This is a genomic window from Rhizobium alarense (genome assembly GCF_021555155.1).
GTDB lineage: Bacteria > Pseudomonadota > Alphaproteobacteria > Rhizobiales > Rhizobiaceae > Rhizobium_D > Rhizobium_D alarense.
The window spans coordinates 1-56,168 of sequence record NZ_JAKGBU010000025.1 but is presented as its reverse complement, the minus strand read 5'-3'; the positions used below and the strand labels follow the sequence as shown (position 1 = coordinate 56,168).

General features: G+C 62.2%; 54 protein-coding genes and 6 pseudogenes (1 of these 60 running past the window's edge). 40 read left to right on the top strand and 20 right to left on the bottom strand.

What is annotated here, in order from left to right:
* On the top strand, positions 1 to 339 hold the 3' portion of the coding sequence (locus LXM94_RS10230) for a hypothetical protein (protein ID WP_235771126.1). The gene continues 96 nt to the left of window position 1, outside the view; the window shows 339 of its 435 coding nt (coding positions 97–435); its start codon lies beyond the left edge, outside the window; it ends in the stop codon at positions 337 to 339.
* A 2-nt stretch (positions 340 to 341) separates the two neighbouring features.
* Positions 342 to 1,106 carry a LamB/YcsF family protein gene (locus LXM94_RS10225; RefSeq protein ID WP_235771135.1) on the top strand — a complete coding sequence of 255 codons (765 nt, stop codon included), beginning with the start codon at positions 342 to 344 and terminating at the stop codon, positions 1,104 to 1,106.
* A 136-nt stretch (positions 1,107 to 1,242) separates the two neighbouring features.
* On the opposite strand, the gene LXM94_RS10220 is transcribed toward LXM94_RS10225, so the two are convergent.
* On the bottom strand, positions 1,243 to 1,989 hold the full coding sequence (locus LXM94_RS10220; protein ID WP_235771124.1) for an SDR family oxidoreductase: 747 nt from the start codon (positions 1,987 to 1,989) through the stop codon (positions 1,243 to 1,245).
* A 247-nt stretch (positions 1,990 to 2,236) separates the two neighbouring features.
* Between LXM94_RS10220 and nac the strand changes: the two genes are divergently transcribed.
* The 6 genes and pseudogenes from nac to LXM94_RS10190 all read left to right on the top strand — a co-directional run bounded on the left by nac (position 2,237) and on the right by LXM94_RS10190 (position 11,385).
* Positions 2,237 to 3,154, top strand: a complete 918-nt coding sequence (gene nac, locus LXM94_RS10215) for a nitrogen assimilation transcriptional regulator NAC (protein WP_235771123.1) — start codon at positions 2,237 to 2,239, stop codon at positions 3,152 to 3,154.
* Between the two features lie 465 nt (positions 3,155 to 3,619).
* Positions 3,620 to 3,802, top strand: a complete 183-nt coding sequence (locus LXM94_RS10210) for a hypothetical protein (RefSeq protein ID WP_235771121.1) — start codon at positions 3,620 to 3,622, stop codon at positions 3,800 to 3,802.
* Positions 3,803 to 4,004: 202 nt separating this feature from the next.
* Positions 4,005 to 5,042 carry a DUF3991 and toprim domain-containing protein gene (locus LXM94_RS10205; RefSeq protein WP_235771119.1) on the top strand — a complete coding sequence of 346 codons (1,038 nt, stop codon included), beginning with the start codon at positions 4,005 to 4,007 and terminating at the stop codon, positions 5,040 to 5,042.
* A gap of 67 nt (positions 5,043 to 5,109) precedes the next feature.
* Complete coding sequence (locus LXM94_RS10200; protein WP_235771118.1) at positions 5,110 to 5,712, top strand: DUF1419 domain-containing protein; 603 nt, start codon at positions 5,110 to 5,112, stop codon at positions 5,710 to 5,712.
* 11 nt (positions 5,713 to 5,723) lie between these two features.
* The gene (locus LXM94_RS10195; protein WP_235771116.1) at positions 5,724 to 6,122 is read left to right on the top strand and encodes a DUF3085 domain-containing protein; all 399 of its coding nucleotides are present in this window, start codon (positions 5,724 to 5,726) and stop codon (positions 6,120 to 6,122) included.
* A 105-nt stretch (positions 6,123 to 6,227) separates the two neighbouring features.
* Positions 6,228 to 11,385: pseudogene (locus LXM94_RS10190) on the top strand (DEAD/DEAH box helicase family protein).
* A 195-nt stretch (positions 11,386 to 11,580) separates the two neighbouring features.
* Here the strand turns inward: LXM94_RS10190 and LXM94_RS10185 are convergent.
* From LXM94_RS10185 to LXM94_RS10175, 3 genes are all read right to left on the bottom strand, one after another.
* Positions 11,581 to 11,829 carry a hypothetical protein gene (locus LXM94_RS10185; protein ID WP_235771114.1) on the bottom strand — a complete coding sequence of 83 codons (249 nt, stop codon included), beginning with the start codon at positions 11,827 to 11,829 and terminating at the stop codon, positions 11,581 to 11,583.
* 210 nt (positions 11,830 to 12,039) lie between these two features.
* Positions 12,040 to 12,678, bottom strand: a complete 639-nt coding sequence (locus tag LXM94_RS10180; protein ID WP_235771113.1) for a hypothetical protein — start codon at positions 12,676 to 12,678, stop codon at positions 12,040 to 12,042.
* A gap of 8 nt (positions 12,679 to 12,686) precedes the next feature.
* Entirely contained in the window at positions 12,687 to 12,983 is a 297-nt protein-coding gene (locus tag LXM94_RS10175; protein WP_235771112.1) for a hypothetical protein, read from the bottom strand.
* A gap of 505 nt (positions 12,984 to 13,488) precedes the next feature.
* On the opposite strand from LXM94_RS10175, the gene LXM94_RS10170 reads away from it, so the two are divergent.
* The 5 genes from LXM94_RS10170 (at position 13,489) to LXM94_RS10150 (ending at position 17,375) form a co-directional block, all read left to right on the top strand.
* Positions 13,489 to 15,336 (top strand): ParB/RepB/Spo0J family partition protein, encoded by a 1,848-nt coding sequence (locus tag LXM94_RS10170; RefSeq protein ID WP_235771110.1) that lies wholly within the window; start codon positions 13,489 to 13,491, stop codon positions 15,334 to 15,336.
* A gap of 99 nt (positions 15,337 to 15,435) precedes the next feature.
* On the top strand, positions 15,436 to 15,909 hold the full coding sequence (locus tag LXM94_RS10165) for a hypothetical protein (protein ID WP_235771108.1): 474 nt from the start codon (positions 15,436 to 15,438) through the stop codon (positions 15,907 to 15,909).
* Entirely contained in the window at positions 15,906 to 16,793 is an 888-nt protein-coding gene (locus tag LXM94_RS10160; protein ID WP_235771107.1) for a DUF7007 domain-containing protein, read from the top strand. The genes LXM94_RS10165 and LXM94_RS10160 overlap by 4 nt, the downstream gene beginning before the upstream one ends.
* Positions 16,790 to 17,173, top strand: a complete 384-nt coding sequence (locus LXM94_RS10155; protein ID WP_235771105.1) for a hypothetical protein — start codon at positions 16,790 to 16,792, stop codon at positions 17,171 to 17,173. Before LXM94_RS10160 ends, LXM94_RS10155 begins: the two co-directional genes overlap by 4 nt.
* Positions 17,160 to 17,375 (top strand): hypothetical protein, encoded by a 216-nt coding sequence (locus LXM94_RS10150; RefSeq protein WP_235771103.1) that lies wholly within the window; start codon positions 17,160 to 17,162, stop codon positions 17,373 to 17,375. Before LXM94_RS10155 ends, LXM94_RS10150 begins: the two co-directional genes overlap by 14 nt.
* 9 nt (positions 17,376 to 17,384) lie before the next feature.
* Here LXM94_RS10150 and LXM94_RS10145 read toward each other — a convergent pair whose 3' ends face one another.
* Positions 17,385 to 17,690: an alkylphosphonate utilization protein gene (locus tag LXM94_RS10145; RefSeq protein ID WP_064334944.1), complete on the bottom strand. Its 306-nt coding sequence runs from the start codon at positions 17,688 to 17,690 to the stop codon at positions 17,385 to 17,387.
* Between the two features lie 527 nt (positions 17,691 to 18,217).
* On the opposite strand from LXM94_RS10145, the gene LXM94_RS10140 reads away from it, so the two are divergent.
* A complete protein-coding gene (locus tag LXM94_RS10140; protein ID WP_235771101.1) occupies positions 18,218 to 18,805 on the top strand; it encodes a hypothetical protein in 588 nt (195 codons plus the stop codon).
* Positions 18,806 to 19,101: 296 nt separating this feature from the next.
* A pseudogene (locus LXM94_RS10135) lies at positions 19,102 to 20,030 on the top strand (ArdC family protein).
* A gap of 172 nt (positions 20,031 to 20,202) precedes the next feature.
* On the opposite strand, the gene LXM94_RS10130 reads toward LXM94_RS10135, so the two are convergent.
* Positions 20,203 to 20,865, bottom strand: coding sequence for a ZinT family metal-binding protein (locus LXM94_RS10130; RefSeq protein WP_235771100.1), 663 nt, complete (start codon positions 20,863 to 20,865; stop codon positions 20,203 to 20,205).
* 269 nt (positions 20,866 to 21,134) lie between these two features.
* On the opposite strand from LXM94_RS10130, the gene LXM94_RS10125 reads away from it, so the two are divergent.
* The 5 genes from LXM94_RS10125 (at position 21,135) to LXM94_RS10105 (ending at position 23,443) form a co-directional block, all read left to right on the top strand.
* Positions 21,135 to 21,443 carry a type II toxin-antitoxin system RelB/DinJ family antitoxin gene (locus LXM94_RS10125; protein ID WP_235771099.1) on the top strand — a complete coding sequence of 103 codons (309 nt, stop codon included), beginning with the start codon at positions 21,135 to 21,137 and terminating at the stop codon, positions 21,441 to 21,443.
* Entirely contained in the window at positions 21,440 to 21,733 is a 294-nt protein-coding gene (locus LXM94_RS10120; RefSeq protein WP_235771098.1) for a type II toxin-antitoxin system RelE/ParE family toxin, read from the top strand. Before LXM94_RS10125 ends, LXM94_RS10120 begins: the two co-directional genes overlap by 4 nt.
* Positions 21,734 to 22,424: 691 nt before the next feature.
* Positions 22,425 to 22,742, top strand: a complete 318-nt coding sequence (locus LXM94_RS10115; protein ID WP_235771097.1) for a DUF736 domain-containing protein — start codon at positions 22,425 to 22,427, stop codon at positions 22,740 to 22,742.
* Positions 22,743 to 22,810: 68 nt separating this feature from the next.
* Complete coding sequence (locus LXM94_RS10110; protein ID WP_235771096.1) at positions 22,811 to 23,008, top strand: hypothetical protein; 198 nt, start codon at positions 22,811 to 22,813, stop codon at positions 23,006 to 23,008.
* A gap of 267 nt (positions 23,009 to 23,275) precedes the next feature.
* A complete protein-coding gene (locus LXM94_RS10105; RefSeq protein WP_235771137.1) occupies positions 23,276 to 23,443 on the top strand; it encodes a hypothetical protein in 168 nt (55 codons plus the stop codon).
* An 86-nt stretch (positions 23,444 to 23,529) separates the two neighbouring features.
* Here the strand turns inward: LXM94_RS10105 and LXM94_RS10100 are convergent, their stop codons facing one another.
* Entirely contained in the window at positions 23,530 to 23,718 is a 189-nt protein-coding gene (locus tag LXM94_RS10100; protein ID WP_235771095.1) for a WGR domain-containing protein, read from the bottom strand.
* A 138-nt stretch (positions 23,719 to 23,856) separates the two neighbouring features.
* A complete protein-coding gene (locus LXM94_RS10095) occupies positions 23,857 to 24,033 on the bottom strand; it encodes a hypothetical protein (protein WP_408015616.1) in 177 nt (58 codons plus the stop codon).
* Positions 24,034 to 24,451: 418 nt separating this feature from the next.
* On the opposite strand from LXM94_RS10095, the gene LXM94_RS10090 reads away from it, so the two are divergent.
* Positions 24,452 to 24,811, top strand: a complete 360-nt coding sequence (locus LXM94_RS10090) for a hypothetical protein (RefSeq protein ID WP_235771094.1) — start codon at positions 24,452 to 24,454, stop codon at positions 24,809 to 24,811.
* Positions 24,812 to 25,059: 248 nt separating this feature from the next.
* Here the strand turns inward: LXM94_RS10090 and LXM94_RS10085 are convergent, their stop codons facing one another.
* The 4 genes from LXM94_RS10085 to traC are packed head-to-tail and all read right to left on the bottom strand — an operon-like array spanning position 25,060 to position 27,718.
* The gene (locus LXM94_RS10085; protein WP_235771093.1) at positions 25,060 to 25,233 is read right to left on the bottom strand and encodes a hypothetical protein; all 174 of its coding nucleotides are present in this window, start codon (positions 25,231 to 25,233) and stop codon (positions 25,060 to 25,062) included.
* Positions 25,234 to 25,259: 26 nt separating this feature from the next.
* On the bottom strand, positions 25,260 to 27,209 hold the full coding sequence (gene traG / locus LXM94_RS10080) for a Ti-type conjugative transfer system protein TraG (protein WP_235771091.1): 1,950 nt from the start codon (positions 27,207 to 27,209) through the stop codon (positions 25,260 to 25,262).
* Positions 27,202 to 27,417, bottom strand: a complete 216-nt coding sequence (gene traD, locus LXM94_RS10075; protein ID WP_235771090.1) for a type IV conjugative transfer system coupling protein TraD — start codon at positions 27,415 to 27,417, stop codon at positions 27,202 to 27,204. Before traD ends, traG begins: the two co-directional genes overlap by 8 nt.
* 4 nt (positions 27,418 to 27,421) lie before the next feature.
* Positions 27,422 to 27,718, bottom strand: a complete 297-nt coding sequence (gene traC, locus LXM94_RS10070; protein ID WP_235771089.1) for a conjugal transfer protein TraC — start codon at positions 27,716 to 27,718, stop codon at positions 27,422 to 27,424.
* Between the two features lie 247 nt (positions 27,719 to 27,965).
* Here traC and traA point away from each other — a divergent pair, with 247 nt between their 5' ends.
* The 5 genes from traA to LXM94_RS10045 all read left to right on the top strand — a co-directional run bounded on the left by traA (position 27,966) and on the right by LXM94_RS10045 (position 34,244).
* Complete coding sequence (traA, locus tag LXM94_RS10065) at positions 27,966 to 31,268, top strand: Ti-type conjugative transfer relaxase TraA (RefSeq protein WP_235771088.1); 3,303 nt, start codon at positions 27,966 to 27,968, stop codon at positions 31,266 to 31,268.
* Complete coding sequence (gene traF, locus LXM94_RS10060) at positions 31,265 to 31,795, top strand: conjugative transfer signal peptidase TraF (RefSeq protein WP_235771087.1); 531 nt, start codon at positions 31,265 to 31,267, stop codon at positions 31,793 to 31,795. Before traA ends, traF begins: the two co-directional genes overlap by 4 nt.
* 28 nt (positions 31,796 to 31,823) lie before the next feature.
* Positions 31,824 to 32,978, top strand: coding sequence for a conjugal transfer protein TraB (locus LXM94_RS10055; RefSeq protein ID WP_235771086.1), 1,155 nt, complete (start codon positions 31,824 to 31,826; stop codon positions 32,976 to 32,978).
* A gap of 15 nt (positions 32,979 to 32,993) precedes the next feature.
* Positions 32,994 to 33,617 carry a TraH family protein gene (locus LXM94_RS10050; protein WP_235771085.1) on the top strand — a complete coding sequence of 208 codons (624 nt, stop codon included), beginning with the start codon at positions 32,994 to 32,996 and terminating at the stop codon, positions 33,615 to 33,617.
* 318 nt (positions 33,618 to 33,935) lie between these two features.
* On the top strand, positions 33,936 to 34,244 hold the full coding sequence (locus LXM94_RS10045) for a transcriptional repressor TraM (RefSeq protein ID WP_235771084.1): 309 nt from the start codon (positions 33,936 to 33,938) through the stop codon (positions 34,242 to 34,244).
* A gap of 3 nt (positions 34,245 to 34,247) precedes the next feature.
* Here the strand turns inward: LXM94_RS10045 and traR are convergent, their stop codons facing one another.
* The 7 genes and pseudogenes from traR to LXM94_RS10015 all read right to left on the bottom strand — a co-directional run bounded on the left by traR (position 34,248) and on the right by LXM94_RS10015 (position 38,759).
* A complete protein-coding gene (gene traR, locus LXM94_RS10040) occupies positions 34,248 to 34,952 on the bottom strand; it encodes an autoinducer-binding transcriptional regulator TraR (protein WP_235771083.1) in 705 nt (234 codons plus the stop codon).
* 197 nt (positions 34,953 to 35,149) lie between these two features.
* Positions 35,150 to 36,142 (bottom strand): AraC family transcriptional regulator, encoded by a 993-nt coding sequence (locus LXM94_RS10035; protein ID WP_235771134.1) that lies wholly within the window; start codon positions 36,140 to 36,142, stop codon positions 35,150 to 35,152.
* Positions 36,143 to 36,216: 74 nt separating this feature from the next.
* Positions 36,217 to 36,549 (bottom strand): GTP cyclohydrolase II, encoded by a 333-nt coding sequence (locus LXM94_RS26155; RefSeq protein ID WP_329605600.1) that lies wholly within the window; start codon positions 36,547 to 36,549, stop codon positions 36,217 to 36,219.
* 17 nt (positions 36,550 to 36,566) lie between these two features.
* Positions 36,567 to 36,857 (bottom strand): annotated as a pseudogene (locus LXM94_RS26290) (hypothetical protein); the annotation flags it as partial.
* A 150-nt stretch (positions 36,858 to 37,007) separates the two neighbouring features.
* Positions 37,008 to 37,610, bottom strand: a complete 603-nt coding sequence (gene gstA, locus LXM94_RS10025; RefSeq protein WP_235771081.1) for a glutathione transferase GstA — start codon at positions 37,608 to 37,610, stop codon at positions 37,008 to 37,010.
* 80 nt (positions 37,611 to 37,690) lie between these two features.
* Entirely contained in the window at positions 37,691 to 38,125 is a 435-nt protein-coding gene (locus LXM94_RS10020; RefSeq protein WP_235771133.1) for a DoxX family protein, read from the bottom strand.
* A gap of 25 nt (positions 38,126 to 38,150) precedes the next feature.
* Entirely contained in the window at positions 38,151 to 38,759 is a 609-nt protein-coding gene (locus LXM94_RS10015) for an FMN-dependent NADH-azoreductase (protein WP_235771079.1), read from the bottom strand.
* 113 nt (positions 38,760 to 38,872) lie between these two features.
* Here LXM94_RS10015 and LXM94_RS10010 point away from each other — a divergent pair, with 113 nt between their 5' ends.
* The 12 genes and pseudogenes from LXM94_RS10010 (at position 38,873) to LXM94_RS09955 (ending at position 52,965) form a co-directional block, all read left to right on the top strand.
* On the top strand, positions 38,873 to 39,805 hold the full coding sequence (locus LXM94_RS10010) for a LysR family transcriptional regulator (protein WP_235771077.1): 933 nt from the start codon (positions 38,873 to 38,875) through the stop codon (positions 39,803 to 39,805).
* Between the two features lie 391 nt (positions 39,806 to 40,196).
* Positions 40,197 to 41,357, top strand: coding sequence for a PAS domain-containing protein (locus tag LXM94_RS10005; protein ID WP_235771075.1), 1,161 nt, complete (start codon positions 40,197 to 40,199; stop codon positions 41,355 to 41,357).
* Positions 41,354 to 42,760: a sigma 54-interacting transcriptional regulator gene (locus LXM94_RS10000; RefSeq protein WP_235771073.1), complete on the top strand. Its 1,407-nt coding sequence runs from the start codon at positions 41,354 to 41,356 to the stop codon at positions 42,758 to 42,760. Before LXM94_RS10005 ends, LXM94_RS10000 begins: the two co-directional genes overlap by 4 nt.
* 24 nt (positions 42,761 to 42,784) lie before the next feature.
* Positions 42,785 to 43,843, top strand: a complete 1,059-nt coding sequence (locus tag LXM94_RS09995; protein ID WP_235771072.1) for an ABC transporter substrate-binding protein — start codon at positions 42,785 to 42,787, stop codon at positions 43,841 to 43,843.
* A gap of 88 nt (positions 43,844 to 43,931) precedes the next feature.
* Positions 43,932 to 45,023, top strand: a complete 1,092-nt coding sequence (locus LXM94_RS09990) for an ABC transporter ATP-binding protein (protein ID WP_235771071.1) — start codon at positions 43,932 to 43,934, stop codon at positions 45,021 to 45,023.
* The gene (locus tag LXM94_RS09985; protein ID WP_235771070.1) at positions 45,020 to 45,889 is read left to right on the top strand and encodes an ABC transporter permease; all 870 of its coding nucleotides are present in this window, start codon (positions 45,020 to 45,022) and stop codon (positions 45,887 to 45,889) included. Before LXM94_RS09990 ends, LXM94_RS09985 begins: the two co-directional genes overlap by 4 nt.
* Positions 45,890 to 45,901: 12 nt before the next feature.
* Positions 45,902 to 46,693: an ABC transporter permease gene (locus tag LXM94_RS09980; protein ID WP_235771069.1), complete on the top strand. Its 792-nt coding sequence runs from the start codon at positions 45,902 to 45,904 to the stop codon at positions 46,691 to 46,693.
* 20 nt (positions 46,694 to 46,713) lie between these two features.
* Positions 46,714 to 48,219: an aldehyde dehydrogenase gene (locus LXM94_RS09975; RefSeq protein ID WP_235771068.1), complete on the top strand. Its 1,506-nt coding sequence runs from the start codon at positions 46,714 to 46,716 to the stop codon at positions 48,217 to 48,219.
* A gap of 99 nt (positions 48,220 to 48,318) precedes the next feature.
* Positions 48,319 to 49,626: a 4-aminobutyrate--2-oxoglutarate transaminase gene (gabT, locus tag LXM94_RS09970; RefSeq protein WP_235771067.1), complete on the top strand. Its 1,308-nt coding sequence runs from the start codon at positions 48,319 to 48,321 to the stop codon at positions 49,624 to 49,626.
* Between the two features lie 179 nt (positions 49,627 to 49,805).
* Positions 49,806 to 50,921: pseudogene (locus LXM94_RS09965) on the top strand (acyl-CoA dehydrogenase).
* Positions 50,921 to 52,093, top strand: a complete 1,173-nt coding sequence (locus LXM94_RS09960) for a CaiB/BaiF CoA transferase family protein (protein WP_235771066.1) — start codon at positions 50,921 to 50,923, stop codon at positions 52,091 to 52,093. The pseudogene LXM94_RS09965 and the gene LXM94_RS09960 overlap by 1 nt, the downstream one beginning before the upstream one ends.
* Positions 52,090 to 52,965 carry a 3-hydroxybutyryl-CoA dehydrogenase gene (locus tag LXM94_RS09955; protein WP_235771065.1) on the top strand — a complete coding sequence of 292 codons (876 nt, stop codon included), beginning with the start codon at positions 52,090 to 52,092 and terminating at the stop codon, positions 52,963 to 52,965. Before LXM94_RS09960 ends, LXM94_RS09955 begins: the two co-directional genes overlap by 4 nt.
* A 63-nt stretch (positions 52,966 to 53,028) precedes the next feature.
* Here the strand turns inward: LXM94_RS09955 and LXM94_RS09950 are convergent, their stop codons facing one another.
* Positions 53,029 to 53,643 (bottom strand): GntR family transcriptional regulator, encoded by a 615-nt coding sequence (locus LXM94_RS09950; RefSeq protein ID WP_235771132.1) that lies wholly within the window; start codon positions 53,641 to 53,643, stop codon positions 53,029 to 53,031.
* A gap of 32 nt (positions 53,644 to 53,675) precedes the next feature.
* Between LXM94_RS09950 and LXM94_RS09945 the strand changes: the two are divergent.
* Positions 53,676 to 54,918: pseudogene (locus tag LXM94_RS09945) on the top strand (AMP-binding protein); the annotation flags it as partial.
* 97 nt (positions 54,919 to 55,015) lie between these two features.
* Positions 55,016 to 56,168: pseudogene (locus tag LXM94_RS09940) on the top strand (SLC13 family permease); the annotation flags it as partial.

The window sequence follows — 56,168 nt, the reverse complement described above, 5'->3', positions numbered from 1 at the left end:
AAGCTGGCAACGGCTCCGGACGCTGCTGCGATTTCCGCATCTGCGCAGGTGGCGCGAGCTCCCGCTTCCCCGGTCGAACTTCGAAGCCCCGCAATTGGCACGTTGCTTGAACGTCATCCACTTCATCCCGCCGATGAGGGCGAACCCGTCGAAGGGCGGCGCGTCGTGGCAGGAGAGCCGGTTGCCTATGTCCGGGCCGGCAACTTGTTGAGCGCGGTCGTTGCGCCGGCAGTTGGCCGGCTGGGACGACGGCTTTGGGAACCGGGTCAACTGGTTGGATACGCGACGCCGGTTTTCGAATTTTTCCCGGACGAGGACGGAAAAGCCGCGAAAGGATAGTCATGCGCATCGATATCAATGCCGATTTGGGGGAGGGGTTCGGCCCCTACAGCATCGCCGACGACGAAGCACTGATGCCATTGATCACGTCTGCCAACATCGCCTGCGGGTATCACGCCGGAGACCCGATGATCATGGATCGGACAGTGCGGCTGGCGAAAGAGAACGGCGTTGACATCGGGGCGCATGTCAGTTTTCCGGACCGGATGGGCTTCGGCCGCCGCGTGATCCAGATGGACGCGAGCGAAATCGAAAAGCATGTGCTTTACCAGCTCGGTGCGCTTGACGCCTTCGCGCGGGCGACGGGGCAACGTATCTGGCACGTCAATCCGCATGGCGCGCTCGGCAATCTCGCTTCCGCCGATGCGAAAACGGCGGAGGCGCTCGTTAGCGCCGTCCGGCAGTTCGACCCTGAAATCCGCCTTCTCGTTCTGCCGGGCTCGGCATTGGAAAAGGCGGCAAAAGAGGCGGGATTGCCCTGCTGGCGTCTCTTCCTGGTCGACCGGGCCTATACGAAAGATGGCCAGCTTGCCCCCCGTTCCCTGCCGGGTGCGGTCATCAAGGACGAGGCGGCGGTCCTCGCTCGCTTGCTGAAGCTGCTTCGCGAACACGTCGTCGAAACCATCGACGGCGAAACGATCGACATGCCGGCCCATTCCATTCTTGTCCATTCGGATACGCCGGGCGCGGTGGCGTTGGCCCGCACGATCCGCAAGGCGCTTGAACAAAGCGGTACTTCCATCGTCCCGCTCTCAGCGCAGGTATAAGCGGAGAGTATCCGACGGATAGACCTGAACCACAGATGTCAAAAATGCATGACGCGCTCAGATGGTTTTGCCTGAGCGCGTCATTTTTTGGACATTGCAGAAGTCGACGGCGCGTTCGATGCCGCAATGTGGGTGTTTATTCCTTGCTCTTCAGCGTCGTCAGGCCACCTGGCACTTGGAAAGTCGACATGACCTCCATCAGACCGAGATTGACATAGCTCGGCATGGCGACCGCAAAGGCGGCGATCTCGGCGACATGCTCGGCGGACGGTACTTCATAGCCTTCGTAATATTTCTTGCGCGCCTCTTCCTTGGTGACGCCGTGATTGCGGTCGAAGATCTCTGTTTCCACCCGGCCGGGGCAGATTTCGGTCACCCGCACGCGCTTGCCGAGAACGTCGATGCGGAGTTGCTGGGACAGCATATGGATGGCCGCCTTCGTGGCATGGTACATCGTGTTGCCGCCGAAATTGTAGTGGCCGGCAATCGAGCCGATGTTGATGACGTGGCCGCGGTCGCGTTCCATCATGCCCGGCAACACCATTCGGCAGGCCTGCAGAACGCTGCGCAGGTTGAGGTCGACCAGATCGTCGATGTCATCGGCGCTCGCATGCGTGATGTTGCCGACGCGTCCGACGCCTGCATTGTTGACGAGGATATCGACCTCGAGTTTGCTCAGGAGCTTCGTCAGGCCGTCGATGTCCTTCATATCCATGGCATGCGGAATGCAGCCGGTGCGTGCGGCGAGTTCGTCCAGGCGGTCCTGGCGGCGCGCGATGGCGTGAACCGTCAGGCCCTCCTTGCAAAACCGCTCGACGATAGCGGCGCCCATGCCGGCGGACGCGCCGGTCACCACCGCGGTTCGATAATCTGAAAAGCTCATGATTGTCCTCAATCCATTGCATATTCCGCGCGGGCTTGAGCCGCGCCCTGATCCGACTCTACGCAGGCCATAACTCTTGGGACAAGCTTTCAACGCCTATGGGGGCAGACGGATTTCTTATTCTGCGGCCCAGGAACACAATGACCGGGTCTTTGGCTGGCAACCTGCACCGATAAGAAATGCAGTTTTGTTGACGCTGTACGTTATCCCTCATTAACGTAGAGGCTTCTGAAAGAGGCAGCCCTCCGTGGACATTCGTCGACTCCGATTTTTCATTACCATCGTGGATACCGGCAGCATCACCCGCGCCGCCGACGTCCTGCACATCGCGCAGCCGGCATTGAGCCAGCAGTTGGCTGCACTTGAGGATCATTTTCGCAAGAAGTTGCTGATCCGTGGTCAGCACGGTGTGAAGATGACTGACGCAGGCAAGATCCTCTACAGGCATGCGCAGATCGTTTTGCGCCAGATGGACCAGGCCCAGGCAGAGGTAATGAACGCTGGCGAGGTCTTGAACGGCAGAGTGTCGGTCGGCCTCGTGCCGTTCAGCAGTGCGGGCATGATTGCTGTCGACCTGATAACCAGGGCGCGTGAGCGCTTTCCAGGCATTCTCATCGAACTGACGGAAAGCGTCAGCCAACCCTATAGCCAGATGATCATGAACGGGCGGCTTGAAATGGCGCTCATTCATGGCGCAGGGCCGATCAAGGGCGTCAAGTTCGAACAGATGCTGCGCGAGGAGTTCTTCCTCGTCGCTCGGGCAGATATGGTTGAGGAATGGGCCGCCGAGGAGAGTGTTACTGTGTCGTCGCTGGCGGCTTTGTCATTCCTGCTACCTCCCGCTTATAATTTCGTTCGCCGGGCGATCGACGTGGCATTCACCAGGAGCAGGACCGAGTTGAAGGTCGTCGCCGAAATCGATGCCGTCAGAACACTTTCTAGCGCGGTCCAAAACGGCCTCGGGGCCACGATTGTTCCCAGAGCGATCGCCGACAGGATTGTGCGCGAAGGCGATGAGATTGCCATAAAGAAGATAACAAACCCGGCAATTGGGGAAGCTTTATCGCTTTGTACCGCGGAGCATGCGCCGCTGTCCGAACCGGCCGCTGCTATCCGGGATCTTCTCGTCGAATTGACTGGCACCCTGCCGACACAGCCTGGCTGACCCGGTGAATGTTTACTACGAGGCGCAGCGAAGAGCCCTTCGCTGGCCGGATGCAATGTGATCTCGGCGAATAATGGCATTGGGCCAAGGTCGCCATCGTCCGCATCGAACAACGTGCCGCAATGGACTTTTAACTCGTCAAGGCGATTGCCAATCAGCAGACCACTTGTCACCGCTGAGCACCAGCACGGTGTGTGGCGGAAATAATGTCGAGTTGGCGCTGTAGCTGTGGCGCCGATGAAAGACCTGTGCCGGAAAAACCGCTGGTCCTCCGAAGCAAACCAATCCCGCTCTTTATGGATGGCGTCCTGAACCAGGTCCGGATCCCCGTCGATCAACCCGTTGAGGGTCCGCTAGCAAGCTGCGGCCGCTTGGGCGTTCGCCTCAAGCGGTGATCGCGACCGTCCCGGGTCCTTCGAGGAGCCATCGAGCGGGATTGGCCCGCTCCGGACGGAGGTTTCTCACATGGCACAGGATCTTGCACTCGCCCAACGCCACGCTTTCGCGCTCGCCCGCACCCTCATGGTCCCGGTCACGCTCTTCAGGTCGGGAAACGAGTTCGGCGTCTTACCTAGCGACGAACTCGATGACGGCGAGGTCGAGACCATCGCCGATTATGATCCCTTCGAATACGGGCCGGCTCGTTGAGCCGGCTTTCGCGTTTTCAGGTGCCGCTTGCGAGCGGCAGGCGGCAAGGGAAGCTTCGCCGCGGCCGGGTGCAGATCTGCACCTTGCCGGCCGCGCCCTTGCCCCCTTTGCTCTTCGCGGGCCGCCGGAAAGGGTCCCGCAAACTGCGGGGAGAAAAGAGAAACGGACAAGAAGGGCGGACGTGCGAGCGCCGACAGAAAGCATGGAGAAAAAAGAACTGGAAGACCTGCGGGACCGTGTCCTCTGCGGCGTCGTGTTGGAGCAGGCCGGTTTTGCGGTCGACGTGAAGGAGAGCACCCGCAAGGCGATAAAATATCGGCGCGGGGCGGAAATCGTCATCGTCATCCACGGCGGGCGGGGTTGGTTCGATCCCCTGTCCGACGCGAAAGGCGACGTCTTCAGTCTCGTCACGCATCTCGAGGGGGTGTCCTTCGTCGAAGCGCTCGACCAGGTCGCCGCATTGGTCGGTTTTGTTGCCAAAGAGCCGGTGTGGACCCAAAACGCTCGAGATCCCGTTCCGGCCGAGGCCATCCCCGAGCGGTGGGCAAAGCGCCGCAAGCCTTGGCGAGGGTCGATGACGTGGCACTATCTGCGTGCTGAACGCTGCCTGCCGGAGACCATCATCCGTGCCGCCCTCCGGATCGATGTGCTGCGGGAAGGTCCCTACGGCAGCATGTGGGCGGCCCATGTCGATGGCGATGGCGGCATGACTGGCTGGGAGGAGCGCGGCCCCGACTGGCGTGGTTTCTCGACCGGAGGGTCGAAGGTGCTGTTCCGGTTCGGCTCCCTCGATGCTCCGCGTCTGTGCGTTACCGAGGCTGCGATCGACGCCATGAGCCTGGCCGCATTCGAAGGAATGCGAGAGGGGAGCCTCTATCTCAGCACGGGCGGGGGATGGTCGCCGGCGACAGAAGCCGCGGTTCGCGTGCTCGCCGCGCGCCCCGGCGCGCAGCTGGTCGCCGCCACGGATGCTAACAGTCAGGGCGAGGCCTTTGCCGGCCGCCTCCGCGACATCGCCGAAGATGCCGGCTGCGACTGGTTTCGCCTGACACCGCCGGCCGGGGACTGGAATGACGCATTGCAGGAGAGAACAAGGGAAGAAAAGGAAAAAAAGGGAGAGCAGGAGAGGCCTGCCGCATGCCCGCCGGCCGCGTCAAGGGTGAAGCTTCGCCCGGCTTTGCCGGCCCTTGACCCGGGCCGTCGGAGAGGCGGCCGCGGGGGAGGGGTCAGGAAGGGCTGAAGAGAAGATGGCGCCATCGCAAAGATGAGCCGCGCTCCAGCCCGACGAGGCCAGAAGGAGCCCGCTCATGAACCTCTCTCCCATCCGTAAAGTCTATCAGGGCATCGCCGATCGCCGGCAGATGTTCCGCATGTTCGACCGTCACGCGCAGCGCCCGAACCGATGGGATTGCGACGACAGCGGGCTTTATCGCGGCGAATGGTTCGAGATCGGTGAGGCATCCCACGATTACATGTTCGAGATCCTGCCGCCGCTCTGGATGAAGGCTGAGATGTTCGCCATGCGCGAGTTCCTGACCGATTCCATTACCAGCATCTTTTTCACGCTGTCGATCGACGGGCGCATCCGGCACTTCCACGGTTATTGCGACCTCGCCGACAAGGGCTCGCCCGAACGCATGCGCGCCGCGATCGTCGAGCGCGAATCCCGTCCCGTCCGGGCGATGACGCGCGAGGAGAGGCTGGAACATATCTGGAGCAGCACGGCGGACGATTATCGCGGCTACGCCGGCGAGCGTTGGCCAGAGGCTGATCGCGGCAAGCGCACGGTCATGTTCTTCGCCAGACCAGGCGGCACCACATGCAAGCTGCTGGAAGACCTGACGGACGTGGAGATCGCGGCGAAGCTGCCGGTACATCTGCGTTACCTGCCCGACGCGCTCGCGGCGTGACGGAGGGCGACATGTTCACTTTCTCTCTCACGGACATTTGCGCCGTTCTGGCGCGTGGCCGTGCCGACGCGGCCGCAAATGGCGGCTTTCGGATTCCGTATCAGGGAATATCCCCTGAAGCCGAGGCCAGAGCCGGCCTATGGCTGGTCGGTGACGAGGGCGTCTACCTTCTCTCGAACGGAAAACTCGCCGAGGGACAGCGTCCGCTCGTCATCTATGCCGAGGAATGCGATCCGAAGACCAATCCGGACTACTGGCACTACAAGCGCCCATATTTCGGGGGCGACGACGGGGTCGAATTCATCGACGCCGTCGAACTCGAAAAGCTCATCGCGGCTCAGCCCGACGCGACGCATCTGCGGATCGTGATGGACGACACGTCCATATCCATCAGCCTGATCCGTCGCTGACAGCGATGGTTGCAGCCACCCTTCCAACAACTTTGCGACCGTCCCTTCCGTAGGTCACCTCCAGCGGAACGACGGCGCTCGCCCTTTTCCCAGGAGAGCATTTTCATGTCCAATGATCCCTTTTCGCTTGATCCGTCTGGCACCCTCGACATGTTCGGGAATACAGCCCCCTCGTCAGGGTTCGGCCTGGGCGTGACGGCCTTCGGTGGTTTCGCGCCCGAGGCGGCCCCCGAACCTGCGAATGATGACGATCCCGACCCGACGCCGCCCGCGCCCGCACCGGCGCTGCCGATCGCGCCGCCCCGGCGGTCAGCACCACGCCGGCAAGGGGAGCGCACGAACTTCTATCTCAATGACGGCGAGGATCGCGGCCTTGCTGCGTCCTGGAAGGAACGCGCCAGATTGAATGTGGCGGCGATCCTGCTTGCCGCTGACATCGAAAAACAGGACCGGGCCGCAACGAGAGGCGAGCAAGCGAAGCTTGTCCGCTTCACCGGCTTCGGCGCGTCCGAACTGGCGAACGGCATGTTCCGCCGTCCGGGTGAAGTCGAGTTTCGGGATGGCTGGGACGATCTCGGCTCGTCGCTCGAAAGTGCCGTCTCGGAGAGCGACTATTCCAGCCTGTCGCGTTGCACGCAGTATGCGCATTTCACGCCGGAGTTCATCATCCGCGCGATCTGGTGCGGTTTGCAGCGCATGGGCTGGCGCGGCGGTCGCGTGCTGGAACCGGGCATCGGCACGGGCCTGTTTCCGGCGCTGATGCCGAGGGCGTATCGCGATAACAGCTATGTCACCGGCGTCGAGCTCGATCCGGTGACGGCGCGGATCGTGAAGCTCCTGCAGCCGAAGGCCCGGATTATCGAAGGCGATTTCGCGCGCACCGATCTCTCGCCGATCTACGATCTCGCCATTGGCAATCCACCCTTTTCCGATCGCACCGTGCGTTCGGACCGGCAATATCGGTCGCTTGGCCTGCGTCTGCACGACTATTTCATCGCGAGATCCATCGATCTCCTGAAGCCCGGCGCCTTCGCGGCCTTCGTCACCAGTTCCGGCACGATGGACAAGGCGGATGCGACAGCCCGCGAGCACATCGCCAGATCGGCCGACCTGATCGCCGCCATCCGCCTGCCCGAAGGCAGCTTCCGCCGCGATGCCGGCACGGACGTCGTCGTCGATCTCCTGTTCTTCCGCAAGCGCAAGGCTGGAGAAGCAGAGGGCGACCAGACCTGGCTCGACGTGGATGAAGTCCGCCCTGCAACAGAAGACGAAGGCGCTATCCGCATCAATCGCTGGTTCGCACGGCATCCTGATTTCGTGCTTGGCGACCACGCGCTGACGTCGGGCCCGTTCGGTGAGACCTATGCCTGCCGCCCTCGCGCTGGCGTCGATCTCGAAACGGCACTGAAGGCCGCCATCTCTCTTCTTCCGGAAGATCGTTACGACGGCGAGCCGTCAGCAATCGACATCGAACTGGAGGACGAGCTCGGGGAAATCATCGATCTTCGCCCCGGAAAGAGACAAGTTCGCGAGGGCAGCTTCTTCATCGACGCCAGGCACGGCCTGATGCAGATGGTCGATGGCTCTCCGGTTCCGATCAAGGTTCGCAAGGGGCGGTCTGCCGAGAGGCAGCCAGGCGAATGCTTGTCCGGAAAGCATGTTCGCATCATCCAAAAGCTGATCCCGGTCCGGGATGCTGTGCGGGAGGTGCTGAAGGCTCAGGAACAGGACCGCCCTTGGAAGGATCTGCAGGTGCGCCTGCGCATCGCCTGGTCCTCGTTCGTCCGTGATTTCGGACCGATCAATCACACCACCGTATCGATCTCTGAAGATGAGGAAACCGGCGAGGTTCGGGAGACACATCGTCGCCCAAACCTCCAGCCGTTTCTGGACGACCCCGATTGCTGGCTGGTGGCGTCGATCGAGGACTATGACCTCGAGACCGATACCGCCCGTCCCGGTCCGATCTTTTCCGAACGGGTGATCTCGCCACCGGCAGTCCCGGTGATCAGATCGGCGGCCGATGCGTTGGCCGTGGTGCTCAACGAGCGCGGCCGCGTCGACGTCGACCATATCGCCGAACTCCTGCATCGTGACCCCGATGCGGTGATCGCTGAACTGGGTGACGCGATCTTCCGCGATCCGACCGATGGCTCTTGGCAGACCTCAGACGCCTACCTCTCTGGCCCGGTCCGCACCAAGCTTGCTGCCGCGGAGGCCGCCGCTGCGCTCGATCCCGCTTATCTGCGCAATGTCCGGGCGCTACAGGAAGTCCAGCCCGCCGATCTGCGTCCGTCGGATATTACCGCGCGGCTCGGGGCGCCCTGGATTCCGGCGTCCGATGTCGTCGCCTTCGTGCAGGAAACGATGAGCGCGGAGATCCGCATTCATCATATGCCGGAACTGGGATTATGGACGGTCGAGGCTCGGCAACTTGGTTATAGCGCCGTCGGCACTTCGGAATGGGGCACAAGCCGCCGCCATGCCGGCGAACTGCTCGCCGATGCGCTGAATTCCCGGGTGCCGCAGATCTTCGACACCATCAAGGACGCCGATGGCGAGCGGTGGGTTCTGAATGTCGTCGATACGGAAGCCGCCCGCGACAAGCTGCAGCGGATGAAGGAGGCGTTCCAGAACTGGGTGTGGAGCGACCCCGATCGCACCGACCGGCTGGCGCGGGTCTACAATGACCGCTTCAACAACATCGCGCCGCGCAAATTCGACGGCTCCCATCTGCAGCTTCCCGGCGCCTCGGGCGCTTTCGTTCTTTATGGGCATCAGAAACGCGGTATCTGGCGGATCATCTCCTCCGGCTCCACCTATCTCGCCCATGCCGTCGGCGCCGGCAAGACCATGACGATGGCGGCGGCTATCATGGAACAACGCCGGCTCGGCCTGATCGCCAAGGCGATGCTGGTCGTGCCCGGCCATTGCCTGGCGCAGGCGGCCCGAGAGTTTCTGGCGCTCTATCCGTCGGCCAACATTCTCGTCGCCGACGAAACCAATTTTACGAAGGACAAGCGCCAGCGTTTCCTGTCGCGGGCGGCGACGGCGGTCTGGGATGCGATCATCATCACGCACTCCGCCTTCAGGTTCATCGGTGTGCCCTCGGCCTTCGAACAACGGATGATCCACGACGAGCTGCAGCTCTACGAGGACCTGCTGACCAGGGTCGATGATGAGGACCGGGTCTCGCGCAAGCGGCTCGAACGCCTGAAGGAAGGTTTGCAGGAGCGGCTGGAGGCGCTTTCCACCCGTAAGGACGATCTGCTGACCATCTCCGAAATCGGCATCGACCAGATCGTCGTCGACGAGGCGCAGGAGTTCAGAAAACTCTCCTTCGCCACCAATATGAGCACGCTGAAAGGGATCGATCCGAACGGATCGCAAAAAGCCTGGGACCTCTATGTGAAGTCCCGCTACATCGAGACGAAGAACCCAGGCCGCGCCCTGGTGCTGGCCTCCGGCACGCCGATCACCAATACGCTCGGCGAAATGTTCTCGATCCAGCGGCTGCTTGGCTACGAAGCGTTGCGCGAGCGCGGATTGCATGAGTTCGACGCCTGGGCCTCGAACTTCGGTGACGAGAAGACCGAGCTCGAACTTCAGCCCTCCGGCAAATACAAGCCTGCGTCGCGCTTTGCCTCGTTCGTCAATGTGCCGGAGCTGATCGCCATGTTCCGGGCCTTCGCCGATGTGGTGATGCCGGAGGATCTTAAAGCGCATGTCAAGGTGCCAGAGATCGCCACCGGCAAGCGGCAGATTCTAACCGCGGCACCAACGCCGGCCTTCAAGGCCTACCAGCAAATCCTCGAAGGGCGCATCAAGGCGATCGAGGAGCGCGAGGGGCCGGCGCAGCCCGGTGACGACATTCTGCTATCCGTCATCACCGATGGTCGCCATGCGGCGATCGATCTCCGCCTGGTCATGCCGGCGATGGATGACGAGCCGGAGAACAAGCTCAATCTGCTTGTTCGCAACGCCCACCGCATCTGGATGCAGACCTCGGAAAACACCTAATCTCCGCCCGGACGGCAAGCCTTACGAACTTCCCGGCGCGGCGCAGATGATCTTCTCCGATCTCGGCACCATCAATGTCGAGAAGACGAGGGGGTTCTCGGCCTATCGCTGGATCCGCGACGAACTGGTCCGCATGGGCGTGCCGCCGTCGGAAATCGCCTTCATGCAGGATTTCAAGAAGACCGAGGCGAAGCAGCGCCTGTTCGGTGACGTGCGCGCCGGCCGGGTTCGCTTCCTGATCGGTAGCTCCGAGACGATGGGTACAGGCGTTAACGCTCAGCTCAGGCTGAAGGCGCTGCACCATCTCGACGTGCCGTGGCTGCCGTCGCAGATCGAGCAGCGGGAGGGCCGCATCGTCCGTCAGGGCAACCAGCACGATGAGGTCGATATCTACGCCTACGCCACGCAAGGCAGCCTCGATGCGACCATGTGGCAGAACAACGAACGAAAGGCCCGGTTCATCGCCGCTGCTCTTTCCGGCGATACGTCGATCCGCCGGCTGGAAGATCTGAACGAAGGTCAGGCCAACCAGTTCGCCATGGCCAAGGCGATTGCCAGTGGTGACGAGCGCCTGATGCAGAAGGCGGGGCTGGAGGCCGACATTGCTCGCTTGGAGCGTCTGCGCGCCGCCCATGACGACGATCTCTTTGCAGTCCGCCGGCAGCTTCGCGATGCCGAGCGCGAGATCGAGACGGCGAACCGCCGCATCGGCGAGATCGGACAGGACATCGAACTGTTGGTTCCGACATCAGGCGATGCCTTCGCAATGACCGTGATGGGTAAGCCGTACACGGAGCGCAAGGATGCCGGCCGGGCGTTGATGAAGGAAATCCTCACCCTCGTCCAGCTCCAGAGCCAGGGTGAAATCCACATCGCATCGATCGGCGGCTTCGATCTCGTTTATGAGGGCGAACGTTTTGGCCGTGGTGACAATTACCACTACCAGACTCTGATTCAACGCACTGGCGCGGATTACGAGATCGATCTCGCCGTCACTGTCACGCCGCTCGGTGCCATCTCCCGCCTCGAGCACGCGCTCGACGGGTTCGAGGAGGAGCGGGAACGTTATCGCCAGAGGTTGGCGGAGTACCAGCGGCGGCTTTCCTCCTACCAGTCGCGGCAGGGTGGCACCTTCGCCTTTGCCGACGAACTGGCTGAGAAGCGCCAGCAGTTGCGTGAGGTCGAGGAGTCGCTGGCTGCCGTGGGGCGCGAGGGGGTGGAGAACCTGGACGAGGCGGCCTGATCCCTCCATTGCGATGAATATCGTCCCCTGCAACCCGGCAGGGGACGATATTCATCGCAATGTTTTCAGAAGGTCGATGCCGTATATCAGGAAACGCGACCGGCCGACAGGCGCCGCGACGCAACTAGGGGTCGGTTCCGGGAGAGGGCGAAATGACGCTCTAAGCGGTCCTTGACAAAGAGCTGGCCCGCCGGATCATGCCTTATCCGCTGCGCGCTCGTCTTCGTATTCCAGCTCGCGCGCTGCTTCAGGGATCAATGATAGCCACTTCGAGCCGACGCGTTCGATTGCCTCGGCGAGCGTGTAGTTCATTTCGGCCAGCCAGTCCGGCCGGTTTAGCACCAGCGCAGCGGCCAGCTTCTCGCCTGTGGACAAGACGCCAAACCCGCCGTGTTTGGCGTCCCGTGATTTGCTGATGATGTGCTGCAATTCCTGGTCGTTCACAGAACCGTCCTCCGCTGGCCGTTTTGAGTATAGTCTGTTTTGGACACCAGTCGCACCCTGCAAATCAAGGCCTTCCCGCATCAAAATCCACGTGAGTTCAATTGGAATGGGCTTTCTTGGCCCTGGAGTGTCATTTCGCCCTCTCCCCGAACCGACCTCGACTGGTGTGCCGCTTCCTCCATTTGATCAGTTGCCGTTCGGCCGCCGCCTTCAGGCGTTAACGACTGCGGCGATATCCTGGAGATGTCTCAGTTCGCGGGGTGTATTCGGTCCCAAAAGGTCCTTCTCTATCTCCATGACGACGCTGCGAACGGTGTCGGTCTTGTTCATGCCGCTCGTTTCCATGAGCCATTGAACGTCCCGGTCGGTCTTGGGCGAGATCTTGAAGGACAGCCGACGATGGGGGATCCTGATCCCGCGGCTGACGCGCTTGCGTTGCTCTGTCTTAACAGCATTCCAGGCCTCGAAATCACGGCGCAGCATTTCTGCCGTCTCTTCGCTGTGCCGCAGTCGCTGGAGATAGAAGGCGAAGAGAGATTTCCTGAAGCGCGTTGTTGCCGACGGGTCGACACGGTAGGCGGCCGCGTCAAGGATTTCGACCTCTGGAGCAGGAATGCTCACTTCAAGGGAAATCTCGGCCGCGTCCCGCGCACGCCGGATGGCCGGGGTCGATTGTGCCGGGATCGCAATCACGTTCTGGCATTCGTCACAAACCGCTGCCAGGATCCCCTTGACCACGCCGGACCCGTCCTCGAAAGGCACATCACGATAGGCGAAGGTCGTGGAAACAAGCTTGCCGCAATGCGGGCAAATTGCCCTGCTCGTGTCACCTGGTTGATAGAGCTTCATGTGTCACCTCATTGATGCACGCTGATGAACACCGTGTCCGGGTCAACAAAGTAGAATTTGATGTACCAGCTCTCACGCTGGATTATGTGAACCTCGATCGAGGGCGCCTGATGATGCGGTGAGGCTGTGTGATCCTGACCCTGGCTGCGCTTCAGCACGTCGCAGATTTCCTCGGCAGTTACCAACCCGGTCAGAAGCAGGTTCTTCGTGTCTACGTTCGAACGGTGCGCCTCGTGCTGGTATCTCCCGCTCTTGAGGGCGGCAATCACTTTTCGTTTGGCTTCCTTAAATCCTGTCCTAGCCATATATACGAAGTTCCTCGTAAAAATCAACCGCCGCGATTGACGCCCGGAGCCCGACGCTCCCAATCAGACGACAATACTTCCATTTGCCAGATGATTGCCGGCGGCGCTACACGCAACCGTCCTCCTCTGGAGGCTGAAGATCTCCACACTTATGGGCTTTCGCTGGCATTCCGCCCATCAATCCATGCCGCTCGCCGCGGCCCAGTGCCCGCTGCAATCTGCCGCTGACACCTCGCCGGAATGGAAAGAAAACAAAAGAAAAAAGAGGAGAGGAAACCGGTCGCAGATCGGCCTTCCCGTCGCCGCTTGCGCTCAACCGCCCCCTCCTCACCCCTGCCGGTCGTTCTCGCAAGGCTTCGCCCCGCTCGCCCGGACCGGCAGGGCCGCTCGGGCGCAGTTGCGCCGGTCTGCCCGCCCTGCGGTCCGGGAGATGTCTTCGGAAGAACTGAAGACGGACAAGAGCCGGCGATGTGCCGGTTCCGCGACCCCGGAAGGAGCAAATCCGATGCAGATCCTGAAACTCGATCCCCGCGCGCTGAAGGACAATCCCGACGACGCGCGCCGGTCCAAATCGTCGCCGCAGGCTGACGCCCTGCTTCTGGCGACAGTGAAGGCTGTCGGCATCATCCAGCCCCCGGTCGTCTCGCCGCAGACGGATGGCGGGAACGGCTACATCATTCAGGCCGGCCATCGCCGCGTCCGACAGGCGATCGCCGCCGGCCTCGAGGAAATCGAGGTGATCGTCCGCGAGGCGGCGAACGATAACGGCGCCATGCGCTCGATGGTCGAGAACATTGCCCGTGAACCGCTTAATCCTGTCGACCAATGGCGCGGCATAGAACGGCTCGTTGCGCTGGGCTGGACCGAGGAGGCGATCGCGGTCGCACTCGCTTTGCCGGTCCGGCAGATCCGGAAACTCAGGCTGCTCGCCAACGTGCTGCCGGCCATGCTCGATCATATGGCGCTCGGTGACATGCCGAACGAGCAGCAGCTCCGCACTGTCGCCGCGGCCTCGCTCGACGAACAGAAAGAGGTGTGGAAGGCGGACAAGCCGAAGAAGAACGAGCGGGCCGACTGGTACAATATCTCCCGGGCGCTCACGAAGACGCGCATGTATGCGAAGGATGCGAGCTTCGGTGACGACCTCGCCGCGGCCTACGGCATCGAGTGGGTCGAGGACCTGTTTTCGCCGGCTGACGAAGACACGCGCTATACCACCAATGTCGAAGCCTTCCTTGGCGCCCAACAGGAATGGATGACCAACAACCTTCCGAAGAAGGGTGCGATCGTCGAGGTCAACAATTGGGGTCAGCCGGAACTGCCGAAGAAGGCCGAACGCGTTTACGGCAAACCTTCGAAGTCCGACCATGTCGCCATGTATCTCGACCGCGACGGCAAGGTGCAGTCGGTTGCCTTCCGCATGCCGGAGGACAGACAAGCGAAGGGCAAGGGCGGCGTCTCCGCGACAGGCGGGCAGGGCGATGTTCATGACGGCAGGATCATCGACACGCCGAAGCCGCGCCCCGACGTCACCCAGAAGGGCCATGACATGATCGGCGATTTCCGCACCGACGCGCTGCACGAGGCGCTCGGCCGCGCGCCGATCGAGGACGACATGCTCATGGCCTTGCTCGTTCTCGCCTTTGCCGGCCAGAATGTCCGTGTCGATTCCGGCTCCAACGACACTGTGTTCGGGCCGAAGCGCTTCCGGCGTCATGCCGCCCGTCTGTTCTCCGAGGACGGCAAGTTTTCCTTTGATATGGAGACGGTGCGCATCGCCGCCCGCTCCATGTTGACCGACGTCCTGTCCTGCCGCCGCGGCATGTCGAACAGCGGCGTCGTCTCCCGCATCGCCGGTGACGCCATTGGCGCCGACGGCTTTCTGCCAAACATGGGCTCCGAAGATTTCCTGTTGTGCCTGTCGCGGCAGGCGCTGGAGGCGGCGGCGAAGGAGGTCAATGTCCTGCCGCGTCCAAAGGTGCGCGAAACCCGTGCGGCCCTGGTCGACCACTTCAAGGACGGTCATTTCGTCCATGCGTCGGCGATCTTCGCTCCTGATCCGAACGACGTCGGCGATCTGATCAAGCATGCCGAGACTCTCGACGACGAGGAAGCCCAGGTTGACGCCACAGGGGATGGCTTTGCCGGCGCGCCCGTTGAGGGCGCCGCGGTCGATGCGGAGACGGATGCAGATATAGGCGAAGGCGCTCCGGTTGGCGGGAGCGTCGTCGGTCAAGGTGAAGCCCTCGATCCGTTCGAGGGTGAAGCCGATCTGCCCGACACCTTAGACGACGGTTCCGTTACAGCCGAGCCTGACGAGGCGCAGGAGGCCTATCGCGTCGCGGCGGAATAGCCGCCCCCGCACTTTCCTTTCGAATGATGTTCCGCCGCCGGTGATTTCCACCGGCGGCGGTTTCGTTTTCGCACCCCTCGAAACCTAGGGAGAACTTGCATGTCCGCGCATATCGCATTTATGGCACCCCTCGGCTCGATCATCGCCTGGTCGGACGGCGCGCCGCGGCCACCCGAACACCATCGCAGGAAGCTATCTGCATGGCAGAGCAATAACAGCAGCGGCCGCCTGATCAGCAAACAGGGAGAACTTGGCTCAGGCAGCATCATCCTGCCCGAGAGCATCACGCTTCATGAAGCCGACCACGGTGCTGCCGGCGTCATCACAATCCGCGTTCATCGGACCTTCTGGCTGGAGACCCGTCTGACGTTCACGATTGAAAAACGCCCTGCCATCGGCAGTTGCCGCGTGTTCGATCGCGCCGGTGACAATGCCGAGCTCGTCCATCTCGCAGCGAATCGCCGAGCCGCAGAGGAATGGCTGTCCCGGCACGGCTATCCTCATGCCGCGCTGGAGGTCGTCACTGCGGACGAGGTCGCAGCCGACGTCGTGGAAGGGAGGGCGGCATCATGAACACCAGCCCTGTCCTGACCGAAGCCAGTGCCACCCCCGGATTTCCGGGGGTTACCTTTGGTCGATCCGCCGAAGGGTTTCCGGTCGCCCGCGTGAGTGACACGGCGTTCGCGATGTTGCCTGGCCGTGAAGGCCGGCACTATCTTGCCACCGGCTGGAAAATCGCCCGGCCGCTCGCCGAGTGGCGGCGATGCGACTTCTACGGTCATTCCGGCGAACTCGCCGACGAGGCGGCGTTTCGCGAGCGCGTGATCGAGAATGCCGAACATCAACGCGAACGGCAGGCACTCGGCCGGCACGAGATCTTCACCCGCGTCCATACGCCCTGGGGGATGTCGCAGCACACGACCGTCTATGCGGAGGGCGTCGAGTGCCATTCCACCGCCGGGCACGGCGGCTTCAGGCTCTCGGCCGAGCGCAACCGGAAGGTTCACCCGCTTCTGCGGTCGAAAGACGGCTTCTATGAGGAGGACTCCGCCTGGGCGATCGTCGCGATCACCTTCCCCCATCTGTTCACCGCGTTCGAACGCCGCTGCGCGGAACGGTCCATCAAGGTTTGGTGGCCCGACGCCTGGGAAACGATCTTCGCCACGACCCTGGTGCCGGGGGAGTCCCATGTGAAGGACCGTCGCGCTTTCGAGGCGGCCCATGCCGATGACTGGATCGTCATCTCCGCCCTTCGCTCCGATCATCATACCGGCATGATCGAAGTGATCGCCACGCGCGGCGGGAAGCGGGAGCAGAATGCCGGGGAACGACGTTTTCTCGTGCCCTCTGGTGAATACGAGCCGGGCCGCTTCGGTTTCGTCATCGATGCCGATCGTCATCGGTCCTACGACGGGCCGTCGAGCTTTGTCGTCTGGCAGGGGAGGGAGACGTCATGACCCGGTCCCCGGAACGTCAGGCGTTGCTTTTCCGGATGGAAGAGGCCCGCCGCCAGACACAACGCCAGCTCGACATGATCGACCGGCAGATTACCGCCAAGATGACGGCTCTCATCCCGTCGCTCGGACGGCGCCGGAGCGGATACCGGCGGGGTAAACCGCCCGCGCCGGAAGCCTTCCTCGCCCGCTATCGCTCCAGTCTGGCGGCGATCACCGCGGAACGGCAGCCGGAGATCGATGCTCTTTCCCGCAAGCTCGCGCGCCAGGAGGCGGCCATCGCCGCTTTCCAGGCGCGACCGGAATTTAGTGCTTCCGCTCGGGTCCGGAACGAGGATGCCGTCATCACCGTCGTGAGAGGAGCGCGCCATGAGGCGCTTTGACGCCGAGCCGCTTCCACCTCTGACCGAGGAAGAGGTGAATGCTCTTCAGGATTATGCCGCCAGACACGGCCGTTCGTGGAAGCGCATCCTGAACAATGCCTGGATGGGCGAAGCGCCCCATGACGATGGCGGGATACTACGCCGACTTCGCAACACTCGCGGCCCCACCTGGCTTGATCGTTACCGCTTGCCCAAACGGTAGTGCACCGCGTCAACGCTTGCGCACGAATTCCGTGCGCAGGACCAGCCCCTTGATCGCGTCGTGGCGGCAATCGATCTCTTCCGGATTATCGGTGAGCCGGATCGACCTGATGACGGTGCCCTGCTTCAGCGTCTGGCCGGCGCCTTTGACCTTCAGATCCTTGATCAGCACGACGGAGTCGCCGTCGGCGAGAACATTGCCGGAGGCATCCCGGACTTCGGCTGCCTTCGCCTTCTCCGCGGCAAGTTCGGAGGCCGGCCGCCATTCCCCGGTTGCTTCGTCATAGACGTAATCGTCGTTGCTCTGGTCGCTCATCTGTTGTGTCCCTTCCGTAGGAGACCTTGTAATGGCCCCGGATGTCAGGAGCGCATCTATCGCGGAAAGCCGCCGAGATCAAATCGCCGCCGCTTTCCCATCGAGAGCGCCTCGCAGACCAGCGGACATCGGGAGGACGTTAGAGCATTCCGGCATTGGTGGGCGAAGCTATTGTAGTAGACGGGAATTGGTCTGGCGCGCGCCTTGCCTGGTTTCCTCTTCGGCTCTGGCATCCGATGTCGATCCCTTGGCCGATCTGCCCTTCGGTTTCGTTGCGGTCTGAACCGGCGGCCGGTCGTTTCAAGGCCGCTGTCGCGCCGCGGGGCGGCCGGTCAAGCCGCTTGTCGCAGAGCAGGAACGCGGGCCTCGCAGGTCTCAAAGACCCGCTTGCCCGCGCACCGGCTCCGCTCGATCTGGCCTGACCGGACCCTGAAACGCCCGGCTTGCGCCGGTTCCCTTCGACCGCACCGAAGGGCAGACCGGCCAAGGGGCCGAACCGCTTCGGGGAAACCGAGAAGGAAACCATCATGGCAAAGTCCGCAACCCAGTCCCGCCAATCCGCCCGAGTCGTCCAGCTCCGAAAAGGCGCCACCATCGAAATGGTCCGCCTTACATGCCCCGATGAAGCGCAGGCGCTCCGGATCGCCGAAAGCTTCGGGACCGCCATTCTCGACAGCGACGGCATTCGCGACATGCACGAGCGCCTGATCGTCGAGACCGCCACGGGCCTTTCCGAGGGCTTAAGCGAACGGGCGATGCAGATCCATCTGCAGCGCATCGTCGGCGCTTATGTCGGATCCGCCCACGGCGCCGGCCAGTTCTACTCCCGCGCCGTCAGTGAGGCGCGTGACGCCACCGCCAAGGGTGCCGCCGAAGCGCGCGACGAGGATCTCGACGGTCCCGTCGGCTATGACAGCGCCGCCCAGCGCAAGCGCGAGTTCGCGGCCGACATGGGCGTTCAGGCGCACGCGCTGCGGATGGCCGCCGAAGGTGCCGTCGCCGCTTACGAGCAGATCGTCGGCGAGGCATGGAAGCCCTTCGACCGGCCGGTCGACAATCCGGGCCAGTCCCTCGACCGCAAGGCGGCCGCGGCGCAAATGTCGGCTTTCGATTGAGCTGCGACATCGCAATCCGCATCGGGGTCGTCTCCGCCGGAGGCGGCCTTTTCGCGTGTCAGGCCGTCATCGCCGGGCGCTGGTGGAGAGCGGCGAAAGAAAGAAGAGGCTGAAAAGCCCCATCGCAGCCCCGTCCCGTCCATCGGTCCTGCAGGAGCCGGCGGCAAGCCGCAACGGCTGCGCCGTCCTCCACTAACGTTCCGGCCGTTCCGGTGCGCTTGCCCGCCTCACCGCTCCTGCCATCGGCCCTCCGCGACGGGCCGCGATGGGCGCGGCCTCACACGGAGGTCAGAAGAATGAGCAGGAAATCAGAAAGCGCGAGGATCGACATCTATGCGCGGATCACGGAGCGCATCGTCGCCGATCTGGAGAAGGGGGTGCGCCCGTGGGTGCAGCCCTGGAGTGCCGGCAACATGTCCGGCCGGATCACCCGGCCGCTCCGCCATAACGGACAGCCATATACGGGGCTGAATGTCCTCCTGCTCTGGTCGGAGAGTATCGCGCGCGGTTTTACATCGGCCACATGGATGACCCTTCGGCAGGCGAACGAACTTGGCGCCCATGTGCGCAAGGGCGAAAGCGGTGCGACCGTCGTCTATGCCAGCCGATTCACGAAGACCGAGAAAGACGCGAGCGGCGGCGACGTCGATCGCGACATCCCGTTTCTCAAGGCGTACACGGTGTTCAATTGCGATCAGATAGAAGGTCTCCCGGACCATTATTATCGCTGTCCGGAGCCGGCCGCCGATCCGGTCGCGCGGATTGCGCATGCGGACCGGTTTTTCGCCAACACCGGCGCGGTGATCCGGCATGGTGGATCGCAGGCGTTCTACCAGCCGTCCAGCGACATCATTCAGATGCCGGAATTCGAGGCGTTCCGGGATGCCCAGAGTGTTATTACGCCGTCCTGGGTCATGAGGTCACCCACTGGGTTGGCGCAAGCCACCGCCTGAATCGCGACCTCAGCCGCTACCATAAGGATCGCACGGATCGCGCGCGCGAAGAGCTTTGTGCCGACATAGGGGCATGTTTCCTTTGCGCCGATCTCGGGATCGTCCCGGAACTGGAGCCGCGGCCCGATCATGCGAGCTATGTCGCCTCTTGGTTGCGACTGCTCGACGGCGATCGCCGGGCCATCTTCCAGGCGGCCGCACATGCGCAGCGCGCCGTCGCCTATCTCCACGATCTCCAGCCGCAGGCAGAGACCGGGCGGGAGGCCGCCTGATGCTTCACGCTCCGAGGATCGCAGGGGAGGGCGGCGAGCCCTCCCCAATCCGGCTGCGGGCGATCTTCGTGTCAGACGCGAGCATGTTGATCGCGATCGCTTTCCCGGCCGCGCCGCGGAACGCAATCCGCCTGACGAGCAACCGCTTCAGACGGCCGACCGTTCGGCTCGATCAATGAGCCAGCATTTCCTCGACGATCTGCTTTCCATTCAGGTTCGAGGGGTAGTAGGTCGGCCAGTTGGTGACCTCGTTCAGCAGCGCGGCGCGGTCATTGCCCCAATAGAGGTGGTAGTGGTCAGCCTTTTCCGGGGCGATGATGTGGTCGCTGAACTGGATGAACTGAGGTGCTGCGTCATCGCCGGCAGTCTTCCTGAAGATGAAGCGGACGCCGCGATTGCCTTTCTTGTAGGTGAGGATTTCGTGGCCATCCGTTTCATAGTCGCCGCTCACCTGTTCTTTGCCGCGGAAAAACGTGACCTTCTTTCCATTGATAGTGATCCGGTCGACGTCGGTCTTGTACCCGGTGTCATAATAGGCACGATACTCCCCGGCGCTCTTGTCACCATGCTTCGCCTTGTCCGCCATCACCGGATCCAGCGTTCCGTCGACAAGATAAGGATAGACGGACTGCCAGTCGCCTTCCCAGTCCGACAGAAGGCGCGCCTTTACCTGGTCGTCATCGAAATACCCATCGTACACCGATCGCTTCGCATCATGGGAATGGCCGTGACTGTGATTGTTTCCGGAGGAAGTCTGGGCGCTGGCCGTCCCCGCGAGAACCAGCGTCGAGGATACAGCCAGTACGTAGCCGAATGTCTTGATCACCTTCTTCATTCCCTCAAACCCTTTCGATTGTTCGGCACGGATCGTGCGCGGATGATATGTAATAACGTAACAGATTGCCGATTAGCCTGCTTCGGCGTCGGGCGCAAGAGCTTGGTGGATCATTGATTCGCGCCGCTGGACGAGGCCGACCTGTCCAACACCGCCGACCATGGGCAGCTCGATTTCGGCCCGAACGAATGCGAAGGCATGTGCGGCACGTAGAAGTCTGGCATTGGTCATGCAATTGCATTACATTACGGCCAATACAGGAGGCGACAATGGCCGCAAATGCTCTCGTTCAAACCCGCATCGATGCTGAAGTCCGGGATCGTGCATCCGCCGTGCTCGAAAGCATGGGGCTGACCGTCTCCGACGCCGTGCGGATCCTGCTCACCCGGACCGCCAATGAAGGCGCGTTGCCGCTCGAACTTGTGACGAGCAGCGAGGCGCACGACGCTTGGTTCCGGGCCAAAGTGCTGGAGGCGCTGAACGATACTCGGCCCGACATTCCCGATGACGAGGCCGAGGCGCATTTCGCTAAGCGGCGTGCAGCGGCACGGCGCAAGGCAGGCGACCAGAAATCGTGAAGCTCGTATGGTCCGCCTTCGCGCTCTCCGATCGCGACGGCATATTCACGCACATCGAGGCGGACAATCCCGCCGCCGCGGTCACGGTCGATGAACGCATCGTCGCGGCCGTGCGCCGTCTGCGAGAGTTTCCGGAAAGTGGCCGTCCCGGCAGGATTGCCGGGACGCGCGAGCTGGTGATTACCGGCACGCCTTATATCGCTGCCTATGCCGTAACGGAAACGACAGTTCGGATCCTTCGTGTCCTGCACGGCGCGCAACAGTGGCCGGACACGCTGCCCGACGGCTGACATCCCATTCTTTGCATCGGAGCTGCCGGAAGGGTGGTCTCATGTGCACCCGGCGATGTGCGCGGAAAGAGGCTTGGCAAGCGGAGCTCCTGGGGCGGAGAACCGGAGCATCCTCCAGCCATGTCCGGAAGAGGCGATGTCCTCCTTCTTCGCCAGCCAGCATGGGTTGATGCGTGGTGCATTATCAGGGGCGAGGACAAGCCCGTTAGCCTCGCTGCTCGAGGGAATGACCGTCCAGCCGGCATTGGTTCGGCAGTGACCCGAAGGTGATGCGGCCGTGGCCGCCGGCGATGGTATCGACGGAAGCGGCAAGACCGTGGGCGCGGCGTGTCATGCGCATTGTGCCGAAAATGATGGCGTCAAGCTGCCCGTTTGCGAATGGGCGCCGATAACCGCATGGCATGTCGCGTTCCATCCGGTTCCGAATGGGCCACACCCACGCAGACCTCGATGGATCTGGTGTGACCGAAGGACGACTTCGTCTCGCTCGCCATCCCGCAACGGCCGTCCGCAACTTTCTTCCCCTGCGAACTGCGTTCGCATTCCTCGCGGTAACCAAGAAAGCCGCTTCCGGCCGTCCTCCACTCACGTTCCGGCCCCCCAGGGGTGCGGCGTCGATCGCCATCGGTCCTTACACCGCCATCGAGGCCGCGGTGGGCGCGGCCCGAGCAAACCGGAAAGGATCACGACAATGGCAGTCATCGGCGAATTCACCACCAACGGCAACAACTCGATCATCGGCAACGTTCGCACGCTCACCGTCAGCATGCGGGCCCGCCTCAACCCCATCGAGCGCGTCTCGCGCGACGCCCCGGACTTCCGCATCACCGCCGGCAACGGTGTCGAGGTCGGCGCGGGCTGGAAGGCGATCTCCAACGATGGCGAGGAATACATCTCGGTCAAGCTGGACGACCCGAGCTTCAACGCCCCGATCACCGCAGCCCTTTGGCCGAGCGAGAAGGAGGGGGAATACGCCCTCATCTGGAACCGCCCGAAGCGGGAGGCCTGATCCCCGCCGCACAGGAGCCTCGCCGCCAGGGCGGGGCTTCTCCCACCCGAGAACCGATGGAGGAACTCATGTCAAAATCCGATGATCGGCGCCGCAAACCGCATCCGGATGACTACGCACTCTGGCCGGACGGCTCCTGGGCGCAACTCGAAGACATTTGGCGGGGTCAGTATACGTGGAAGTCGGACGACTACGAGGTCATTCGTTACGACGATACCAAGCGCCTTCGCGAAACCGGTATCCAGGACGAACTGGACTGCGGCTAGTCACGTCCGGGGGTTCCGAAGCCGGAAGCAGGCATCGAGCCCGCTTCCGGCTTCTTGGTGCCACACGAGAACGGGGGTCTGCTCAGTTCGTCCAAGAATGCCATGGCGGCCCGGAGGCCTCAAGGACGAGCGGTCAACCCCCAAAATGCTGGCGCATTTCGGTTCCCCCACTCGCCGGCTCCGCCGGTCGCGTTCGCGATCCTTGACCCCTCCGACCCGCCATGACCGCCGGCGTCGTCTTTCACAAACGTCAAGGAGACGACGATGATGATTTCCATCGAACAGCAAGTCGAAGAGCTTCGGGCCGAGCTCAGGGCGGTTCTGGACGCTGACGAGCGCCGCCAGATTGCGGCGGAGCTGGAGATGGCGCTGGCCGAGCTTGCGGTCATCGAGGCCGAGCAGGACGGCCGCATCAGCGGCGAGCCTCCCTTCTGAGGGAGGCATTCGCCTTGTCAGGAGCCCTGTCGACCAGATCGACCGGCCGACAGGGGACACCGATTCCAGCGCCTGTAGCGCTTGCTCTACTGCGGCCGGTAGCCGCGCATGCGTTTGCGACGCAGCAGCTCCAGGAAAAGCAGAACGGCATCCTCCTCCCTTTCGAAATGATGCTGCCTCGCTTGGCCACGCGCGCCGATGCGCCCCCATCTGCGGGTCAGGCAGACGTCGCCGAACAGCGTCGCCTCGATCGACATGGCGTAGTATCGGGCCATGTTTCTCGTAGGGTCCTTCCGTTCGACATAAAGCTGGTAGGGTTGCGCGATCATGACGACAGAATCGCGCCCTTAGGTTCCACGGTCCAACGACTTTCTTGAATCGGTCAGCCGCGACCGATTCATGGCGTTGATGGATCAGCTGCACCAGCTCTGCCGCAGCCCGCCCCAGCGGCGCGCAAGCCCCTCCTCGACCAACGTCTCGCCAATCGACCGGCCTTTCCGGGTGACCGTGCGGAGCTTGCGTCGGTATTGGTCCTCGTCGCAGAACCCCGCCACGAGCGAGAACCGCCCGGCATTGAGCAGCTCCTGCAACCTGTTGGGCGAGCCCCTGCGGGGACGGCTCTACTCGCACCGCGAGCGCGGTGCTCCCGGAGCCCGCAAGCGGTCTCCGCGCAGTCGCGTGATGATCCTCTCGCGGGCGTTGGGCCGGCCCCGCGCGAGCGCAGAAAGGCCGAGGGGCGGAAAGGACGACAGGGCCGGCTGGTCGCCGGACACGGTCACGGCGCCTGGCGGCACCGTGGTTTCCTTCTCTCTCTGCCTCCCATTTTGCACCCGCCACTCCGGCGTCAAGGACCACGCGGCTCCTCCAATTTTTCCACCGCCGCGCTGCGCGCCACGCCGAAAAAATCGGTTCCTCCGCTTGCCGCCTCTGGCGGTCGCGTCCGCGATCCCTGACCCCTCGCGGCTACGGTGCGGCCTCCCTTCGTCAGAGAACGAAAGGAGACATCTTATGGCACAGCGCAAGATCAAGTACATCGATGGCGGCAGCCCGGAATACTGGCGGCAGCGGACCGAAGGTTTCCGTCTTATCCGTGAAGCCGAGCGCGCCCACGAGCGCGTCATGAGAGCGCCGATGTACATCTCCGGCGGCTACGACGAGGACGGAGATGTTATCCCGGCCGAGAACCTTGGACCATGGGACGCGATGGATGCGGCGATCCGAGCCATAGAGGCACACGAGACCGCGGTCGACATTCTCGTCGCCCAGCGTCGTACGCAGATCGGCTTGTGGCGTATCAACGCCGTGATCCGCGAGCTCAACCCGGTCGGTGACGACGACCGCCAGTCCGTCGGTGCGGACGCCGGCTAAAGCCCGAGACGAGAGGCGGCCGACGCCGCCTCTCGTCTTCGTCTCGCTGTCGGACCATGCCAGCCGGATCGACCGGCCGGCATGGTCTGATGAAAGAGGGGCAGGCCCCCTCTCAGCACTCTACCCATGAAGGGGCAGGGCAAAGCCCCGCCCCCTCAAACACCCCCACCCATGGGGAAAGGGGACGGTTCCCTCCTCCCTTTTCCCAAACCCCTATCCCTCTCCCGGGCATGGCCTTCGGCCACCACTTACAGCGGGAAGATCGGGCGTTGGTCCTTCGGCGATGTCCGATGTCCAGAAGGACATTCGCTTTCCGAAATCAGCCGATCAAGGATCTCGCGATGCGCACCATCGGCATCGTCGGGTTCGATGCACATCGCTTCGGGTCGCGCATCGTTCCGCGTCAGCACGACGCTCGCCATCGGCCGCATTCCTCTCCTCTCCGGTGTCATGGCTGTGACGTTGCCATTGGGTCGGCTTCGCTTCCGGATGCAGCGCGATGGAATCGGTTTTCGCCGACACAGGCCTTCATGTCTTCACGTCGGAACCAGATCGCGCGTCCGCATCTGAGCGGCGGATTGCCTGATGTGAAGACGATCTGTTCGTCGCTGCGCATGCGCAGCACTTCGTGCGGCATGATCAGCGGCCGACGGCTGAGCTGCTTCGATCGCGATCGTGACGATCCCTTCATTCCCGTGGAGCGGCTTGTCTGGTCGACCTCGACCGTGGTGTCGCCGCAGCGTTTCGAGATGTAGTCGGCCGTGTCCGGATCGTTGATCGCGGCGAACGAAATCCACGACGCGGATTCGAACCATTTGCTTGTCGCATCGCGGCCGCCATAGGCCTCGCGCACCTGGCCGATCGACTGGAAGATCATGGCGAGCGTGATGCCGTATTTCCGGCCGGCGTCGCGCGCGGTTTCGAGGATACGCAGATAGCCGAGGCGGGCGACCTCATCGAGCAGAAACAACGTCCGTCCCGTGACGTCGCCATTGCGGTTATAGATGGCATTGAGCAGCGAGCCGATGACGACGCGCGCCAGACCAGGATGGGCTTCCAGCACCTTGAGATCGAGCGCTATGAACAGGTCCGCGCCGCCTTCCGCGAGCTCGTCGGTCGAGAAACTGTCGCCCGACACGAGCGCGGCATAGTTCGGATAGGACAGCCAGTGCGTTTCCCTTACAGCATTGGCGTAGACGCCGGAAAACGTCTCCGGCGTCATGTTGACGAACACGGCAACGTTCTCCTTCACGAAATCGGACTCGGACTGTTCATAGATCCGCGTCAGCCGCTCGCGCAGCTTCGGTTCCGGCTCCGAGAGGTTCGCCCGGACGCGCCGCAGCGTCTGGTCTTTCTCGTCCGTATGCCCGGACAGGCAGACGTCGGCGATCAGCGCCGTCAGAAGCTGCATGGCGGATGCGCGGAAGAAATCGTCGCGGGCCGACGCGGTGCGCGCATTGTCAGTCATGATCCACGTCGCCACCGCGACGATGTCCTCTTCTTTCGTATTGCCATGGCGTCCGATCCAGTCGAGCGCGTTGAAGCCGATTGCGGGCGTGGCGGGATCGAGCACGATGACGTTGCGGCCGGCCTTGCGCCGATGATCAATGACCATCGGCGCGACCTCGCTCGACGGGTCGAGCACGACGAGGCCGCCGCCCCATTTGAGCGCGGTCGGGATCGTCACCGATGTCGTCTTGAAGCCTCCCGAACCGGCAAAGACGATCCCGTGCGACGAGCCGAACGAACCGTCGAAGCACAACAATGGAGCCCTGCCGCCGGCGCCCCAGCTCTGTGCCTCACCGGCGCGAAACGGCGCGCCCGCCACACTGTCCTTGTCGACGCGGTAACGTTCGCCGATCACGATGCCGCCGGCATCGGGAAAGAGCTTTGCGGCCTCGGCCATCTTCATCCAGTCGGCCTCGCCGTGCACGGCCCGCTTGCCGGTGATCCGCCGCGGAATTGCTTTGGCAAAGGCGGCGTTCCCCCTGATCGCGACGCGCAGCGCGAAAATCCCGGTGAAGACGGCTGCGAATGCGCCGAGCATCGCCGACGGATCGGTATAACCGAACACCGACTGGCCGTGAGGCACCCGATCGGCAAGATCATGCAGCCGCCACCCTTCGCGTGCGATCGCTGTGATGCAGACCACTGAAGCGCCTGCCAGTACGCCTAGACCAGCAGCCTTGATGTTGGCCGCGCCCGCCGTCGCGAACAGGAAGATGACGCCGATCGCGGCCGCCGCCGCGTAAGGCAGGGCGAGGCCGATCCGTCCGAGCATGAGCTTCGCCTGAGGCGACGTTCCGAAACCCGAGAGCCAGTTCTCGATGCCGAACATTGCCAGCATGGCTGCGACCATGAATGCCGCTGGCAGGATTGTGAGAAGGAGCCTATTCATTGTCGCGACCGAACGCCTCCGCGCCGATTGCGGTCAACCGCGAGCGCTCGGCTTCGTCTCCGAGGATGCGTCCGGTGGCGTCGATCAGCAGACCCAGTAGCAGCGCCCTTTTTTCGTAGCGCAAGCCGGCCTTCACGATCAGGCCGCCCAGCTCGATTTTTTCACGCGTGTCCTTCTTACGGGCATTGGTCGATGTGGTTCGCCGCATCCGCTCAAGCCTCGCCAGCGCCGCCCGCATCCGCGCCAGGCGCGACCGCCGTGGACGTGTCGCCGGCGGTCCTGCCGTCGCCGGCATTCTTCTTTCCGGTCGTAGCTCCATTGCCTCCGCGAAACCGCCCGGCGATGTCCTCGAACGCCGCCTGAAGTGCGGCTTCCGCGATCTCGATCTCGCCGAGACCGGCCTTGAGCGCAATCCTGCCGATGCGCTCGGCCTCGCGCGTCTCGGCTGCTTTGAGCTGATCCTGGAGCCTCGCGATTTCTTCCCTGATCTTCGAAGACGGTTTCTTCATTCCGGTGGCACTCCCTGGCTGTCTTGGCGTTGCATGCGCGACGCCAAAACTCCTCCGGATGCGTGCTCAAGGAAATGTGCAGATTTGCACGTCGGCAAGGCCTGCACTTTGGAGGATCATCCCGCCGTTCCGAAGGAGCGGCTCCAAGGGCGCAATTATACGTCGCTGACGCGACGCCTTGCGTTGAGGCCTGAACGGCCTGGCCGGCTCCCGACGAACGAGGTTCGAACCGGGAGTTTCTTGCGCCGTGGCCATCGCCCATTTCTCAGCCAGCATCGTCAGCCGCGGCGACGGCCGCAGCGTCGTGCTTTCGGCGGCCTACCGGCACTGCGCCAGGATGGAATACGAGCGCGAGGCCCGCACCATCGACTACACCCGCAAACAGGGGCTCCTGCATGAGGAGTTTGTCTTGCCCGCCGATGCCCCGAAATGGGCGCGGATGCTGATAGCCGATCGCTCGGTTGCCGGTGCTTCGGAAACCTTCTGGAACAAGGTCGAGGCCTTTGAGAAGCGCTCCGATGCGCAACTCGCCAAGGACCTGACCATTGCTCTGCCACTGGAACTCACGGCCGAACAGAACATCGCGCTGGTGCGGGATTTCGTGGAGCGGCACATCCTGTCGAAGGGCATGGTGGCGGACTGGGTCGACCACGACAATCCCGGCAATCCGCACATCCACCTGATGACGACTCTGCGTCCGCTGACCGAGGACAGTTTCGGCACGAAGAAGGTCCCGATTCTCGGCGAAGACGGGCAGCCGCTGCGCAACAAGGCCGGCAAGATCGTCTACGAGCTCTGGGCCGGCGGGACGGATGATTTCAACGCCTTTCGTGACGCCTGGTTCGAGCGTCTCAATCATCATCTGACGCTGAACGGGATCTCGCTGCGCGTCGATGGCCGATCCTATGAGAAGCAGGGCATCGATCTGGAGCCGACCATCCATCTCGGCGTAGGCGCCAAGGCGATCGAGCGCAAGGCGGAGAGGCAAGGCGTCCGGCCGGAGCTGGAACGGATCGAGCTGAACGAGGCGCGGCGCGCGGAAAACACCCGCCGCATTCTTCGAAAGCCCGGGATTGCGCTCGACCTGATCACGCGGGAGAAAAGCGTCTTCGATGAACGCGATGTCGCGAAGGTTTTGAACCGCTATGTCGATGATTCGGCTGTCTTCCAGCAACTGATGTTGAGCATCATCCTGAATCCGGAAGTTCTCCGACTTCAGCGCGACACGATCGACTTCGCCACGGGCGCGAAGGTGCCGGCGCGCTATTCGACGCGGGAGATGATCCGGCTCGAGGCGACGATGGCGCGGCAGGCGATGTGGCTGTCGGGCCGTGAAACGCATGGCGTGGATGACAAGGTGCTGGCGGCGACGTTCGCGCGACATGCGCGCCTGTCCGACGAGCAGAAAACGGCGATCGAACGGATTGCCGGTTCGGCGCGCATCGCAGCCGTGGTCGGCCGCGCAGGTGCTGGCAAGACCACGATGATGAAGGCGGCCCGCGAGGCGTGGGAAGTCGCCGGATATCGGGTCGTCGGTGGTGCGCTTGCCGGCAAGGCGGCCGAGGGACTGGAGAAGGAGGCGGGCATCGCCTCGCGGACACTCGCCTCGTGGGAATTGCGGTGGCAACAGGGGCGCGACACGCTCGACGCCAGGACCGTGTTCGTCATGGACGAGGCCGGCATGGTCGCCTCGAAACAGATGGCGGGATTCATCGAGGCCGTCGTCAGGTCGGGCGCGAAGATCGTGCTGGTCGGCGATCCCGAGCAACTGCAGCCGATCGAGGCGGGTGCTGCCTTCCGCGCCATTGTCGATCGTATCGGCTACGCCGAGCTCGAGACGATCTATCGTCAGCGCGAAGAGTGGATGCGGCATGCCTCGCTCGATCTCGCGCGCGGCAACATAGAACAGGGGTTGCTGGCCTATCGCACCCGCGGTCATGTCGTTGGAGAAAACCTGAAATCGGAAGCCGTCGAGAGCCTCATCTCGGCCTGGAACCGCGACTACGATCCCGCGAAGTCGATGCTGATGCTGGCGCATCTGCGCCGCGACGTCCGCATGCTGAACATGATGGCGCGAGAAAAGCTGGTCGAGCGCGGGATCGTCGGAGAGGGACACGTCTTCAGAACCGCCGACGGCACCCGCCAGTTCGACGCCGGCGACCAGATCGTTTTCCTGAAGAACGAGGGTTCGCTCGGCGTCAAGAACGGCATGATCGGCCGTGTGATCGAGGCCGCGCCCAACCGCATCACCGTGGCCGTGGGTGAGGGCGATCAGCGCCGGCTGGTGACGGTCGAGCAGCGGTTCTACAACAATCTCGACCACGGTTATGCTACCACGATCCACAAGAGCCAGGGTGCCACCGTCGACCGGGTGAAGGTGCTGGCTTCGCTCTCGCTCGATCGTCATCTGACCTACGTCGCGATGACCCGCCATCGGGAGAACCTTCAGGTCTATTTCGGTCGCCGCTCCTTCGAAATGAACGGTGGGCTGACCAAGATCCTGTCGCGGCGAAACGCGAAGGAAACAACCCTCGATTACGAGCGCGGCACGCTCTACCGCCAGGCGCTGCAATTTGCGGAGAACCGGGGGCTGCACATCATGCAGGTGGCGCGGACATTGTTGCGAGACCGGCTCGACTGGGCGCTGCGCCAGAAAAGCAAGCTCACCGATCTTACCAATCGCCTTCGCGCTCTCGGCGAACGGCTCGGCTTGCGGCAATCCTCGCCAACCCAATCAGCCAAGGAGTCGAAACCCATGGTCGCTGGCATCACCCGGTTCGAGAATTCCGTCGCCGATACGGTCAGCGAGAGACTCGACGCTGATCCGGCCTTGAAGAAGCAATGGGAGGAGGTTTCGATCCGCTTCCGCTATGTCTTCGCCGATCCCGAGACCGCATTCCGGGCGATGAACTTCGACGCCGTGCTGGCGGATAAGGACTTGGGGACACGGGCGCTTCAAAAGCTCGAGGCCGAACCGGTGTCGATCGGTCCTCTCAGGGGCAAGGCCGGCATTTTTGCCAGCAAGGCGGAGCGCGAGGCGCGCCGCGTCGCCGAGATCAATGTGCCTGCCCTGAGGCGTGACCTCGAACGCTATCTGCAGATGCGGGAGAATGCGGCGCAGCGGCTCCAGGCTGACGAGCAGGCGCTGAGGCAGCGCGTCTCGATCGACATTCCGGCGCTGTCGCCAGCCGCGCGCGTGGTGCTCGAGCGCGTGCGCGATGCGATCGACCGCAACGATCTTCCGGCGGCCCTTGCATATGCGCTCAGCAACCGCGAGACGAAGCTGGAGATCGACGGGTTCAACAAGGCTGTGACTGAGCGGTTCGGCGAACGCACCTTGCTTACCAACGCCGCGCGTGAGCCGTCGGGCAAACTGTTCGACAAGCTCTCCGAAGGCCTCCCCTACCAAGAGAAGGAGCGCCTGAAGGAAGCCTGGCCGGTCATGCGCACGGCCCAGCAGCTCGCCGCCCATGAACGCACGACCGAGACCCTGCGGCAGGCCGAGGAGCTGCGTCTCGCGCAGCGCCAAGCCCCGGTGATGAAGCAATGAGGCGACGCGGCGAGATCATGCTGCTGAGCGCGTTGTTGATGGTTGTCGCCAGCGTTGGCGCGATCGCGACCGTCGGCGGCTATCGGCTAAACCTGACGCCGAGCGAGCCGCTCGGGCTCTGGCGTATCGAGACGCTCCGCCGCTCGACCGAGATCGGCGATCTGGTGTTCGTCTGCCCGCCCGCGACCGCAATGTTCGAGGAGGCACGACGGCGAGGATATCTCCGGAGGGGCTTGTGCGCCGGCGGGTTCGCGCCGCTGATCAAGACGGTCGCAGCGCTTCCCGGACAGCATGTCGAAATCACCGATCACGTCGTGATCGACGGCCGTTCCCTTGCCGCATCCGTCGTCCGGAAGACGGACGGAGAGGGCAGGCCGGTCACACCGTATCCTGGTGGCATCGTGCGGCCCGGACATCTCTATCTCCACTCCTCTTTTGTGAGCTCCTATGACTCCCGATACTTCGGACCGGTTCCGGACAGCGGCCTTCTCGGGCTCGCCCGGCCGATCCTCACCTTCGATCCGTGATCACATTTCTGGTCATTGGCGATCTGCTTTGCTCATCGTCGCATCCGTCGCCTGCGGCTCACTCGGCTGGAGCGGCAATGTGCTCGCCCTTCCTGTTGCGATGCTCTTCCCGGCGCTTTGGGCGATGTCGCCATCGCGTGCGGTCGCGGCGCTCGTGTCGGCCGGCTATTTTCTGGCCGCTTCGCGCGGTTTGCCGCTGGGCGTCGCAAACTTCTATTCAGCCGATCTTTGGCCGGGCTTCCTGCTCTGGTTCGCGGCCTCACTCTCCTTCGTCGCCGTGCATGCAGTGGCGTGGAGAAGGAAAGCCGAAGAGGGGCGACCGGGAATAAGAAGGGTGGTGTGCTATCTGGGGGCGGCGGTGCTAATGGGGCTTCCGCCCTTCGGCATCACCGGATGGGCGCATCCGCTGACCGCAGCCGGCGTTGTTTTTCCGGGCTGGGGCTGGTGGGGCCTAGCGGCGGCTGCGGCCGGCCTGCTCGTCATGGTGACGAGATTTTGGCCGGCTGCCGCCATTGGCCTCGGAGGTTTCTGGCTCTGGTCCGCCGCAACGTGGACAGGGCCGAATCTACCGGAAGGATGGAGGGGCGTCGATCTTGAATACGGCCAGATGCTCGGTCGAGATGGGGCGCTCGAGTATCACAGTGACCTGATCGCAACAGTGCGCAAGGCGGCAGGCAAGGGAACCCGCGTCGTCGTCCTCCCCGAAAGCGCGCTCGGATTCTGGACGCCGACAGTCGCTCGCCTTTGGCGGGAGGGGCTGAACGGGGGCGACGTCACGGTCGTCGCCGGCGCAGCCGTCATCGATGCGCAAGGCTACGACAATGTCATAGTGGCGGTTGGTTCCCGCGCCGGCGACATTCTCTACAAGGAGCGCATGCCGGTTCCGGTTTCGATGTGGCAGCCATGGTTGCGATGGACAGGGCAGGGCGGCGGTGCCCGGGCACACCTGTTCGCAAACCCGGTCGTGGAGGTTGGGACAACGAGGATCGCGCCGCTCATCTGCTACGAGCAACTCATCCTCTGGCCAGTCCTGCAGTCGATGCTGCATTCCCCTGGCGTCATCGTCGCAACCGGTAACGGCTGGTGGACCGAAGGCACCTCGATCGTTGCGATCCAGAAGGCGAGCGTGACCGCCTGGGCGAAGCTGTTTGAGCTGCCCGTCGTCATGGCCTTCAACACTTGAGAAAAGGAAACCGGGATGGTTGACGCCGCCCTCATCAAACAATGCGCCGATCCGGGCTTGAAGCCCGCGATTATCGAACAGTTCATTGAGCGGGCGGGGTCGCAGGATCCGCTCGCAGTCACAGTAAGGTCCGGAAACCGCATGGTGCTGGTGCCGAGGCCCGGCACGCCGGACGAGGCAATGGCGCTGATCCGTCAGAATCTCGGCCGCAATGTCGTTCGAGTCGGCATCACGCAATATCCAGCCGGTCTCGGCATTATGGAGGCCGGTGAGCTGAAACCGGACCTGGTCGATGCCTGTGAAAATATCCGTAAGGGCACGGCGCTCTTCGCCAGGGTCTATCGCATCGTGATGAAATGGTACGGCAATCCCACCGAGAGCGAGGTTCTTCCCGAGGTTCTCGACGATGCGATCATCGCCTGGCAGACCGGGTATTTCGAGGGGACGGCGGTGTTCCGGGCGCCGGATCCTGGTGAGGTGGAGGTGGCTGAACCTTACAAGGAGAAGTCTGCGAGCGATGCCATCGAGCAATCAGCAGATCCTGACGTAGTGACCGATCCTGTCACGGATGTGGCCCGTGGCGACGATCCCAACAACGCCGGCATCCGTGTCGATCTTTCAGGAATTGATGCTGAATGACCTTGATGCTCGCGACATTCACCGCGCGACTTCTTTGATCATGTGCATGTTTGCACTGGCGAATTCAGCTTCCGCCCTCTATAAGGGCGGATAGGGCAGTACGCGCTGCCCGGGGTGTGCAAACCCTTCCTAGCGGTTGGCGTCGGCCGAGACGGCGCCAGGATCCTCTGACCATTTGGCCGGGGGCCTGTGACGTATGTCCAGGCACCTCGGTGCTAAAGGTCTCAGGACTGTCTAGGACGGTTTGCAACCCCCGGCTCGGGATCAGGGATTAACGTTTGCGGGGGCGCACCGCGGACAAGCCGGAGACTGGATCGAATGACACCGGACGCGCTACCATCGGAAGATAAACTCGAGATGCGTCCCGTGTACGGGCTGACGCAGGGTCTTCCCAAGGCTGATCTGGAGAGCCTGACCATAGATGCCATCCGAACCCATCGGCGTCTGGTCGACGAGGCTGACCGGCTCTTCCAGGCACTGCCCGAGAACTACAAATCTGGTAAGGTCACCGGCGGCACCCAACATCTCACATACATCCAGGCCTGCATGGAGATGCACGCGCAGATGTATGTGGTGAACACGCTGGTCACCATTCTCGGCTATATCCCAAAAGTGTCGGTGAACTGAGGCTCAGATCAGCTTTCTCCGAATGGCGACGGCGGTCAGATGGGTCAGCGTGTGCACGTCGAATCGTTTCTTTGTTTCGGCAATCTTGACGCGCACGCTGTTGTATTTGACACCCTCTAGGTCGGCTGCCTCCTCCATCGTCTTTCCGACAGCGATCCAGCTCAAATAGGCGGCTCCCTTGGGGTCGAGACCAAGCGGCTCTTCGACACTGGGAGTCGGATCAGCGAAATTGATGCGGGCATGAAGTTGCGCGACCGCGGATGCAGCCTCGACAGGGTCGATCTCGCGATCGAGGTCGACTGCCGGCTTCTCCGAGGCAAGCGTGAACATCGCGATTGAGCCGTATGCCGTCTTGATGGGAACTGTGATGCCCGACCTGATGCCGAACTCGGCAGCATGCGCGAAGAAGGAACGCTCGGCCTTTGAGGTCCGTGGCACCTGTTGCTCGCCGCCCCAGGTGAAGGCCCGCTTCAGCGATCTGGCGCGTCGAATAACCGGATCGATCGCAAGATAGCCTCGCTTGAAATAGTCGGACTGCCACTCTGGGTGATAGTTCGAAATTGCGATGGAGCGCCCTGGCTGGATGTTGAGATAGGCATACCCCGCAAACCCAAGCTGCTCGGTAAGAGTTGCCAACGCGTTCTTCAGGATGCCTTCGTCGCTAGGGATTGCGGCGAGATCGGTCAACTTGTCCAGCCAGTGTTGCATTCGGAATTCCTTGTCGATCGTCAGGTGGAACAGATCATATGATCCCTTTATGAGTAGGTTGTCCTAAAATGCAATCTAAGATTGCATAACTTAGTTTATGGAACTTCCTCGTGCACACTGGATGTCGGCAGCTGAAATCAAACTGTGGCGTGCTGGGACGATCTCAGCTTCGCGAGGCTCCTCCAGCTTGATCACTATCACTTATCCCCATCGAACGCGCCGCCCCCGATCTTGCGAATTGTGTGAGATGGGAACTCACCAAAGCGGTCTCGATATTGAGCTGAAAATCGTCCCATATGTGCAAAACCCCATTTCCGCGCAACGGCCTTCACCGATGCATCAAGCTCACCCAGCAAAAGCTCTTTGCGTGCCGCGTCGAGCCGCAAATGCTGCAAATAGGCAATGGGCGTCGTCATCCGGAACTCGCGAAATCCTCCCTGCAATGTTCGGGCGCTTACGCCGCAGGCATCCGCAATCTCGTCGAGCGTTATCACGCGCGAGATATTGGCGTGCATGTAGTCGATTGCGCGTTTGACATGCCGCGGCAAAGGAGGTTCTACGCTGCGACACAACTCATGAGAGTAGGCGTGCGGGACAGCCTCGATCAGAAGCTCGATGACCGCATCTGAGAGATTCCCGAGTGCGACAGGGGACTTACGCAGCGTTCCGTCCGCCAAACCACTGTGCATCATGGCAGCCAGCCGAGCCAAGCCTAATCCCGCGCCACCGGAAAGATCAATTTCGGGTGCGAAATCAAGACGCTCTCTTATTGGAGAATTCAAGCGAACTGCGAGCCGTCGGATCAGTTCGCGATTGGAAATTCTGAGACAGAGATGTTTTCGGAGACCGTTGATGCGTATTTGGTTTTCTAACAGGCCATCGGCAATCACTCCGCGATCTCCTTCAGACAGCATTTGCCGCTTGCCGACGGTGATGAGGGCGCTTCCTGCCAAGGGAATGATCACCATATTCTTATCGGCGAGGCCCGGAAAACGGACCGTGAGGTCGCCTTCATAGCTGCTGGCGATAATGGAAACCGCCCCCGCACAGAACATGTGGATATCATAGCTGATGCCCTCTCGACCGCCCGGAACAACTGCTGTTGCGGGTAGCAGGCGGGAAAAGGCTGTTGAGAGCTCCCGCGGATTTGTCCCAACGAGGGAAAGATGGTCGCCTTTGTTCCAACGCATTTGGGACACTACGAGCTTCCTATTTTCTGCCCGGAGGGGATCGCCCAGAGATCGGTTCTCTCTGCCTGCTCCTCTCACTTCGTCAAATCGATCGTGTGGCCGGTGTGCCGGACCTTGGCCTCAAGATAGCGAAGATTGTGGTGACCCGCGAAAACGCCGGTCGGCCGAACTGCGGCCACCTCTATGCCAGCGGCCGCCAACTGCGCGCACTTATCGGGGTTGTTGCTGAGAAGCGCGATACGCGTGATCCCGAGGGCAACCAGCATTTGAGCGGCAGCCGTGTAGTCGCGCTCGTCCTCGCCACGCCCCAAGGTGCGGTTGGCGGCGTATGTATCCTGTCCGAGTTCCTGGAGGCGGTACGCCTCCAGCTTTCGGTAAAGGCCGATGCCGCGTCCCTCTTGCCGCAATAGAGAAGATACCCGCCTTCGTCGGATAAACGCAGCAGCGTCTCCTGGAGCTGCGGTCCGCAATCGCAACGCGCCGAACCGAAGACGTCGCCCGTCATGCATTCGGAGTGTACCCGCACGAGCGGTGCTTGTTCGTCAGGGCTGCCGAGCTCGAGCGCGACATGCTCCTTATTGTCGGTGTGACCGCCGAAGCTGTAAATCGTGCCCAGAACTTCCCTACCGTCGGCCAGATGGATCGGCAATTTGGCAGCGGTGCGAATATGCGGGGTGTTCCCAGGATAAACCACCCTTCCACAATGCTCATTCATGTTGGACCCTCACCTGAATATCTGCGCAGTCAGGAAGCCTTTCTCAGGCGATAACCTGAGCAATTGACGTTGCCCCGGCGCGCGCCTGCACGCACGAGAGGCTCATAGGCTCATAGGCTCATAGGCTCATAGGCTCATAGGCTCATAGGCTCAGGACAGTCCCTCTGCCTTCAACGCTTCCTGCACCGGTGCGCGGGCTGCAACACGACCGAGAAGTGCTTGCAGGTTCTTGAAGTCGGCAAGATCGACGCCGGCATACTTTCCCCAGCCGACGACGACGAACAGGTAGGCGTCGGCCACAGTGTATGTGTCGCCCATCACGTAGGCCTTGCCATCGAGCTGCCCTTCCATCCACTGGAAACGGTCGAGTACACGACCGCGGTGAAATTCCTTGACCTCCTCCGGCATGGCGGGATTGAACAGCGGCCCAAAGTTCTTGTGCAGTTCGCTGCTGATGAAGGCGAGCCACTCGACGAGCCGATAACGTTCCATCGTGCCCCAGGCAGGCACAAGCTGCTTTTCCGGTACCCGATCAGCCACATACTGCATGATCGCCGGCCCCTCGGTCAGGCGTTGGCCGTCATCGAGTTCGAGCAGGGGAACATAGCCATGCGCGTTGACGGAGTAGTAGTCGACGCCATCGAATGTGTGCGTCTGCAGATCAACACGCACGGGTGTAAAGGGCAGTCCAGTTTCGCGAAGAACAATGTGTGAGGCAAGCGAGCAAACGCCGGGGCTGTAGAAAAGTTTCATGCAGAACTCCGAGGAAATGCGAAGGAATAGTTGCGATGATGACATCGAGTGGGAAAATGCTCCCGTTCAGGCATAGCCCTTTATCCGCGCGACGCGACGGGCGCCCTCTTGCCGCGGCCCCACAGGATGAAGGCCACGAGAGGAAGCAGGATTAAGTTGAGCGGAAGGGCGGCAAATTCACCCCGCGTGGCATGGAAGATGATGGCGCAGATTTGCAGCAGCGTGCAGCCAAGCGCCGCAAGCACGGTCAGGCGCGGCTGGATGCGGGTAAGAGCGGGCAAGAGGATGCCGATCCCGCCCGCCGCATCGATGAGGCCGGTAAAGCGCAATAGCGTCGGATATTCGACGGGCCATTGAGTCTGCCACATCGCGGCGAGCGCCTCGGCGGGCATGAAGAGCTTCTGGAAACCGAACAGAATGAAGGCGGCGAACATCAGCGTCTGAACGCTCCAGAGGCTGATCTGCAGTATTTTGCCGGCAGGCCGGATGTGAGTGGAGACGGTGTTTGCTTGCATGTAAAACTCCTGTTTCAAGGTGGCTTCAGGCGGCGATCCGAGCGATCTGCGCCCGCGCGGCGGTAACGGCATTTGCGGCGCCATCGGGGCCGCGGTTCACACCTTCGACACGGATCACCTCGACATCCGTGATGCCGATGAAGGCAAGAACCGACCTCAGGTATGGCGTGGCATGATCAAGCGCCGCCGCCGGGCCTTCGGAGTAGATCCCGCCCGAGGCCAACACGATGTAAGCCTTCTTGCCTTTGACCATCCCCTCGGGGCCGCTAGCGGTGTATCTGAAGGTCTTGCCTGCCCGGCCGATATAGTCGATCCAGGATTTCAGGTTCGAGGTGATGTTGAAGTTGATGAAGGCGGTGCCGATCACCAGCGTATCCGCCGCCAGAATCTCTGCCACCAGTTCATCCGACATTCGGATTGCAGCGGCTTCCGCAGCGCTCAGGGCTCCGGCGGGTTTGTGGATTCCGGCCGTGAAGCCGCTGTCCATATGTGGCAACGGGTTGGCGGCGAGGTCACGGTGAACAAGCGCGCTGGCAGGGTTGGCCGCCCGCAGCCGCTCGGCGAGCTCGACGGAGATCTGGGTCGAGAAGGAGCCGGGGCGCGGGCTGGTGGTGAGAAGCAGGATGGACGGCATGTATTTCCCTTCCGAAAGAATTCAACACGTGGTTTGTCGAAGACATAAAGCTGGAACATCATCGCGAAAACTGCGATAAATTCGAACAAACATATCGATAGGATCGATGAAATATGCAGCCCCATCCGACCTTGGATCAGTTTCAGGTATTCCTTACCGTGGTGGAGAAAGGCAGTTTCTCGGCCGCGTCCCGCGCGCTCAATCGCACGCAATCGGTCGTCAGCTATACGATCGCCAATCTCGAGGCGCAGCTCGGAGTGGCGCTCTTCTGCCGTTCCGCGACGAAACGGCCCCAGCTTACGGAGGCTGGCAGGTCCATCCTCGAGGATGCGCGCCGGCTGCTTGGCGATCTCGACCTGATGCGGGCGCGCGTGAAGGCGCTGAATAACGGTCTTGAGGGAGAGGTGCGCATTGCCATCAGCAGCGCCGTGCCTTCGGACATCGTTGTCGATGTGCTGCGTGCCTTCCGAAACCGGTACCCGACCGTGTCCTTGAATGTCACGGTCGGCACGCTCGGGATCGTGATGGATGCGGTCATTAACGGGAGGGCGGCCGTCGGCTTCGGCGGTTCCATGGCGACGGGAAACAATCAGATCGTTTCCGAACGGATCGGCCATTCGGCGATGATTCCCGTCGCAGCCCCGGATCATCCCCTTGGAATGCTGGGCCGGACAATCAGCTTTGCCGACGTCAGGGACGAGACGCAGCTCGTCGTATACGACGCCTCGGGGCTGACGAAGGGACGGGACTTCAACGTGTTCTCCCTCAAGACCTGGAGGGTCAGCGACAACGCGACGAAGCATCTGTTTATCCGCGGCGGATTGGGCTGGGGCGGCCTTCCGGCATCCCTGGTCAAGGACGACATCGCCAATGGCCGACTTGTCCGTCTTGAGTTTCCCGCTTTCGACCAGGGCGAGTACCCGATCTACGCGATTCACAATGCCGCCAACCCGCCGGGACCTGCCGCGAGGTGGCTTACCGCCGAGGTCCGCGCAAGGCTTTCACGTGAGGGCAAGCCTGCGGAGGGCGCCAGCACCGGCGCGTGACCTCAGCGGGGGAACTGGCCTGACGAAACGGTTCGCTGAGCCGCTGAAGGCTTTTCACCTGCCGGCATGGAACCACCCGGCCATGTAGGGGAAATGGGAGCGGCTCGAAACGCCGGAGCGTTGGATGTCTGCCACGGGCATTTCCGAGCGGTGGATTGCTCCCATCACTCCAGCGCTCACGTGAAAATAACGTAAGCGCGCCCCATAATCGGCAAGACCGCATCACATTGCTGCAGATCTGCATACATTCTGCAAGGATTCTTAAAATTTTCTCGGCCGATTCCATTAGGCCGTTGTAATTCACACCGCCTGTGGCTGGATTGCTGCGTTTTCGCAGTCAGTCTTCGCATGGCTGGAGCTACTGCTAGGGACCCTCGGTATGAACGAACGAATGAATACGGCCTTTGACATGGACAGCCTTCTCATCGACTGGATCGATGTCGAAGGCCGCGTCTGCCGCGTCAACGATCGGGAAGCCAAGGAGCTGGCCATCGACCCTCGAGCGGTAATCGGCACGCCGCTCGAAAGCGTCTATAGCGGCGAATCCGCTGCCCTCATACGCGCCGTCGCCTGCGGGGAACGGGCCGCCGATCGGAGCTTTCCCGTGTGGATGAACTCCGGGACCCATGGCGAAATGCCGATGGTGGCGAGCGCCTTCGTGGACGGGCTGAACGGTCTTGCGGTCGTTAAGCAGCCGCTGACGCCGGCAGTGCTCGGTATTGGCGCAGAATTGGTGGAGCGGGTCGAAATCCTGTCGCAGATGATCGGAGCCGCCACCGACGCCTGCTGGTGCATCGAGTTTCTCGAGCCTGTCGACACATCCCTGGCACAAGAGGAAATCGTCGAGCAGATCTTCAAGAACCGGAGCCGGTGGCGGGCTTGCAACGAAGCCATGGCCCGCCTCTACCGGCTGCCGGAAGAGCTGGATTTCAACACGCAGCCGGTATCCCGCTATTTCCCCGCAACCGAGATCAACCGGCAGATGATACGCGACCTCGTCCGGTCGAACTATCGCCTCGACCATGCGCAAGCGGTGGACCGGCGCCATGACGGAAGCGAGATGCTGGTGGAGAACGACTTCCGCGCGGCCATCAGGGACGGCTTCCTGATCCGCCTCTGGGGCACGACGCGCGATGTCGGGATGCACAAGAAGCGCGAACAGCAGCTTTACGACCGCGCCGAGACCATGCTCGACATTCTCAGCGCCGCGCCAGACCCGATCCTGGTCATGTCGGAGGACGGACTGTTGCTGGCCGCCAACCCCGCTGCCGAAACCGCATGGGGCCGCCCCGTCGATCAGATGCTCGGACGGCCGCTCCAGCAATTCGTGGAGACGCGCAACGCCGTCGAGAGGCTGCGGCAGGCAGCGCTTGCGGAGGAGGAGTCCGCTGGAAGCGAATGCGACCTCATCATCATCTCGGCGGATGACGGTCGGAACAACTGGCGCTTCAGGGCGGCGCGTATCGAGGGAGAAATGCGCCAATACGTCCTGACGGCCCGGAAAAAGTCGAAAAGAAGGTCGCGCCCGGTTGCTGAGGAGGCGCTGTCGTGAAGTTCTATGCCAACGACATAAATGCATTCGCGCCGCGGGGGCTTCGTCCCGGCTTCGTCGACGATCCGCAGTTTCGCGGCTTTCTCGAGGCTCTGCCCGATGGCGCGGCTTTCCTGGAAACCGATGGCACGGTCAAGCTCGTCAACGGCAAACTGGAGCTGCTCCTCAACCTTGCACGCGCGGACCTTGTCGGAACCGAACTGGCGAAGCATGCCAAGACCGCCGGCCCGGTCATCCAGAAGCTTGCCGCCGCCCTCCATCAACTGAAGCGGACGGAGGTCTCGGGCGCGCTCAACTCGCAGAGAAACGTGTTCGCGTCGCTCAGCATCCTGCGAAACCAGGAAGGGGGGGCCTACGGCGCGCTGCTCACGATGCGAGAGGCGAACCGACAACATCGGCCGAACGAAGGCCTGGAGCGGTTTCGGTTTGAGGCGGAGACGGGAGACGCCGCAACAAGGACTGCCTACCACATGACGCCGCGGCTGCAGGGGCTGGCACGCAAGGCCGAGATGGCACTGGAACGCGGGAGTGCAATCCTGCTGACAGGCGAGACCGGAACGGGCAAGACCGAATTCGCCAGGCACATCGGGCGCTCCGACAAAGCCGGTGCCGTGCCGTTCGTCCATGTCAACTGTGGCATGCTCGCCGACGAGCAGTTCGATGTGGAGATGTTCGGGATCGAGCCTGGCTCGCCGCTGGACCAATCCACGCGCGGAAAGCTCGGTTTCATCGAAGCCGCCGACGGGGGAATATTGTTTCTGGACCAGGTCACCGATCTGTCCGTCACGTCTCAAATGAAGCTCGTGTCCTTTCTGGAGACCCAGACCTTCAGCAGGGTGGGATCGATGCAACGACGGCGCGCCCGCTTCCGGCTCATTACATCCACGAACCTCGACCTGGGGAGCAAGATCACCGAGGGTGCATTCCGACCGGATCTCTTCTACCGCATCGCGGTCGTCACCATTCCACTCCCCCCTTTGCGCGAAGAGCCCGATCTCGTGAGGGCTGTTGCCGACCAGATGCTCCGTCGCATCAATCTTGGACGGAAGCCTCAGCTTCGGCTGTCTCCGGAATTCACAGATCTGCTCCTGACGCACTCCTATCCCGGAAACTTGCGAGAGCTGTCAAACATCCTGGAGCATGCCGTGGCCTCCGCCGAGGATGTCGCCCTTCCCGAACACTTCATGGCGCCCGTGCTCGCCTCCACGAGCGCCGAGCCCGAGCATCTGGAGGTGCCGGCACCCTCTGTGCCTGTGCGGGCCAGCTTGAAAAACCTCGTCCAGGAATTCGAGACCTGGATCCTGGAAAAATCCATCGCAGAGAATGGAAGCAAACGAAGTGCCGCCAAGGCGCTCGGAATCGACATCGCCACGCTCGTCCGCAAGACGAAGCGCAAACAATGAAACGCGATACAGGGGAACTATATCATGAGCCTGATCAGAAGATTCGCAATCGGCGCATTGGCAGCGATATCCGCGCTGCCGCACATGGCTTCAGCCAGCGCGGCTGAGCTCAACGTGCTCACATGGGAAGGTTATGCCGCGGACAGCTTCATCACGAAGTTCGAAGCCGCATCCGGCTGCAAGGTCACGGCGTCCTATGTCGGCTCCAATGACGACTTTGCCGCCAAGCTGGCCGCTGGCGGCGGAGTCTACGACATCATCACGCCTTCGCTCGATACCGTTCCAATGTTGCACCAGGCGGGCTTCGTAGATCCCATCGACACCACCAAGGTCGAAGGCTTCGACGGCATCTACCCGGAATTCTCCAAGGCGAGCGCCGTGGTGGCTGAAGGCACGACCTGGGCGGTGCCGCTGATCTGGGGCTCCGTCTCGCTCATCTATCGACCGGACAAGCTGTCTTCGACACCGGATTCCATCGGCGTTCTCTTCGATCCGGCGAACGAGGGGAAGATCTCTCTGTGGGACGACAAATCGGCGATCTACTGGACTGCTCGCTATCTCGGCTACGACAACGTCTTTGATCTCTCGGACGAGCAACTGGATGCCGTCAAGGCAAAATTGCTCGAGCAGAAGCCGCTCATCCGGAAATACTGGGCGTCTGCCGGAGAACTGACCGAGCTGATGGCCAACGAGGAGGTCTATGTCTCCAACGCCTGGACCGGCCTGACGAGCAAAGACGTCAACGCGCTGAACAAAGGCTTCAAGGTTGTCGAATTCACGCCGAAGGAAAAGGCCGAGGGCTGGATGGATTCGATGATGATCGCCAAGGACTCTCCGAACACGGAATGCGCGTATAAGTTCATCTCGTTCATGCAATCCGCTGACGGACAGTGCGGCATTGCAGAGGCGACCGGCTATTTCCCGGTGAATCCGAAGGCCGTGGAAGGCTGCATGAACGAAGACATGAAGAAGGAACGCCAGGTCAACAATGTCGAGTTCGTCAAGAGCCTCGTGATGTGGGAGCAGCCGAAGCGTCTCGACAAGTACCTCGAGGTCTGGAACGCGATTAAGGCGGCCCCCTGAACGACCGTTGGGTCGGAGGATGCCACGCGCATCCTCCCTTTCCTCTTACATCTGACATTTCGGAGAACGCATGAGCTCGCGTGCTATCGTGACGCTGAACGGCGTGACAAAGATCTATGGCCATTTCACGGCCCTACACGAAACGAACCTCGAGGTGGGTGAAGGCGAATTCGTCACCCTTCTTGGACCGTCCGGATGCGGAAAGACCACCACGCTGAGACTGATCGGCGGGTTCGAATATGCCAATTCGGGGACGGTTTCCATCGCCGGACAGGATGTCACTGGGGCTCCCCCCTACCGTCGTCCGGTCAACACGGTCTTCCAGGACTACGCGCTCTTTCCCCACATGACGGTTGCGGAAAACATAGCCTACGGCCTGTCCGTCAAGGGTAGCGCCGTGGCAGCGGGGGAGCGGAAGCGCCGCGTCGAGGAGGCGCTCGAGATGGTCGGCCTGGAGACGATGGGCAAACGGGTTCCGGCGGCCCTTTCCGGGGGGCAGCGACAACGCGTCGCCATGGCCCGCGCGATCGTGCGCCGACCGCGCGTTCTGCTGCTCGACGAGCCCCTGTCGGCGCTCGACGTGAAATTGCGCGAAGGCATGCAGGTCGAACTCAAGCGGCTCCACCGCGAACTCGGCATCACCTTCCTGATGGTGACCCACGACCAGGCCGAGGCGCTTGCCTTGTCCGATCGCATTGTCGTCATGAAACAGGGAAAGATCGTTCAGGTCGGAGCACCCACCGAACTCTACGACGATCCGTCCACGCCTTATGTGGCCGACTTCATCGGCGCCTCCAACCTGGTGTCGGCGCGCTACGAGGGGCGGGACGGAGCATTCGATCTTCTTCGGCTCGATGATGGAACACTTCTGAGGCGTGTCGGCGGGAATCCGTCTGCAGCCTCCAGTCTCCAGGGCGTCGTCACCGCCGGCATCCGACCCGAGAGGATAAGACTGGACGTCTTCGCCGGAGCCAACACGATGGAGGCTCGAATCGTCGAAACGCTGTTCCATGGAGACCGCGTGCGCCTGGAACTCGCTTTGGCAGGAGACGCCGGGCGAATCTTCGCGGATATCCCGCGTACGGCCGGAACCGGGCGTCAGCTCGAGCCTGGAGGGACCATTGGCCTCCACGTGGACCCGGCCGATGTGATGCTATTTGCTCCGGAGCCACGCACATGATCGTCGGCCGCCGGAACCTGGCAGCCTTCGCAGCCCTCTTTTCCATCCCGCTGGGCTGGGCGCTGATTTTCATGATCGTCCCCTACGCGGTCATGATCGCCGTCAGCTTCTGGACCCGCCAATTCCCACTTTTCGTTCCTGATTTTCAGTGGGGCAATTTCGCCCAACTGTTCAGCGATCCCCAATACATCACCGTCATCCTGCGCACCCTCAAGATCGCTGTGCTCGTCACGCTTGGAGCGATCCTGCTTGGTTACCCGCTCGCCTATTTCCTGGTCTTCACGGTCAAGTCCCAGAAGTGGCGAAACCTTCTCTACATGTCCGTCATCGTCCCGCTCTGGGTGTCATATCTCCTGCGCGCTTACACCTGGAAAATCATCTTGGGAACAAACGGAGCGCTCAATTCCCTGCTCCTGACCCTGGGCCTCATCGATGAGCCATTGTCGCTGTTCCTGTACAACCAGGCCTCGATGGTGATCACTCTGGTCTACATCTTTGTTCCGTTCATGGTGATGCCCCTCTTCACCGTGCTCGACAACATTCCAAAGGCGTTGATTGAAGCTTCAGAAGACCTCGGCGTCGGCCCCTTCATGACCTTTTGGAGGGTGATCTTTCCGTTGTCCCTGGGCGGTCTCACGGCCGGCGCGACACTGACCTTTTGCCTCGCCTTTGGAGATTTCGTTGCTCCTGTGCTCGTTGGCGGGCCTGATGGCACCATGGTTGCCAACCTGCTTCAGAGCCAGTTCGGCGCAGCGCTCAACTGGCCGCTCGGTTCGGCGCTCGCAACGCTCGTGCTGATCCTCGTGCTCGCCGTTCTCACCGTCTCCAGCCGGTTCGACCGGCGAGACCACATCGACATGAACTAGGAGGACGCAACCATGGCTTCTCTTCAATGGTGGCAGCGCGGACTGGTAGGCTTGAGCCTGCTGGTGCTGGCTTTCCTTTACGTGCCGATTGTCATCCTCGTGCTGTTTTCATTCAATGACAGCTCGGTGACCTCCTTTCCGCTGTCGGGTTTTACGCTACGCTGGTACCAACAATTCCTGGCGAACAACCAGATGCTGACGGCGCTTGGCAACAGCCTGATCGTGGCGAGCTTCGCGACGCTCCTCAGCGTGGTGATCGGCGTCACGGCGGCGCTGGCGCTCGATCGTTACAGCTTCCCGGGCAAGGGCCTTTTTCGCAACGCTATCCTGCTACCGCTCAGCCTGCCGGGCATCGTGACGGGGATTGCGATGTTGAACTTCTACAAGCAGATCGGCATCCCTCAAAGCCTCACCGCCGTGGTAATTGGTCATGCGACAGCGCTGCTTGGCGTCGTCGTTTCCCAGGTGATGGCCCGCCTCGCCAAGCTTAACCGGCGTTTCCTCGAAGCATCGGCGGATCTCGGAGCGACGCCCTTCGAGACGTTCTACCGGGTGATCCTTCCCAACATTCGCACTTCGATCATCGGATCGGCGCTGCTCTGCTTCACGCTGTCCTTCGATGAAATCCCGGTCACCTATTTCCTCACCGGTCGCGACGTGACCCTTCCGATCTACATCTACTCGACCCTCAGGCGCGGCATCACGCCCGAGATCAATGCCGTCGGCACCGTGATCGTCGCCGCATCCTTCGTGCTCGTCGTGCTCTCTGTCACGATGCTCAGGGACCAAACCACGTCAAAGTAACAAAAAATAGGAGTACAATCATGGACGCCTCAACCTACACGCGGGATTTCTGGCACACCAAGGCCAAGTCCCTGAAATTCAGGACGCTGCATTTCATCGACGGCGCATATGTTCCTTCCGCGGACGGACGCACGTTCAACACTATCAATCCGGCAACCGGCGAAGTCCTTGCGGAGGTCGCGAGGGGTGGCCATGCGGAGATCGATCGCGCCGTGGGCGTCGCTCGCAAGGCTTTCAAGTCCGGCTCCTGGTCGCGCATGGATCCGCGTGACCGCATGGCAGTCCTGGAGCGCTTCTCGGCACTCGTTGAGGCGAATGCGGAAGAGTTCGCCCTGCTCGACAGCCTTGATATGGGCAAGCCGGTCATGGACATGATGAACATCGATATTCCGGGCTCGGTCACTTCCCTGAAGTTCTTCTCCGAGACGATCGACAAGATCGAGGGAGCAGTGACGAACACGTCGGCCAGCGCCCTCCATTACATTCTTCGGCAGCCGCTGGGCGTCGTCGCCCTCATCGTGCCGTGGAACTACCCGCTGATGATGGCGGCCTGGAAGCTCGGTCCTGCCCTTGCGACTGGAAACTCCGTTGTCCTCAAGCCGGCGGAGCAATCCCCGCTTTCGGCAAACCTGCTGGCCGAACTGTTTATCGAAGCGGGCGGCCCGGCCGGCGTTTTCAACGTCGTCCACGGGTTGGGTGAGGAGGCCGGAAAGGCTCTCGGCCTGCACAACGACGTCGACAAGATCGGCTTTACCGGCTCGACCGAGGTGGGCAAGCTCCTGATGGTCTATGCCGGCCAGTCGAACATGAAGCGGGTGTCGACGGAATGCGGAGGCAAGACGCCGCAGATCGTGCTCGGCGACTATGATGATCTCGATACCGCGGTCACCTATGCGGTCAACGGCATCTACGGAAACCAGGGCGAGGTCTGCAACGCCGGTTCGCGTATTCTGGTCGACAAGAGCATCCACGACGACTTCGTGGAGCGCTTCTCCGCCCGCACCAGGGAGAACTTCGTGCTCGGCGACCCGCTCGATCCTTCGACGACGATCGGGCCGCTCGTAACCGCATCGCATCAACAGCGGGTGCTGAACTACATCGACATCGGCCGCAAGGAGGGCGCCGCCCTGAAATTCGGCGGTGGCACGCTTCAATCCTCGCCGGCGGGCGCCTTTGTCGAACCCACCCTTTTCACAGGCGTCAACAACTCCATGCAGATCGCACGTGAAGAGATCTTTGGGCCGGTCGCCACGATTATTCCCGTAGACGGCATCGATGACGCCGTCGAAATCGCCAATGACACTGTCTACGGCCTCGCGGCCTCGATCTGGACCCGCGATGTCGGAAAGGCGCATCGCTTTGCGCGCGATGTGGAAGCCGGCGTGGTGTGGGTGAACTGCTTCGATCATGGCGACATGACGTCGATCTGGGGCGGCTACAAGCAGACGGGCAATGGCCGCGACAAGTGCCTGGAGGCGCTGACCCAATATACCCAGACGAAGTCGGTATGGGTGCACCTCGGCTGATCTCGACAGCAACATTGCCTGGGCGGTGGCTTCTGCCCAGGCAACATGGTCATGCGGGCTGACCCCGCACACTCCGATCAACGATTCCGGATATTCACAATGACTGCCTCAGCAGACCTGCACTCCCGCCAGAAGGCCGCCGTCGCTGGCGGCGTCGGAACACGTGCCATCTTCGCAAAAAGAGCCCAGAATGCCGAACTCTGGGATGTGGATGGTAAACGGTTCATCGATTTCGCCGCCGGCATAGCCGTCAACAATACGGGCCATCGCCACCCGACAGTCATGCAGGCGGTCGCCGCTCAGGCAGAACAATTCACACATACTTGTTTTCACGTGGCCCCCTACGAGGGATATGTGAAACTTGCGGAGCGGCTGAACAGGATCGCCCCGACGGGCGCGGAAAACCGCACCATGTTGGTGACGACTGGTGCCGAAGCGGTCGAAAACGCCGTCAAGATCGCCCGCGCCTATACGAAACGCCCCGGCATGGTCGCGTTCTCCGGCGCCTTCCACGGTCGCACCATGCTTGGCATGGCGCTGACCGGCAAGGTCATGCCCTACAAGAAGAATTTCGGCCCCTTCCCGGCCGACGTCTACCATGCACCCTTCCCCAACGCGTTCCTCGGCATTTCGACCGAGGAAGCGATCGCCGGACTCGAGCGGCTGTTCGCAGCCGATATCGACCCCGAGCGCATCGCAGCCTTCATCGTGGAGCCGGTTCAGGGCGAAGGCGGCTTCAATGTCGCGCCCGAGGAATTCCTTGTCCGGTTGCGCGAGATGGCGGATAAATATGGCATCGTGCTGATTGCCGACGAGGTGCAGGCCGGCATGGCGCGCACCGGGAAGATGTTCGGTTTCGAACATGCCGGCGTGAAGCCGGATCTCGTCACCATGGCGAAAGGCCTCGCAGGCGGCTTTCCGCTGTCGGCCGTCACCGGCAGGGCCGAGATCATGAACGCCGCCCATGCAGGCGGGCTCGGCGGCACCTATGCGGGAAATCCGCTGAGTGTCGCGGCGGCCAATGCGGTGCTCGATGTCATTGACGAGGAGAAACTCTGCGAACGCGCGGCTGACATCGGCCGTCGCATCACCGACCGGTTGACGTCTCTTGCGTCGCGGCAGGGCATGGAGCGAATTGGCGACGTGCGCGGGCTTGGGGCCATGGTCGCCTTCGAACTGGTCGAGGATCGCCAGACGAAGACGGCAGCACCTGCGATCACGAACCGGATCGTCGCGGAAGCTGAAGCGCGCGGCCTCATCCTTCTCTCGTGCGGAACGCGCCTGAACGTGATCCGGCTGTTGCCGCCCCTGACGATTGAATGGGATGTCCTGTCGGAGGGCTTGGACATCCTGGAGGCTTCAATTGAAGCAGCATTTTCCGCGCCGTCAGGCTCCGTTGCCACGTAGATCAGGCTGGTTAGAGCGGTCGCTGCAGCAGTATCGGCGGCCGCCTCGGCATTGTCACACTTCATTCGAGGAAAAAATCCGTGACCACAGGTTCAACTTTCACGCCTTCATCCCAAATTGGCGCATTCGCCTGGGACGATCCCTTCCTTCTCGAGGATCAGCTCTCCGAGGAGGAGCGCATGATCCGCGATGCGGCCGAGGCTTTTGCCGAGGCCGAATTGCTGCCGCGCGTTCAGGATGCCTATCTTGAAGAGAAGACCGATCCCGGTCTCTTCCGGCTGATGGGCAAGGCCGGGCTTCTCGGCGTGACATTGCCGGAGAAATACGGCGCCGCCGGCGCCAACTACGTCGCTTACGGCCTCGTCGCCCGTGAAGTCGAGCGGGTCGATTCCGGCTACCGCTCGATGATGAGTGTGCAATCCTCGCTGGTGATCTATCCGATCTACGCTTATGGCTCGGAAGAGCAGCGCGACAAATACCTGCCGGGTCTTGTTTCCGGCGAACTGATCGGCTGCTTCGGCCTCACCGAGCCGGATGCCGGTTCCGATCCCGCCGGCATGAAGACCCGTGCCGAGAAGATCGATGGCGGCTACCGCCTGCGTGGCTCGAAGATGTGGATCTCCAACGCGCCGATCGCCGACGTCTTCGTCGTCTGGGCGAAATCGGAGGCGCATGACGGCCAGATCCGCGGCTTCATCCTCGAAAAGGGCATGAAGGGCCTCTCCGCGCCGAAGATCGGCGGCAAGCTATCGCTGCGCGCCTCGATCACCGGCGAGATCGTGCTCGACGGTGTCGAGGTCGGCGAGGACGCGCTGTTGCCGAACGTTTCGGGGCTCAAGGGACCGTTCGGCTGCCTCAACCGTGCCCGCTACGGCATCTCTTAGGGCGTGCTCGGCGCCGCGGAGGATTGCTGGTTCCGTTCGCGACAATACGGCCTCGATCGCATCCAGTTCGGCAAACCGCTCGCCGGCACCCAGCTTTACCAGAAGAAGCTCGCCGACATGCAGACGGAGATCGCGCTCGGGCTCCAGGCCTCGCTCCGCGTCGGCCGGCTGATGGACGAGCACAGGTTCGCGCCGGAAATGATCGCGCTCGTCAAGCGCAACAATTGCGGCAAGGCGCTCGATATCGCTCGGACGGCCCGCGACATGCATGGCGGCAACGGCATCCAGATCGAATACCACGTCATGCGCCATGCGCAGAACCTCGAAACGGTCAACACCTATGAGGGCACGCATGACGTCCACGCCTTGATCCTTGGCCGCGCCCAGACCGGCATCCAGGCGTTCTTCTGATGCTCGGCCCGAACAGCGCGCCGCTTGCCGGCCTCAAAGTCGTTGAACTTGCCCGAATTCTCGCCGGCCCCTGGATCGGCCAGACGCTCGCCGATCTCGGCGCCGACGTCATCAAGGTCGAAAGCCCGCAGGGCGACGATACCCGCACATGGGGCCCGCCCTTCATCGAGCGGCCCGACGGCAATGGCGGCGCCGAGAAAGTGGCGGCCTATTTCCATGCGGCAAATCGCGGCAAGACGTCGGTCACCTGCGATTTCGGCGATCTGGAGGACCTTGCCCGCTTGAAGGCACTGATCGCCGAAGCGGATGTCGTGGTCGAAAACTTCAAGGTCGGCGGCCTTGCAAAATTCGGCCTCGACTATGAAAGTGTCGCCGCGCTCAATCCACGTGTCGTCTACGCTTCCGTAACCGGTTTCGGCCAGACAGGGCCGCGAGCGCAACATCCGGGCTATGATTTCCTGATACAGGGCATGTGCGGGATCATGGACCTGACCGGCGAGCCCGACGGCGAGCCGCAGAAGGTCGGCGTTGCCTGGATCGACGTCTTCACCGGGCTTTACGGTGTGATCGGCATTCAAGCGGCGCTGGCCGAGCGGGAACGTTCCGGCCTTGGCCAGCACGTCGATCTGGCGCTCCTCGACGTCGGCGTCGCAGTGCTCGCCAACCAGGCGATGAACTATCTTGCGGGCGGAAAAGTGCCCCACCGCATGGGCAATGCGCATCCCAACATCGTGCCTTATCAGGTGTTCCCGGCTTCCGATGGGCATCTGATCATCGCCTGCGGCAACGACCGGCAGTTTGCCGCGCTTTGCGGCTTGCTTGGTCTTGCAGAGCTTTCGAACGACCCCGCCTACGCCACCAACCCGGCGCGAGTGGAGAACCGAAAGGCGCTCTCTGCCCTGATCGCCGAGAAGACCTGCCAAAGGCCGAAGCAGGAGCTGATCGCTGACCTTGAGAAGGCGGGCGTACCCGGCGGCCCGATCAACACGGTGGCCGAGGCGATCAACGAGCCGCAGATCAAGGCGCGCAACCTTCGCATCGACCCCGAAGGTCTGCCCGGCTTGCGCACGCCGATCCGCCTGTCGCGCAGCCCCCTCACCCTCGACCGAGCCGCGCCGGCTTTGGGCGATGGAACTTGGGGCTTTTGCTCCAGCAAGGAGGAGGAACGATGACGATTCAGACCGTTGGGGTGGTTGGCGCCGGGCAGATGGGCAGCGGCATTGCCCATGTGCTCGCGCTTGCCGGATATGATGTGACGCTGATGGATGTCGAAGCTGCAGGGCTCAGTGCGGCGATCGCTAAGATCGGCGCGAACATGGACCGGCAGGTCGCCCGAGGAAAGGTAACGGATGAGGACAGGGCGCTTGCCCTCGGGCGCATCCGGACGACCGTGTACCTGCCGGAGCTCGGGACGAGCGACCTTGTCATCGAGGCGACGGCGGAAAGGGAAGCGGTCAAGCAGAAGATATTCGACGATCTGGCCGCGCACTTGAGGCCCGAAACGATCCTCACCTCGAATACGTCTTCGCTTTCGATCACGCGGCTTGCGGGACGGACCGGGCGTCCCGAACAGTTCATGGGCCTCCATTTCATGAACCCCGTCCCGGTCATGCAGCTCATCGAGCTTATCCGTGGCATCGCGACCAGCAAGGAGACCTTCGAAGCGGTCCGTGTGGTGGTGCAGCGCCTCGGGAAGACTGCGGTCGTCGCCGAGGATTTCCCGGCCTTCATCGTCAATCGGATCCTCATTCCGATGATCAACGAGGCGGTCTACACGCTCTACGAAGGCGTCGGTTCGGTCGTCGATATCGACCAGAGCATGAAGCTCGGCGCCAATCATCCGATGGGACCGCTGGAACTCGCCGATTTCATCGGCCTCGATACCTGCCTCGCCATCATGAACGTGCTCCACGACGGGCTCGCCGATACCAAGTACCGGCCGTGCCCGCTGCTGGTGAAATATGCCGAAGCCGGTTGGCTGGGGCGGAAGGTCGGTAGAGGCTTTTACGACTACCGCGGTGAAGCGCCCGTTCCGAGCCGGTGAACGGGAGGAGTGCCGAAGAACCGCGTCAAGATGGCAGCCCCGCCCGTTATCTGAGATTCGAGGTCATCTTGTTGCCATGCTTGCGACCAGATCGCTGAAGCGTTCGCCCTGAATACCGACATGCGCCCTAAGCAGGCGCCGCGCCTCCTCCCCGTCCCCGGCAAAGATGGCGTCGACGATCGCACAGTGCTCAGAGAAGGACGTCGCCAGGCGATTGCGTACGCGCAGTTGAAGCCGGCGGTAGGGACGCAGACGGCGATGCAATTGCGTGCACTGCTCCTCGAGGAAGTCGCTCCGGCTCGCGGCGTAGATCGCCTTATGGAATGCCTCGTTGTCGTAATAATAGGTATCGCTGTCGCCGGCTTCGGCCGAATGCTCGCAGCGCTTGTGCGCCGCCGTGATCGTTGCGCGGGCCTCATCGTCGAGCCGACGCGCAGCCAGCGATCCGGCGAGCCCCTCCAGTTCCGCCATCACCTCGAACATTTCATAGACGCGGCGCGGCCCCGGATCGATGACGACGGCCCCTCTGCGAGGTCGGATTTCGATCAGGCCGATAGCGTCTAGCTGCATCAACGCCTCGCGCGCCGGCGTCCGCGAGACGCCGAACCGATTGGCGAGCACCATTTCGTCCAGCTGCTCGCCAGGGGAGAACTCGTTGGAAAGAATTGCGTTTTCAATCTCGTCCCTAAACCTAAATACGCTCGCCGAGACTCGACTATTTCATCGGCGATGCCGAACCGCGGCTGGTTGTCGTCTCCTCGAGTGCCCGGGAGGGCGTGGCAAAGATCGCCGAGCCTCACGGTGCGATCGTCGAAACATTTGATGCCGATGGTACCGGCTCGCTGCTCGATCTCGCGAGGGACGAGCCGGCGGACTTCGTGGATGCTTCGTGCTCGGCCGATGATCTGGCAGCGATCCTCTATGCTTCGGGAACGACGGGTCGTTCCAAGGGCGCGATGTTCACCCACGGCAACCTGTTCTCGAATGCCCTGACCCTGCGCGATTACTGGCCTGTCACCGCCGAAGATCGGTTGATTCATGCCTTGCCGCTCTTCCACACCCATGGTGTTCGTCGCCACCAACGTCACATTGCTTGCCGGCGCCTCGATGTTCCTGCTGCCGAAGTTCGATCCGGACGAGATCGTCTCGCTGATGTCCGAAGCTACTCTCCTGATGGGTGTTCTGACCTTTTAACTGCGCCTGCTGCAGAGCTCGCGGCTCGACCGGCAGGCCGTCGCGAACATGCGCCTCTTCATCCCCGGTTCGCCGCCGCTGCTCGCCGAGACGCATGCTGCGTTCAGGAACCGCACCGGCCACGCGATCCTCGAGCGCTACGGCATGACCGAAACCAACATGAACACCTCCAATCCCTATGACGGAGAGCGGATCGCCGGAACGGTCGGCTTCCCCCTGCCCGGCGTGACGGTGCGCATCACCGATCCCGCCACCGGCGCGGTGCTGCCGCCCAACGAAACCGGCCTGATCGAGATCAAGGGCCCGAACGTCTTCAAGGGCTATTGGCGCATGCCGGAAAAGACCGCCGCGGAATTCACCACCGATGGCTTCTTCATAAGCGGCGATCTCGGCAAGATCGACAGGCAAGGCTATGTCCACATTGTCGGCCGCAGCAAGGACCTGGTGATCTCGGGTGGATACAACGTCTATGCCAAGGAGGTCGAAGGAGATATCGACCGGCTCGAGGGTGTCGCTGAAAGCGCCGTGATCGGCGTCCCGCATCCGGACTTCGGCGAAGGCCTCACCGCCATCGTCGTCTGCAAGCCCGATGCAGCGCTCGATGAAACGGCAATCCTGGGCGCGCTTCAGGAAAGGCTTGCCCCCTACAAGCAACCCAAGCGCATCATCTTCACCGGGGGCCCGCCGCGCAACACCATGGGCAACGTCCAGAAGAACGTCCTGCGGCAGAAATTCGCCGATCTTTACACAACGACGTGACCTGTCCCTGCGCCCTCTGGGAGGAAGGCGCACGGATATTGCCAAATCTTGAAGAACATTAGCTGCCGGCGCTGGAGGCGTCGGAGGGAGGGGAATCATGGGCATCGAAGTCCTATCGATACTGCTGCTTGTCGCCATGTTCGTCATCGCGACGATCCAGCCGATCAACATGGGTGCGCTGGCATTCGGCTGCACGTTCCTGCTTGGATCACTGATCATCGGCATGAGGGCCAACGACATTTTCGCCGGCTTCCCGAGCGACCTGTTCTTGATGCTGGTCGCCGTCACCTATCTCTTCGCCATCGCGCAGATCAACGGCACCATCGACTGGATCATCGAATGCGCCGTGCAGCTGGTGCGCGGGCATGTCGTCTGGATCCCCTGGGTGATGTTCGTCGTTGCCGCTATCATCACCGGTTTCGGCGCGCTCGGGCCGGCGGCTGTGGCAATCCTCGCCCCGGTCGCCCTAAGCTTTGCCGTGCAGTACCGCATCCACCCGGTGATGATGGGGCTGATGGTCATCCACGGCGCGCAGGCCGGCGGCTTTTCGCCAATCAGTGTCTATGGGGGCATCACCAACCAGATCGTCGTCAAGGCTGGACTCGCCTTCGCGCCGACGTCGCTCTTCCTCTCCAGTTTCCTTTTCAACCTAGCGATTGCCGCGATGGTCTTCTTTGTCTTCGGCGGCGCGCAGGTCATGAAGCAGAAACCGGCTGCCACCGGTCCCCTGCCCGAATTGCATCCGGAGGGCGTATCGGCGTCGATCCGGGGCCATGGCGGCACGCGCGCCAAGCCGATCAGGGAGCATAGCTACGGTACGGCGGCTGACACCGCTCAGACATTGCGGCTGACTCCGGAAAAGATCTTCACCTTGATCGGGCTGACGGCGCACGGCATCGGCGCACTCGTCTTTAAGTTCAACGTGGGCCTAGTCGCGATCACTGTCGCCGTCGCGCTCGCCCTCATTTCGCCGAATACCCAGAAGGCGGCGATCGACGAGGTAAGCTGGTCGACCGTGCTTCTGATCGCCGGCATCATTACCTATGTCGGCGTCATGGAGAAGGCCGGGACCGTCGACTAAGTCGCCAACGGCATGTCGAGCCTCGGCATGCCGCTCCTGGTCGCGCTGCTGCTCTGCTTCACGGGCGCCATCGTCTCGGCCTTTGCGTCCTCGACGGCGTTGCTCGGCGCCATTATCCCACTCGCGGTGCCGTTCCTGCTGCAAGGCCACATCAGCGCAGTCGGCGTGG

Bases quoted from the DNA above. Each gene is read 5' to 3' on its own strand.
- LXM94_RS10205 (WP_235771119.1), top strand. From the start codon at position 4,005: ATGGAGAAAAAAGAACTGGAAGACCTGCGGGACCGTGTCCTCTGCGGC.
- traC (WP_235771089.1), bottom strand. From the start codon at position 27,718: ATGAAGAAACCGTCTTCGAAGATCAGGGAAGAAATCGCGAGGCTCCAG.
- LXM94_RS10010 (WP_235771077.1), top strand. From the start codon at position 38,873: ATGCAGCCCCATCCGACCTTGGATCAGTTTCAGGTATTCCTTACCGTG.
- LXM94_RS10150 (WP_235771103.1), top strand. From the start codon at position 17,160: ATGAGGCGCTTTGACGCCGAGCCGCTTCCACCTCTGACCGAGGAAGAG.
- gstA (WP_235771081.1), bottom strand. From the start codon at position 37,610: ATGAAACTTTTCTACAGCCCCGGCGTTTGCTCGCTTGCCTCACACATT.
- LXM94_RS10050 (WP_235771085.1), top strand. From the start codon at position 32,994: ATGGTTGACGCCGCCCTCATCAAACAATGCGCCGATCCGGGCTTGAAG.
- LXM94_RS10200 (WP_235771118.1), top strand. From the start codon at position 5,110: ATGAACCTCTCTCCCATCCGTAAAGTCTATCAGGGCATCGCCGATCGC.
- LXM94_RS10130 (WP_235771100.1), bottom strand. From the start codon at position 20,865: ATGAAGAAGGTGATCAAGACATTCGGCTACGTACTGGCTGTATCCTCG.
- LXM94_RS10020 (WP_235771133.1), bottom strand. From the start codon at position 38,125: ATGCAAGCAAACACCGTCTCCACTCACATCCGGCCTGCCGGCAAAATA.
- LXM94_RS10125 (WP_235771099.1), top strand. From the start codon at position 21,135: ATGGCCGCAAATGCTCTCGTTCAAACCCGCATCGATGCTGAAGTCCGG.
- LXM94_RS10115 (WP_235771097.1), top strand. From the start codon at position 22,425: ATGGCAGTCATCGGCGAATTCACCACCAACGGCAACAACTCGATCATC.
- LXM94_RS10035 (WP_235771134.1), bottom strand. From the start codon at position 36,142: ATGCGTTGGAACAAAGGCGACCATCTTTCCCTCGTTGGGACAAATCCG.
- LXM94_RS10090 (WP_235771094.1), top strand. From the start codon at position 24,452: ATGGCACAGCGCAAGATCAAGTACATCGATGGCGGCAGCCCGGAATAC.
- LXM94_RS10155 (WP_235771105.1), top strand. From the start codon at position 16,790: ATGACCCGGTCCCCGGAACGTCAGGCGTTGCTTTTCCGGATGGAAGAG.
- LXM94_RS09985 (WP_235771070.1), top strand. From the start codon at position 45,020: ATGATCGTCGGCCGCCGGAACCTGGCAGCCTTCGCAGCCCTCTTTTCC.
- LXM94_RS10165 (WP_235771108.1), top strand. From the start codon at position 15,436: ATGTCCGCGCATATCGCATTTATGGCACCCCTCGGCTCGATCATCGCC.
- LXM94_RS09980 (WP_235771069.1), top strand. From the start codon at position 45,902: ATGGCTTCTCTTCAATGGTGGCAGCGCGGACTGGTAGGCTTGAGCCTG.
- LXM94_RS10160 (WP_235771107.1), top strand. From the start codon at position 15,906: ATGAACACCAGCCCTGTCCTGACCGAAGCCAGTGCCACCCCCGGATTT.
- LXM94_RS10085 (WP_235771093.1), bottom strand. From the start codon at position 25,233: ATGGCGAGCGTCGTGCTGACGCGGAACGATGCGCGACCCGAAGCGATG.
- LXM94_RS09955 (WP_235771065.1), top strand. From the start codon at position 52,090: ATGACGATTCAGACCGTTGGGGTGGTTGGCGCCGGGCAGATGGGCAGC.
- LXM94_RS10045 (WP_235771084.1), top strand. From the start codon at position 33,936: ATGACACCGGACGCGCTACCATCGGAAGATAAACTCGAGATGCGTCCC.
- traF (WP_235771087.1), top strand. From the start codon at position 31,265: ATGAGGCGACGCGGCGAGATCATGCTGCTGAGCGCGTTGTTGATGGTT.
- LXM94_RS10140 (WP_235771101.1), top strand. From the start codon at position 18,218: ATGGCAAAGTCCGCAACCCAGTCCCGCCAATCCGCCCGAGTCGTCCAG.
- traR (WP_235771083.1), bottom strand. From the start codon at position 34,952: ATGCAACACTGGCTGGACAAGTTGACCGATCTCGCCGCAATCCCTAGC.
- traD (WP_235771090.1), bottom strand. From the start codon at position 27,417: ATGCGGCGAACCACATCGACCAATGCCCGTAAGAAGGACACGCGTGAA.
- LXM94_RS10145 (WP_064334944.1), bottom strand. From the start codon at position 17,690: ATGAGCGACCAGAGCAACGACGATTACGTCTATGACGAAGCAACCGGG.
- LXM94_RS10105 (WP_235771137.1), top strand. From the start codon at position 23,276: ATGATTTCCATCGAACAGCAAGTCGAAGAGCTTCGGGCCGAGCTCAGG.
- LXM94_RS10220 (WP_235771124.1), bottom strand. From the start codon at position 1,989: ATGAGCTTTTCAGATTATCGAACCGCGGTGGTGACCGGCGCGTCCGCC.
- LXM94_RS10100 (WP_235771095.1), bottom strand. From the start codon at position 23,718: ATGGCCCGATACTACGCCATGTCGATCGAGGCGACGCTGTTCGGCGAC.
- LXM94_RS10225 (WP_235771135.1), top strand. From the start codon at position 342: ATGCGCATCGATATCAATGCCGATTTGGGGGAGGGGTTCGGCCCCTAC.
- LXM94_RS10195 (WP_235771116.1), top strand. From the start codon at position 5,724: ATGTTCACTTTCTCTCTCACGGACATTTGCGCCGTTCTGGCGCGTGGC.
- LXM94_RS09975 (WP_235771068.1), top strand. From the start codon at position 46,714: ATGGACGCCTCAACCTACACGCGGGATTTCTGGCACACCAAGGCCAAG.
- traG (WP_235771091.1), bottom strand. From the start codon at position 27,209: ATGAATAGGCTCCTTCTCACAATCCTGCCAGCGGCATTCATGGTCGCA.
- gabT (WP_235771067.1), top strand. From the start codon at position 48,319: ATGACTGCCTCAGCAGACCTGCACTCCCGCCAGAAGGCCGCCGTCGCT.
- LXM94_RS10175 (WP_235771112.1), bottom strand. From the start codon at position 12,983: ATGGCTAGGACAGGATTTAAGGAAGCCAAACGAAAAGTGATTGCCGCC.
- LXM94_RS10015 (WP_235771079.1), bottom strand. From the start codon at position 38,759: ATGCCGTCCATCCTGCTTCTCACCACCAGCCCGCGCCCCGGCTCCTTC.
- LXM94_RS09995 (WP_235771072.1), top strand. From the start codon at position 42,785: ATGAGCCTGATCAGAAGATTCGCAATCGGCGCATTGGCAGCGATATCC.
- LXM94_RS10005 (WP_235771075.1), top strand. From the start codon at position 40,197: ATGAATACGGCCTTTGACATGGACAGCCTTCTCATCGACTGGATCGAT.
- LXM94_RS09960 (WP_235771066.1), top strand. From the start codon at position 50,921: ATGCTCGGCCCGAACAGCGCGCCGCTTGCCGGCCTCAAAGTCGTTGAA.
- LXM94_RS10110 (WP_235771096.1), top strand. From the start codon at position 22,811: ATGTCAAAATCCGATGATCGGCGCCGCAAACCGCATCCGGATGACTAC.
- LXM94_RS10210 (WP_235771121.1), top strand. From the start codon at position 3,620: ATGGCACAGGATCTTGCACTCGCCCAACGCCACGCTTTCGCGCTCGCC.
- LXM94_RS10170 (WP_235771110.1), top strand. From the start codon at position 13,489: ATGCAGATCCTGAAACTCGATCCCCGCGCGCTGAAGGACAATCCCGAC.
- LXM94_RS10180 (WP_235771113.1), bottom strand. From the start codon at position 12,678: ATGAAGCTCTATCAACCAGGTGACACGAGCAGGGCAATTTGCCCGCAT.